The organism is Streptomyces sp. NPDC001868, from assembly GCF_040297125.1.
In the GTDB taxonomy this organism is placed as follows: domain Bacteria; phylum Actinomycetota; class Actinomycetes; order Streptomycetales; family Streptomycetaceae; genus Streptomyces.
The window spans coordinates 1-57,088 of record NZ_JBEOYO010000050.1; the positions used below are offsets into that span (position 1 = coordinate 1).

Sequence of the window (57,088 nt, forward strand, 5' to 3'; positions counted from 1 at the left end):
ACGCGCCCCTGAAAAAGCAGGGGCTGCGCCCCGTGCTTTTTCAACGGCCCGCAGGGGCCGTTGCCTTCAGGGGCGCGGGGAACTGCGCGAGAAGCCCCCACCGGACCCGCAGCCGAAAACCGACCCCAGGGGGTCGAAGGGGCGCAGCCCCTTGAGGATGGGACGGGTAGGGGCGGCGGGGGCGAGAAACGGCCCGGACTCAGCCCGTCGTCAACCCCGCCACCAACTCGTCCGCCGCCCGATAGGGATCCAGTTCCCCCGCCACGATCCGCTCGGCGAGAGCCGACAGGCGCCGGTCGCCGTGGAGGTCGGCGATCCTTTCCCGCAGCGCGGTGACCGCGATGGTCTCCACCTCACGCGCGGCCCGCACCCGCCGCCGCTCCCCCAGGACCCCCCGCTCCTCCATCCACGCCCGATGCTTCTCCAGCGCCTCCACGACCTCGGCGATCCCCTCCCCCCGCGCCGCGACCGTCTTGACGATCGGCGGCCGCCAGTCCCCGGGACGACGGGACTCCCCCAGCCCCAGCATGTGGTTGAGCTCGCGCGCGGTCGCGTCGGCCCCGTCCCGGTCCGCCTTGTTGACGACGTACACGTCACCGATCTCCAGGATCCCGGCCTTGGCCGCCTGGATGCCGTCCCCCATGCCGGGGGCCAGGAGCACCACGGACGTGTCCGCCTGGGAGGCGATCTCCACCTCGGACTGCCCGACCCCGACCGTCTCGACCAGGATCACCTCGCACCCGGCCGCGTCGAGCACCCGGATCGCCTGCGGGGCGGACCACGCCAGGCCCCCCAGATGCCCCCGCGTCGCCATCGAACGGATGTACACACCCGGGTCGGAGGAGTGCTCCGACATCCGCACCCGGTCACCGAGCAGCGCGCCGCCGGAGAAGGGGGACGACGGATCCACGGCGAGCACCCCGACCCTCTTCCCGGCCCGCCGGTACGCGGTCACCAGCGCCGACGTGGACGTGGACTTGCCGACGCCGGGCGACCCGGTGAGGCCGACGACGTACGCCCCGCCCGTGAGCGGGGCCAGCGCCGCCATGACCTCACGGAGCTGCGGGGACGCCCCCTCCACCAGGGAGATCAGCCGGGCGACGGCCCGGGGCCGCCCTTCCCTGGCCTGTGCCACCAGCGTGGGGACGTCCTGCATCACAACTCCGCTCCGACTAGCCACCTGAACCCGAGAACCGAAGGCCTCAGGCCTTGGGCACCCGCACGATCAGCGCGTCGCCCTGCCCGCCGCCACCGCACAGCGCCGCCGCGCCGACCCCGCCGCCGCGCCGCTTGAGCTCCAGGGCGAGGTGGAGGACGAGACGGGCGCCGGACATGCCGATGGGGTGCCCGAGAGCGATCGCACCACCATTGACGTTCACCTTTTCCGGGGACACGCCGAGGTCCTTCATTGACTGCACGGCGACCGCGGCGAAGGCCTCGTTGATCTCGATCAGGTCGAGATCGGCGACGTCCAGGCCGTCCTTCTTCAGGGCGTGCTGGATCGCGTTCGACGGCTGCGACTGCAGGGAGTTGTCCGGCCCGGCCACGTTCCCGTGGGCGCCGATCTCGGCGAGCCAGGTGAGGCCCAGCTCCTCGGCCTTGGCCTTGCTCATGACGACCACGGCGGCGGCGCCGTCGGAGATCTGCGAGGCGGACCCGGCCGTGATGGTGCCGTCCTTGGTGAAGGCCGGCCGCAGCTTGCCCAGCGACTCGGCGGTCGTCTCACCCCGGATGCCCTCGTCCTGGCTGAAAACGACCGGCTCGCCCTTGCGCTGCGGGATCTCGACCGGCGTGATCTCGGCGTCGAACAGGCCGTTCTTCTGGGCGGCGGCGGCCCGCTGGTGGGACTGGGCGGCCACCGAGTCCTGCTCGTCGCGGCCGATGCCGAGACGGGTGTTGTGCTTCTCCGTCGACTCGCCCATGGCGATGTTCTCGAAGGCGTCCGTGAGCCCGTCGTACGCCATCGCGTCGAGCATCTGGATCGCGCCGTACTTGTAGCCCTCACGGGACTTCGGGAGCAGGTGGGGGGCGTTGGTCATGGACTCCTGGCCGCCGGCCACCACGATGTCGAACTCACCCGCGCGGATCAGCTGGTCCGCCAGCGCGATCGCGTCGAGGCCCGACAGACACACCTTGTTGATCGTGAGCGCGGGCACGTTCATCGGGATGCCCGCCTTGACCGCGGCCTGGCGTGCCGGGATCTGCCCCGCCCCGGCCTGGAGCACCTGGCCCATGATCACGTACTGCACCTGGTCGCCGCCGATCCCCGCACGGTCGAGGGCGGCCTTGATCGCGAAGCCGCCGAGGTCGGCTCCGGAGAAGGACTTCAGCGAACCGAGCAACCGTCCCATGGGCGTCCGGGCGCCCGCGACGATCACCGAGGTCGTGCCGTTCGTTCCAGTCATGAGGTGCGATCCCCTTCCAGCTTGCACAGCCGAGGAGTGAGTGAACGAGGGTTTACTTCGAATGTACTGAGTGGCACTCCGTGCCGTCACCGGGCTGTCGGTGTGATCGCTGGCACGTTGCGTAACCGTCCCCGGAGCGCTGCACTGACACCATGCTGACGCGAATCGACCACATCGGGATCGCCTGTTTCGACCTCGACAAGACCGTCGAGTTCTACCGGGCCACATACGGCTTCGAGGTGTACCACTCCGAGGTCAACGAGGAGCAGGGCGTGCGCGAGGCCATGCTCAAAATCAACGCCACGGACGACGGCGGCGCCTCCTACCTGCAGCTCCTGGAGCCCACCCGCGAGGACTCCACCGTCGCGAAGTGGCTGGCCAAGAACGGCGAGGGCGTCCACCACATCGCCTTCGGTACGGCGGATGTCGACGGTGAGGCGGCCGCGATCAAGGACAAGGGCGTACGCGTCCTGTACGAGGAGCCGCGAGTCGGTTCCATGGGGTCACGGATCACGTTTCTGCACCCCAAGGATTGTCATGGCGTACTGACAGAACTGGTCACTTCGGCGCCAGTTGAGTCACCTGAGCACTGACCCCCGTACATATGGGCCGGTAGGGTTGGGGTCGGCCGTCACCTTCGCGGGGGACGGCCCGGGTCCTGCCGCCTTCCGAGGAGCGGGATCCAAGGGCACCGTGGAGATCCATCAGCGGTTGTTCTAGGGCCGGGGTCCAGGTTTCGGGGGACGAGGGTTGGGGCGGCAGCCCGGGCTCCGCCGTTGATCTGACACCATTCCCCGGGGGCACCGTTCGGCGGTTGGACGGAGCTCGTTTGCCAGAGGTTGCGACCAGGGGACGGATGGGACCGCGCAGTGCGGGGCTACGAACGCCAGGAGCGAGAGCCGGCGGCTGACGTCGACCACCTCTCTCGGTTCGAGGCCGAGATGGAGCGGCTGAAGACCGAGCGGGAAAAGGCGATTCAGCACGCCGAGGACCTCGGCTACCAGGTCGAGGTGCTGCGCGCCAAGCTGCACGAGGCGCGCCGCACCCTCATGTCCCGGCCCGCCTACGACAGCGGGGGCGACCTCGGGTACCAGGCCGAGCAGATGCTCCGCCAGGCCCAGATGCAGGCCGACCAGCTGCGTACGGACGCCGAGCGTGAGCTGAGCCAGGCCCGGGCGCAGACCCAGCGGATCCTCCAGGAGCACGCCGAGCAGGCCGCGCGCCTCCAGGCGGAGCTGCACCAGGAGGCCGTCACCCGCCGCCAGCAGCTCGACCAGGAGCTCTCCGAGCGCCGCCAGACGGTCGAGTCGCACGTCAACGAGAACGTGGCGTGGGCCGAGCAGCTCCGCGCCCGCAGCGAGTCCCAGGCCCGCCGGCTCGTCGACGAGTCGCGCGCCGAGGCCGAGCAGGCGCTGGCCGCCGCCCGCGCCGAGGCCGAGCGGCTCGCCACCGAGGCCCGCCAGCGGCTCCAGAGCGACGCGGAGGCCGCCCGCGGCGAGGCCGACCAGATCCTGCGCCGGGCGCGCGCCGAGGCCGAGCGACTGCTGAACGCGGCGTCGACCCAGGCCCAGGAGGCCACCGAGCACGCCGAGCAGCTGCGCACCTCCACCGCCACCGAGTCGGACTCCGCCCGCCGCCAGGCCTCCGAGCTGAGCCGGGCCGCCGAGCAGCGCATCGCGGAGGCCGAGTCGGCGCTCCGCGAGGCGCGCGCCGAGGCGGAGAAGCTGGTCACCGAGGCGAAGGAGAACGCGGCCAAGGCCATCGCCGGCGCCGAGTCGACCAACGAACAGCGCACGCGTACGGCCAAGGAGCAGGTCGCCCGGCTGGTCACGGAGGCCACCAAGGAGGCCGAGGCCACCAAGGCGTCCGCCGAGGAGGTCGTCGCCGACGCCAAGGCGAAGGCCGAGAAGATCGTCGCCGAGGCCTCCGAGAAGGCCCGCTCGATCACCGCGGAGGAGTCCGCCTCCCAGCTCGCCAAGACCGCCAAGACCGCCGAGGACGTGCTGAACAAGGCGTCCGAGGAAGCCAGGAGCACCACCAAGGCCGCCGTCGAGGAGGCCGAGCGCATCCGCGCCGAGGCCGAGGCCGAGGCGGACCGGCTGCGGGCCGAGGCGCACGACCTCGCCGAACAGCTCAAGGGCACGGCGAAGGACGACACCGAGGAGTACCGCGCCAAGACGGTCGAGCTGCAGGAGGAGGCGCGCCGGCTGCGCGGCGAGGCCGAGCAGCTGCGTTCCGACGCGGTCGCCGAGGGCGAGCGGATCCGCTCCGAGGCCCGGCGCGAGGCCGTCCAGCAGATCGAGGAGGCGGCCAAGACCGCCGAGGAGCTGCTCGCCAAGGCCCGCACGGACGCCGACGAACTGCGGCAGACGGCCACCACGGACAGCGAGAAGGTCCGCACCGAGGCCATCGAACGCGCTTCGACGCTGCGCCGCCAGGCCGAGGAGACCCTGGAGCGCACCCGCAAGGAGGCCGAGCGGTACCGCGCCGACGCCGCCGAGCAGACCGAGGAGCTGAAGGCCGAGGCCGAGCGCGCCGCCCGTGAGCTGCGCGAGGAGACCGAGCGCGGTGTCGAGGCCCGCAAGGCCGAGGCGGCCGAGGAGCTGGCCCGGCTGCACACCGAGGCCGAGGCCCGGCTGGCCTCCGCCGAGGAGGCGCTCGCCGACGCCCGCGCCGAGGCCGAGCGGATCCGCCGCGAGGCCGGCGAGGAGAGCGACCGGCTGCGCTCCGAGGCCGCCGAGCGCATTCGTACGCTCCAGGCGCAGGCCGAGGCCGAGGCCGAGCGGCTGCGCGACGAGGCCGCGTCCGACGCGTCCGCGTCCCGTGCCGAGGGCGAGGCCATCGCCGTACGGCTGCGGTCGGAGGCCGCGTCCGAGGCGGAGCGGCTGAAGGCCGAGGCGCAGGACACCGCCGACCGGGTACGGGCGGAGGCGCAGGCCGCGGCCGAGCGGCTCGGCGTGGAGGCCTCGGAGACGCTGGCCGCCGCGCAGGAGGAGGCCGTACGGCGCCGCCGCGAGGCCGAGGAACTCCTCGGCACGGCCCGGCAGGACGCCGACCAGGAACGCCGGCTGGCCCGTGAGCAGAGCGAGGACCTGCTGGCCTCGGCGCGCAAGCGCGTGGAGGAGGCCCAGGCCGAGGCCGTACGCCTGGTCGAGGAGGCCGAGCGGCGGGCCGGCGAGATGGTGTCGGCGGCCGAGCAGCACGCGCAGCAGGTGCGGGAGTCCGTCGCCGGGCTGCACGAGCAGGCCCAGGAGGAGATCGCCGGGCTGCGCAACACGGCCGAGCATGTGGCGGACCGGATGCGCCGGGAGGCCGAGGAGGAGTCCGACCGGGTCCGCGCCGACGCCTACGCGGAGCGGGAGCGGGCCACCGAGGACGCCAACCGGGTCCGGCGCGAGGCCCGGGACGAGACGGACGCCGCCAAGGCGCTCGCCGAGCGCACGGTCGCGGAGGCCATCAGCGAGGCGGAGCGGGTGCGCGCGGACGCGTCCGAGCACGCCCAGCGGGTCCGCACCGAGGCCTCGGACACCGCCGCGCGGGCCGACCAGGACGCCTCGCGCACCCGGGCGGAGGCCCGGGACGACGCCAACCGCATCCGTTCGGACGCCGCCACCCAGGCCGACACCCTCATCACCGAGGTGACGGCCGAGGCGGAGCGGCTGACGCGGGAGACCAACGAGGAGGCCGAGCGCGTACGGGCCGAGTCCGTCGCCAAGGCCGACCGGCTGATCGGCGAGGCCACCGACGAGGCGGAGCGGCTGCGGGCCGAGGCCGCCGAGACGGTGGGCTCCGCGCGGCAGCACGCCGAGCGGGTACGGGCCGACGCCGAGCGGGCGCGGGCCGAGGCGGAGGCGGAGGCCGACCGGCTCATGGCGCACGCCCGCGAGGAGGCCGACAACACCCTCGACCAGGCCCGCAAGGACGCCAACAAGCGGCGTTCCGAGGCGGCCGAGCAGGTCGACAAGCTCATCTCGGAGACGGCGGCCGAGGCCGACAAGCTGCTCGCCGAGGCGCAGTCGCAGGCCCTGAAGACCACCGCGGACGCCGAGGGGCAGGCCGACTCCATGGTCGGCGCGGCCCGCAAGGAGGCCGACCGGCTGGTCTCCGAGGCGACCGTCGAGGGCAACACCACGGTGGAGCAGGCCCGTACGGACGCCGACGAGCTGCTGGTGGGCGCGCGCCGGGACGCGACCGCGATAAGGGAGCGGGCCGAGGAGCTGCGGGACCGCATCACGGCGGAGATCGAGGCGCTGCACACGCGGGCCCGCCGTGAGGCCGCCGAGACGATGAAATCGACGGGCGACCGTTGCGACGCGCTCATCAAGGCCGCCGAGGAACAGTTGGAGAAGGCGACGGCGAAGGCCAAGGAGATCGTTTCCGAGGCGAACTCCGAGGCGGGCAAGGTCCGTATCGCCGCGGTGAAGAAGGCGGAGGGTCTCCTGAAGGAGGCCGAACAGAAGAAGTCCACGCTCGTCCGCGAGGCCGAGGAGCTGAAGGCCGAGGCGATCCGCGAGGCGCGGCGCACGGTCGAGGAGGGCAAGCGCGAGCTGGAGGTGCTGGTCCGCCGCCGCGAGGACATCAATGCGGAGATTTCCCGTGTCCAGGACGTCCTGGTGGCGTTGGAGTCTTTTGAGGCCCCGTCGGGTGGCAAGGACGGTGGAGTCAAGACGGGTGCCGCGGCGGGTGCGACTCGTTCGGGTGGCAAGTCGTCAGACGGCTAGCGGTGCCGAGGCGTTGCGGGTATCTTCCGCGCCGCCACGGTGCCAACAGACATCACTTTGTGTTCGTTCTGTGCTTCCCAGGGCCTTTATGCAAAGTTTCTGGCAAGTATTCCGATGGTCGGCCACTCAAAAGGGGTGTCATTCTCCAGATCAAACGTGCATCTGCTCGATGACACGCCGCTTCGCCCCCTAGGATTCCACCTATCACCTCACCGGTCTCATTCGACAGGAACCCCATGAGCGACACTTCCCCCTACGGCTTCGAGCTTGTGCGGCGTGGATACGACCGCGCTCAGGTGGACGAACGTATCTCCAAGCTCGTCTCCGACCGTGACTCCGCTCTCGCCCGCATCACCGCTCTGGAAAAGCGCATCGAGGAGCTGCACCTCGAAACGCAGAACGCCCAGGCCGCCGTGACCGACGCCGAGCCGTCGTACGCGGGTCTCGGCGCGCGCGTCGAGAAGATCCTCCGCCTCGCCGAGGAGGAGGCGAAGGACCTGCGCGAGGAGGCCCGCCGCGCCGCCGAGCAGCACCGCGAGCTCGCCGAGTCGGCGGCCCAGCAGGTGCGCAACGACGCCGAGTCGTTCTCGGCGGAGCGCAAGGCCAAGGCCGAGGACGAGGGCGTCCGGATCGTCGAGAAGGCCAAGAGCGACGCTTCGCAGCTGCGTGCCGAGGCGCAGAAGGACGCTCAGTCCAAGCGCGAGGAGGCGGACGCCCTCTTCGAGGAGACCCGTGCCAAGGCCGCGCAGGCCGCCGCCGACTTCGAGACGAACCTCGCCAAGCGTCGCGAGCAGTCCGAGCGCGACCTGGCTTCGCGTCAGCAGAAGGCCGAGAAGCGTCTCGCGGAGATCGAGCACCGCGCGGAGCAGCTCCGCCTGGAGGCCGAGAAGCTGCGCACCGACGCCGAGCGCCGCGCCCGCCAGACGGTGGAGACCGCGCAGCGTCAGGCCGAGGACATCGTCGCGGACGCGAACGCCAAGGCGGACCGGATCCGTTCGGAATCCGAGCGGGAGCTGGCGGCTCTGACGAACCGCCGCGACTCGATCAACGCCCAGCTGACGAACGTGCGCGAGATGCTGGCGACCCTCACGGGCGCGGCCGTCGCCGCGGCCAGCACGCCGGTCGCCGACGACGAGCCGATCTCCCGCGGCGTCCCGGCCCAGCAGTCCCGCTAACACCACCCCTGCCGGCACCGCCGGACGAGGCCACCAGGGCCCGCGTCTCCCCTCCGGGGGGCGCGGGCCTTCGGTATCCCGGAGGCGAAGGCGTCACCGCCCCCGCCCCGAACCCCCTCCGCCCAATAGCTCGGCGGCTTCCCTTGAGTCGCGGCTGACGACCGTACGTGGCTGGTCGCGCAGTTCCCCGCGCCCCTGGAGGGCTGGGCGGTGGCTGTGAGGTGCTCCGGCCGCCTCCGCCCGCCCGCCACAACTGCGGGCAGGCGTGCCGCTAGGGGCGGCACGGGTGGGCGCAGGCGGCACCTCGTGGCGCCGAGTTGCGCAGCCCCCTCGCTCAACTGTGGTGCCGGGTGCCCAATAGCTCGGGGGGTTCCCTTGAGTCGCGGCTGTCGGCAGTACGTGGCTTGTCGCGCAGTTCTCCGCGCCCCTGGAGGGCTGGGCGGTGGCCATGCGGTACTCCGGTGGCAGGGGGCCCGGGCCCGTTCTAGCGTGGCCGCATGATCGAGCTTGACGGGCTGACCAAGCGGTATGGCGAGAAGCTCGCGGTCAACCGGCTGACGTTCGCCGTGCGGCCCGGCATCGTGACCGGCTTCCTCGGCCCGAACGGGGCCGGGAAGTCGACGACGATGCGGATGATCCTGGGGCTCGACCGGCCCACCGCGGGGGACGTACGGATCGACGGCACGCACTACGACGGCCTCAGGGACCCGCTCAAGTACATCGGCGCGCTGCTGGACGCCAAGGCCGTACACGGCGGCCGCAGCGCCTTCAATCACCTCCTGTGCCTCGCGCAGAGCAACGGGATCCCCAGGGCCCGGGTGCATGAGGTGCTGGACACGGTCGGGCTGACGTCGGTCGCCAGGAAGAAGGCCAAGGGGTTCTCGCTGGGGATGGGACAGCGGCTCGGTATCGCCGGCGCCCTGCTCGGCGACCCCCGCATCCTGATGTTCGACGAGCCGGTCAACGGCCTCGACCCCGAGGGCATCCACTGGATCCGGAACCTGATGAAGTCCCTCGCGGCACAGGGGCGGACCGTGTTCGTCTCCTCGCACCTGATGAGCGAGATGGCCCTGACCGCCGACCATCTCGTCGTCATCGGACAGGGCAGGCTGCTCGCCGACACCTCGATGGCGGACTTCATCCGGCAGAACTCACGGTCGTACGTACGGATTCGCACACCGCAACGCGAGCGGCTGCTCGACGCGCTGCACGCGGTCGGCGTCATGGTCGTGGAGACGGGCAACGGGGCGCTGGAGGTGGACGGCGGCAAGGCGGAGCAGATCGGTGAGCTGGCCGCCCAGCACCAGATCGTGCTGCACGAGCTGAGTCCCCAACAGGCCTCGCTGGAGGAGGCTTTCATGCGGCTGACGGCCGAGTCGGTGGAGTACCACGCGCACGACACGACCCCGACGACCCCAGCCCCGGCACCGGCCACTGCCCCGGCGCCCGTCCAGCAGTGGGGCAGCAGCTGGAACCGGGAGGGCTGAGGCATGGCCGCCGCACAGGTCGTCCGCTCGGAGTGGACCAAGATCCGGTCGGTGGCGTCCACGGTGTGGACGCTGTCGCTGGCCGGGATCGTCACGATCGCGCTCGGCGTACTGATCTCGCTGCTGTCGAAGAACGAGTTCGACAATCTGAGCCGCGCGGACCGGCTCTCGTTCGACCCGACGTTCATCAGCTTCGCGGGGATGACCCTCGGACAGCTGGCGATGATCGTGTTCGGGGTGCTGGTGGTGTCGAACGAGTACAGCACCGGCATGATCCGCACCTCGCTGTCCGCCGTGCCGCAGCGGGGCACCTTCCTCTTCAGCAAGATCGCGGTGGCCACCGGCCTCGCCTTCGCGGTGGGCCTCGTGACCAGCTTCGTGACGTTCTTCCTGGGACAGGCGATGCTCGGCTCCCACCGGGCCGAGATCGACGATCCGGGCGTCCTGCGCGCGGTCTTCGGCGGCGGGCTCTACATGACCCTCATCGCCGTGTTCTCGATGGGCGTCGCGGCGATGCTGCGCAGCCCGATGCTGTCGCTCGGCATCCTGATGCCGTTCTTCTTCCTGATCTCCACCATCCTGGGCAACGTCGGAGCCACCGAGAAGATCGGCCGGTATCTGCCCGACCAGGCCGGCAGCAAGATCATGCAGGTGGTCACCCCGGTGGACGACGACACACCGTACGGGCCCTGGGGCGGCCTCGGCATCATGGCGCTGTGGGTGGCCGCGGCCCTGCTCGGCGGATATCTCCTGCTGAAGAAACGTGACGCGTGATCAGGGGCCTGACCAGCGGATACGTACATGCCAAGCCGCCACCCCCGTGACCTGCGCGCTTTTACTCCCTCTTGGGCGGAACCGTCAAAGCCCCGATAAGCTCCTAATCCTTACGGGGGCGTGCGCCCCGACGTCTTGAGACGTCCTGAACCGTTCGATGGGTGCAGAGCATGATCGAGGCAGTCGGCCTGACGAAGCGCTATGGCGCCAAGACGGCCGTGTACAACCTTTCCTTCCAGGTGCGGCCGGGGGCCGTCACCGGCTTCCTGGGCCCCAACGGCTCGGGCAAGTCGACGACGATGCGCATGATCCTCGGCCTGGACAACCCCACGTCGGGCCAGGTGACGATCGGCGGCTATCCGTACCGCAAGCTGCCGAACGCCGCCCGTCAGGTCGGCGCCCTGCTCGACGCCAAGGCGGTGCACGGCGGCCGGCACGCCCGCAACCACCTGTTGTCCCTGGCGCAGCTGTCGGGCATCCCGGCCCGCCGGGTGGACGAGGTGCTGGGTGTCGTCGGCCTCCAGGATGTGGCCAAGAAGCGCTCCAAGGGCTTCTCGCTCGGCATGGGCCAGCGGCTCGGCATCGCCGCCGCCCTGCTCGGCGACCCCCAGGTACTGCTGTTCGACGAGCCGGTCAACGGCCTCGACCCCGAGGGCATCCTCTGGGTCCGCAACCTGATGAAGGCGCTCGCCGCCGAGGGCCGTACGGTCTTCGTCTCCTCGCACCTGATGAGCGAGATGGCGCTGACCGCCGACCACCTGATCGTGATCGGGCGCGGACAGTTGCTCTCCGACATGAGCATCAAGGACTTCATCTCGGCGAACTCCGCCGACTTCGCGCGTGTCCGGACGCCGGACTCCGAGCCGCAGCAGCGCGAGAAGCTGACGGCCGCGCTGACCGAGGCGGGCGGCCAGGTCCTGCCCGAGCAGGACGGCGCGCTGCGCGTCATGGGCCTGCCGCTCCCCCGTATCAGCGACCTCGCGCACGACTCCGACGTACGCCTGTGGGAGCTGTCGCCGCACCAGGCGTCGCTGGAGGAGGCGTACATGCGGATGACGCAGGGCGCCGTCGACTACCGCTCGACGACCGACCAGAAGGCCGGTCTCCAGCAGCCCCTGCCGCCCGGCGCGCAGCCGCCGATGCCGGTGCCCGGACAGGGCCAGCCGGGCTGGTACGCCCCGCCGGCACCGCAGCAGGGCGGCCAGCCGTACGCGCCGCAGGGACAGCCGTACGCCCCGCAGGGCCAGCCCGTGCCGCAGGGACAGCCGCCGGCCGGTCCGTACGGGACTCCGGCCCCCGGGCAGCCCCAGCCGAACCCGTACGCCCAGGCCGCGCCCCAGGCCCCCGCGCAGCCCGCCGCCGCGCCGGCTCCCGCACCGGCCGCCTCCGCCGCGCCCGCCGCCGACCTGACGAAGTCCGAGGACGCCCGATGAGCACGCCCCAGCCGCCCCTCACGCAGCAGCAGCCCGCCCCCCAGTGGCAGGGCGCGCCGGGCACGTCGTACACCTCGCCGATCCCGGTGGTGCGCACCCACCTCGGGCACGCGATCTCCTCCGAGTGGACGAAGATCAAGTCGGTCCGCTCGACGATCTGGACGCTCGGCGTCTTCGTCGTCCTGGTGGTCGGCCTCGGTCTGCTCTTCGCGCTCATCGCCTCCTCCACGGACGCGAACCTGGAGAGCGAGTCCCCGCTGGTCCTCGGTCTGTTCGGCGTGATGATCGGCAGCGTCTGCATCATCACGCTCGGGGTGCTGACCACCGCCTCCGAGTACGGCACCGGGATGATCCGGACCACGATGACCGCGTGCCCGAGCCGCGGCCGGGTCCTGGTCGCCAAGGCGATCGTGTTCTTCGCGCTCACGTTCACGGTCACCCTGGCCGCCACCGCGTTCGTCGCCTTCGCCCAGGTGGCGATCCTGGAGGGCAACGGCGCCCCGAGCCCCGACGGTGAGCAGTGGTTCAAGGCCACGGTCGGGGTGAGTCTCTTCCTCGCCCTCTTCGGGCTGCTGGCGTTGCTGATGGGCTCGCTGATCCGGCACTCCGCCGGCGCGATCACCATCATGCTCGGCGTGTTCCTCGCCCCGCTGGTCATCGCGATCTTCATGTTCTCGGAGTCGCTGAGGGAGGTACAGGAGTTCCTGCTGGAGTACTCGATCCCGAGCCAGCTCAGCGTCTTCTACGGCTCGGAGCTGAGCGAGTCCGGCCCGTCCGGCTGGGAACCCCTGTGGATCATGACCGGGCTGGTCGCGGCCGGGTTCGTCGGCGCGTACGCCCTGCTGGAGCAGCGGGACGTGTAGGACGTGTAAGGACGAGGACCGTGAGGTTCAGAACCTCGGCGCGTTACGGGACCGCTGCACCCGCGAGGTGCGGCGGTCCTTCGCGTTCCAGCAGGCCTTGTGCCAGTGCCGGCGCTCGTCGACACCCGAGTGCTCGGGCCAGGCGACGACATGCGGGACCCCGGAGGCGATCATCTGGTCGCAGCCTGGGCAGCGGTAGGTCTTGCCCGCCGCGCTCGCGCCCGCCACATGGCGCACGCTCCACTCCTCGCCCCGCCAGGGCTCGGTGGTCTGCCAGCCGCCGTACCGGTCGGACCGGTCCTCGTCCGCGCCACGGCCTGAAGGACTCGACTGACCCGACGAGGCATGGTCCTTGGGGCGGTTGCGACGCGGGGACACGGGACACCTCACGGGGCTATACAGGGAGCAGGGTTGGCGTCCAGCCTACGCGGGCCCGGTGGGGGTATGCGTACGTCGCCAAACCCCCCAGATCGCCCTCCGCCCGGCCCATTCTGCAGACAATCCGCAAATCTCGCCGCCAGGCCGTGACTTCGGCACGTGTCACGGGGTTATGCCGGTGGGGGAGCTCCCGAGTCGGAGCCGAGGAAGCAGGAAGAGCGATGCACGTAGGAACATTTGTACTGGGCGCCCAGTTCCCCGGCCAGGGCCAGGGGGAAGCGCTCCACCGGGCGGTACGCACCGCGGAAGTGGCCGACGAGGCCGGGCTGGACGCGGTCTGGCTGGCCGAGCACCATTTCGTGCCGTACGGCACCTGCCCGTCGGCGATCACCCTCGCCGCGTTATTGCTGGGACGCACCCGGCGGATCCGCGTCGGCACGGCGGTCAGCGTGCTGCCCACGACGCACCCCGTGGCCCTGGGCGAACAGGCCGCCCTGCTGCATGTGACCTCCGGAGGACGCTTCTCGCTGGGCGTCGGGCGCGGTGGGCCCTGGGTCGACCTGGAGGTGTTCGGCTCCGGACTGGAGGCGTACGAGAAGGGGTTCCCGGAATCACTCGATCTGCTGGTGCGCTGGCTGCGGGAGCCCTCGGTGTCCGCCTCGGGGGAACGATTCAGCTTCCGTGAGGTCCCCGTCGTCCCGCGGCCCGCCGAGGACCTGGACGAGACGCCAGGACCGGAGGTCGTCGTCGCCTGCACCTCACCGGCGAGCGTGCGACTGGCCGCCGAGCGCGGGCTGTCGATGCTCCTCGGGATGCACGTCGGGGACGAGGAGAAGGCCGAGATGGTCGCGCTGTGGCGCACCTGCGCCCGGGCGGCGGGCCGTTCGCCGGAGGAGATCTCCGGCGCGGCCCATGTCTCGGCCGGCGTCTGCCAGATCGCGGACCGGCGCACCGACGCCGTGGAGGCGCTCACCAAGGCGATGCCGGGCTGGCTGAAGCAGGGCCTCGACGCCCATGTGACCGTCGACGGCCGCGCCCGCGCCATGCGGGACCCGCTCGCGTACACCGAACTGCTCTGCGGGCTGCACCCGGTGGGGACGCCCCGGCTGTGCGCCGACCGGCTCGCTGCCACCAGCGAGCGGACGGGCATCTCCCGCTTCGCCCTGCTCGTCGAGGGCTCCGGCGATCTGGCGGCGACGGAGGAGAACGTACGGCGACTCGGTGCCGAGGTGCTGCCTCACCTCGGCTGAGCCACGCCTTTTCATGCCGGGGAGCTTGCCGCCCCGATTACTGATGCACCTCCCGCGGTTGGAGCGGCAAGCCGTGCTGCGTCACGACCTCAGCAGTCCCGGAGTTCCGGTGACTGGTTGAGGAGTTGGCCGCGGATCGAGGTGAAGCGGGCCAGCCTGTCGTCCACGGACGGGTCCAGAGGGAACACCGCCACACGGTGGCAGTTCTGGAAGGCCAGCCGGACACCGAAGTGCCGCTGCAGCGCGCCGCGAATCGCGTCACTGGCGAGCGCGCGCAGCAGTTGTCCGCGTGCCTGCTCGTTCGGCGGGGGCGTCTGGTTGTCGGCGAACTCTCCGCCGTCGACCTTCAGCTGGGCCACCAGAGAGCTGATCATCTCCCACGCGTAGGGCAGGGAGGTCCGGACGCAGTCGACGAAGGCGGCTTCGTCGACCTCGCCTCGCTCGGCCTGTTCGAGTAGGGCCGGTGAGACGTCGAGCGACATGGGTTCTCCTCTCGCACCCCCACAACAACAGGGGTTGACGGACAAGGGCGGAGATCGGTCGGCGAACACGCAGAGTGCATGCTTCGCGACCTCCAGTTTCTACGGTAAGCAACCGAACGTGACCGCACCAGGAGATTGCGCGCACCGACACGGCGCGGGACGCACACAATCAGCCAATGCCGAACAGGAGTTGACAGCGGCACATGCCGGGGGACGACGGACGCCCACGTGAGAGGCGGGAGAGCGTGACGGAGGGCGACAGTCACCGAGCGGGGTGGCCGTGGCTGCCGAACGGTCCCCGGCGCGATGTGCCGGCAGGGGACCGGCCTCCGGCCGGGGCACTTCCGGCGGTCGAATCGCGCGCACCCGTCGGCGTCGAGTAGCGTTGCCGACCATGCGTCTCGTCATTGCCCGCTGCTCCGTCGACTACGCGGGCCGGCTCACCGCCCATCTCCCCTCGGCCCCCCGTCTGATCCTGGTGAAGGCGGACGGCAGCGTCTCGATCCACGCGGACGACCGGGCCTACAAGCCCCTCAACTGGATGTCGCCGCCCTGCACGCTGAAGGAGGGCACCGGTGAGGAGAAGGGCGTCTGGACCGTCATCAACAAGGCGGGCGAGAAGCTCATCATCACGATGGAGGAGGTCCTCCACGACTCCTCGCACGAACTGGGCGTCGACCCCGGCCTGATCAAGGACGGCGTCGAGGCGCACCTCCAGGAGCTGCTCGCCGACCGCATCGAGACCCTCGGCGAGGGCTATACGCTCATCCGCCGCGAGTACATGACGGCCATCGGGCCCGTCGACATCCTGTGCCGGGACGCCGAGGGCGCGACCGTCGCGGTCGAGATCAAGCGGCGCGGTGAGATCGACGGGGTCGAGCAACTCACCCGCTATCTGGAGCTGTTGAACCGCGACCCGCATCTCGCGCCGGTCCGCGGTGTGTTCGCCGCCCAGGAGATCAAGCCCCAGGCGCGCGTCCTCGCCACCGACCGCGGCATCGGCTGCGCGGTCCTCGACTACGACGCGCTGCGTGGCATCGAGGACGACAAGCTACGGCTGTTCTGAGCCTTTCCACGAAAAAGGGCCGGGTCCGCGGAACGGACCCGGCCCTTTCGCATGAATCGGACCGAACGGAACCTCAGGCCAGGGTGCCGCCGGGCGGGTCGACGGGGGTCGCCGGGGCGCCCGCGGAGGTGTTGGTCTCCACGGGCTGACTGGTGGTGGGGGCGCTGGCGGTGTTGGTCGTGTCCGTCGGGGGCGGGTCGTCGGTCGGATCGTCCGTCGGCTCATCCGTGGGATCGTCCGTCGGGTCGCCCGTGGGGTCGTCCGTCGGATCACCCGTCGGGTCGTCGGTCGGGTCGTCCGTGGGGTCCGTCGACGGGTCGTCGGTCGCCGTCGGCTTGGGCGACGTCTTCGTCGGGGACGTCGTCGGCTTGCCCGTCGGCCCCGCCGTACCGCTCGGATCGTCCGAAGGCCCCGCCGTGTCCGTCGGTGTCGGGTCGTCCGAGGTGCCGAACGTGCCGTCGGGGCCCGGGTCGCTCGGCTCGGGCACGGTGCCCGGGGTGTCGTCGTCCTCGCCGGCCTTGGGGCGGTCCGCGACGAGACCGCCGTCGTCGGCGCCCTCGCTGGCGGAGGGGTTGACGCCGACCTTCTCGGCCGGGGTGTCGCCGTTGCGGTCGGAGGTCGCGCCCAGGGTCACGACGGTGCCCAGGACGGCGGCCAGCAGCGCGCCCGCGCCCACGGCGACCAGGTTGCGCCGGGCGCCGCCGACGACGCTCTTGAAGGCGCTGAGCCGGTGTGCGGGCGAGCCACGACCGGGCCGCTGGGTGACGAGCGTCGTGTCGTTGGTCGGAGGGACCGAGGAACCCGGGGTGGCCGGTGCCGTGGAGGCGGTCGAGGGGAAGGCGCCGTTCCCGGTGAACCCTGCCCCTGAGACCGCACCGAAACCGACCGCGCCGAACCCCGTGGGTGTGTACGCGGAGGGCACGCCCCCGGGCGGTGAGGCCGACTCCTCGCGCCGGGCGTCCGGCACCTCCTCCCCCGCCGCCGTACGCCCGCCGGGCGGTGTCGCCCCGGAGCGGTCGGCGACCAGGGCGAGCGCCCGGCGGCCGGCGACCGTGCCGCGCTTGTCCGCGAGGACGTTGCGCAGGCCGATCGAGGCCTCCAGCTCGGCCCGGGCCCGCTCCAGCTGCCCGGAGCAGAGCGCGAGGACGCCCAGCTCATGGTGGAAGTAGGCCTGTTCGCCGGTCTCGCCGGCGAGGCCCGCCGCCTCCGCGCCGGCCCGGAGCGCCCGCTCCCAGGCGCTCCAGCGCAGGCCCGCCGCGAACGCGGGCGCCGCCTGCCGGGCCAGCGCCACGGCGACGCTCTCCTCGTCCTCGCCGGGCGGGGTCGTGACGGGCACGAGCGCGGTGAGGGCGGCCAGGACGGCGTCCGCCTCGGCCGAGACCCGCTCGGGGGTGACCGAGGGGTGCCCGGCCCACCAGGCGTAGTGCTGGGCGGCGGCGGTGGCGCGCGTCTCGGCGTCGTCGGCGTACCCGGCGGCCTCCAGCTGGGTCCGTACCCCGGCGGCGAGCCGGTAGCGGGCACCGACAGGTGTCACCAGGGCGCAGCCGACCAGCTCGCCGAGGGCCGCGTCGGCGTGGGTGTCGCCCACAAGGGCGGGCAGATGTGCCTGGTGCGGGACCTCGCCACCGAGCGCGACCGCGAACCTGAGGGTCTCGCGGGCCGAGGAACTCAGCCGGGACGCCAGCAGCGCGGCGGGCGCGGCCCCCTCGGCGAGCGACGGCAGGGGGATGTCGTGTTCGTCGGCGGCCGGCCCGAACGACGCCTCGACCAGGGAGGGCGCGTCCTGGAAGACCCCGAACTCGTCGACGGCGTCCTCGCCGGCCCGCTGCCGGTCCCGCTGCCTCAGCAGCGCCCCGGCCTGGGTGAAGCGCAGCGGCAGGCCCTCGGACTCGAACCAGAGATCACCGGCCCAGTTCGCCTCGTCCTCGGTGAGCGTCCGCCCGACGGCACGTTCGAGGAGCCGCTCGCTGCCGGCCCGGTCGAAGCCGCCGAGCACGATCTCCTCAAGAGGCGCGTCGGCGGACGGCAGGGGGATGTCGGGGGTGGCGCCGAGCAGGAAGGCGCACTCGGGGGTGGCGTCGAGCAGCTCGTCGAGCGCGATTCCGCCGAACTCCAGGTCGTCGAGGACGACGACCGCGCCGATGTCCCGCACGGTGTCGAGGATCTGCTGCCGGGCGGGCCGGAACAGCGGTGTGCTGTACACGGCTGCGAACAGTTCGTACAGCAGGTCGTCGACCGTGCGCCGGAATCCGCTCAGCCGGACGACACCGTCGGGTGCCAGATCCGCGCAGTCCTCGGCGACCGCGTCGAGGAGCGTGGTGCGACCGGAGCCGGGGGCTCCGCTGAGGCGGACGGAGCGGCCGCGCGCGAGGAGCCGTACGAGCCGGTCTCTCTCGTCGTCGCGCTGGAGCAGGGGCAGCCGGGGCAGCGTGGGGCCCGGGGGCACCGGCGGCCGGGCGGCGCGGTCGATCGCGGTGCGCTCGGCGGCGGGGTGTTTCACGGGCCGACCAGGCAGTTCGCCCGGCGGGCAGTTCTCTATCTCGCTGCCGTCGACGGGGTTGACGGTGAGCAGGAAGTCGCCCGAGACGAGCTGGACGGTGCGGGCGAGTGCCGGAGCGTGCCGGTCGAAGTCCTGCGTCAGCGCGTCACGTGGTGGACGCTTGCTCTGCGCCTGTCCGTCGTCATGGCCGTACTCTTCGGGTCCCCGGGTGTTCGGGTCCATCGGTTCTAGCCCCCCAAAAGCGTCTCGTGTGCTGGAGCCCCTCCCGGCCTTGCCGCACACCGCGCTGTCGCTTCTGGTCCGGAGCCCGCTCGAGGGTAGCTGGCAGCGGGCAGCCGAACCCTAAACCTTCGCACAGTATCTCCGACAGTCCGGGGTCCCGCGCCGTCCGAGACGTCACAGTCTCGTGAGGATTGCGAGCGTCGTGCGTTTCGCCCCCATGGCCCCCAATGACGACCGGCGACGACCGGGTGTCCCGCACACACCGACCCATACGTACGGACCCGCACACGCGTTCACACGCGAGGGGAACGAGTCCGGACCGATCGCCCTCCGGGACCGGTCACACGCCGGGACCGGTCACACTCTGGGCAAGGACTCCAGACCGATGCCGCCCTCGATCGCCAGGATGCGGTGCAGCCGGGTGGCCACGAGCAGTCGCTGCATCTGCGGTGGCACATCGCGCAGCACCAGCCGCCGTCCGCACCGTCCCGCCCGCCGGTGGGCTCCCATGATCACCCCGAGTCCGGTGGCATCCCAGGAGTCCAGCTCTGACAGGTCGAGCACCAGGTCGCCGGCTCCGTCGTCGACGGCCGAGTGCAGGACCGTACGGGCGTCCGCCGCGCTGCGTACGTCGAGGCGGCCCCCGACGACCAGCTCGGCGTGGTCGCCCCTGATGTACATAAGCGCTCCCCGTGAGTGCGTCTCGTACTCCGTGATGTGGGTGATGCAACCTCTGACTGCGTTTGACACCGTCAGGTTGCCGTCTGTGAGCGAACCGATACCGAATTCACCTCAAGGGGTGAGGCCGGAGAGGCTCATGCGTTCACATGCGTGGGAAGAGCCGCCCGTGACGCGTACGTCGGCGTCAGTAGGTGTAGAAGCCCTGCCCGCTCTTGCGTCCGATGTCACCGGCGTCCACCATCCGGCGCATCAGCTCCGGAGGGGCGAACTTCTCGTCCTGGGACTCGGTGTAGATGTTGCTGGTGGCGTGCAGCAGGATGTCGACGCCCGTCAGGTCCGCCGTCGCCAGCGGTCCCATCGCGTGGCCGAAGCCCAGCTTGCAGGCGAGGTCGATGTCCTCGGCGGTGGCGACACCCGACTCGTACAGCTTCGCGGCCTCGACGACGAGGGCGGAGATGAGACGGGTGGTCACAAAGCCGGCGACGTCGCGGTTGACGACGATGCAGGTCTTGCCGACCGACTCGGCGAACTCCCGTGCGGTGGCGAGTGTCTCGTCGGTCGTCTTGTAGCCGCGCACCAGTTCGCACAGCTGCATCATCGGCACCGGCGAGAAGAAGTGGACGCCGACGACCCGCTCGGGCCGCTCGGTGGCGGCCGCGATCTTGGTGATCGGGATGGCGGAGGTGTTCGAGGCGAGCACGGTGTCCTCGCGGACGACCTTGTCGAGCGTCCGGAAGATCTCGTGCTTCACTTCGAGCTTCTCGAAGACGGCTTCGACGACGATGTCCGCGTCGGCCGCCGCGTCGAGGTCGGTGGTGGCGGTGATCCGCCTCAGCGCCGCCTCGGCGTCCTCGGCCGCCAACTTGCCCTTGCTCACGAACTTGTCGTACGACGCCGTGATGCCGCCGATGCCACGGTTCAGCGCCTCGTCGGTGACATCGCGCAGGACGACGTCCCAGCCCGCCTGCGCGGACACCTGGGCGATCCCGGACCCCATGAGCCCGGCTCCGATGACGGCGAGCTTCCGTGCCACTGTGCGACTCCCCTGGTACGCGCTGTCGATGGGTTACCTCTCGGGCGGACACTAGCGCTCGTGAGGGGCCGTGTGACCGCTTAGTAACGCGAGTCACGTCTCAATGGGCGGACGTCACACCGGCAGCGCTCACTCGGAGGGGCGGACGGCGTAGTTGAGCACCTTCTCGCCCAACAGGCCCTCCGTGTCACCCAGGAGAAGAAGCACCACTCGTGACACTTCGTCCGGTTCGCGCCCGGCGAGCGTCCCCCGCCCGGTGACGGCCGTCACCGTCTGGTGGACCCGGTCGATCTGACCGCCGATCAGGGTGGCCAGCGGGTCGGGCCGCGGCTGCGCCGGTCTCCTCACGTAGGGGCGTCCGGACGTCCTGTCGCGTCTGGTCCCGTTTGGTCCCGTTCCGCCGTCCGGTGGACGTGACGCGGGACGCGTACGTCGGCGCGTACGCCACTCCCGCCCTGCTGTACGGCGTTTTGGTGACCCCCGGGCTCGCGGCGGTCGCCGTGACGGTGGGCACACGGGGCCTCCGGACGGGCGGGGCGTAACTACGCTGGTCACATGGTCAATCTGACGCGCATCTACACCAGGACCGGCGACAAGGGCACCACCAACCTCGGGGACATGAGCCGGGTGCCGAAGACCGATCCTCGGATCTCGGCGTACGCGGACGCCAACGAGGCCAACGCGGCGCTGGGGACCGCGATCGCGCTGGGCGGGCTGGAGGAGGAGATCGTCAAGGTCCTCGTCCGGGTGCAGAACGACCTGTTCGATGTCGGGGCCGACCTCTCCACGCCCGTCGTCGAGAACCCCGAGTTCCCGCCCCTGCGCGTCGAGCAGTTCTACATCGACAAGCTGGAGGCGGACTGCGACCGCTTCAACGAGCGGCTGGACAAGCTCCGCTCCTTCATCCTGCCCGGCGGCACCCCCGGCGCCGCCCTCCTCCACCAGGCGTGCACGGTGGTCCGGCGGGCCGAGCGCTCCACCTGGGCGGCCCTGGAAGCCCACGGCGACGAGATGAACCCCCTCACCGCGACCTACCTCAACCGCCTCTCCGACCTCCTGTTCATCCTCGCGAGGACGGCGAACAAGGAGGTCGGAGATGTGCTGTGGGTGCCGGGCGGGGAGCGCTAACGGTCCCTCGTCGTGCCGCGTGCGGCCTGGTACAGGCCCGTCGCGACGAGTACTCCGCCGACGCACATCATCACCACGCCGACCTTGGTCAGGGTGACGACCGGGGTCTCCACCCCGTCGGTGAAGAGCCACAGCACCAGGCCGATCACGAAGGTGACGGTCCCTTCCACCAGGTTCCGCGTCGGCCTGCTCACCATCCTGCCCATCGTGCCGCTCATCGTCCGGCACCCTCCTTCGAGTACGTGACCCGGTGCTCGCCCTCCGGGGTGCCCGGGTCCTTCTTCGGCCAGATCAGGTAGGCCAGGGCCACCAGCCCGTGGATGCCCGCCGCCCGGAGCGCGACCCACTGGAAGGACCGCAGTGAATCGACGTTCCCGTCGTCGCCGACGTACCAGACGGCCAGCTGGAGCAGGGCCAGCGCCACCCCGGCGGCCACCAGCGTCCGGGTCCAGAGCTTGCCCTCGTACCGGGCGCGGGCCAGGCCGTACTTCGGCGGTCCCGCCGGCTTGGGCCCGCCGGCCAGGCGATGCGCCGCGTGACCGTCCAGCCAACTGATCATGTAGTGGCCGTACCCCACGGTGAAGCCGATGTAGAGCGCCGCCACACCGTGCTCCCAGCTCGGCTCGGCGCCGTTCTTCAGGTCGATCGCGGTCACGACGAACAGCACCAGTTCGAGCACCGGCTCGCAGAGCAGCAGCACGACACTGGCCCCGCGCTTGTTCAGTAGGTAGCGAACGGCCAGGGCCAGCGCCAGCAGCACCCAGAAGCCGACCTCGCAGGCGATGATCAACGCGACGATCACGATGCGCTCCTTTCGGTCACCCTTCCAGGCTCCCGGCGGAACGCACGACATTCGTCGTCGGCGGTGACGAAGTCGCGGTACATCGAAAGATGCAGTCCAGGACCGTTCGCGGGCATCAGGCGCCCGGGTCCCGTCCCGTGTTGGATGGGGACATGGCCGTACGACTGCCCCGCCCGCACCGCATGGACGTGTACATCGCCGTCGCCGGACTCCTCGGTGGGCTGCTGCTGTGGGGCCTGGGCCTCAGCACGCGCACGGCGCACGACGGGATCGTGGTGTTCGAGGGCTACTGGTGGGTGCTGCCGCCCCTCGTCGTGACCGCCGGCTGCGAGGCCCTGCGCAGCACCATGCCGCGCACGGCCCTGCTGGTCGGGTGGGCGGCCCTGACCCTGGAGACGATGACCCGGGGCAGCCTGCTCACAGTGCTGATGTTCACCGACCTGGTGTACGCGGCTGTGCTGTACGGCCCGCCCACCACGGCCCGCCGGGTCCCCTGGATCGCCGGACTGGCCACCGTGGCCTTCACCGTGGTGCCCCTCGCGGCTTTCCGGAAGCCGGATGCCCTGCTGATCGGTCTGGTCGTCGGGCTGGTCTCCCTCATGCCCGCCGCCACCGGCTGGATCGTCCGCAACCACCGCGACGCCGCCGAGGCCGCCCGGCTGCGCGCCGAACAGACCGCCCTGCTGGCGGAGATGGACCGCACCCAGGCCGTCGTGTCCGAACGGGCGCGTATGGCACGGGAGTTGCACGACATGGTCGCCAACCACCTCTCCGCGATCGCGATCCACTCCACGGCCGCGCTCTCCCTCGACGACCCGGACACCTCCAAGGAGGCCCTCGGGGTCATCCGGGAGAACAGCGTCGAGGGGCTCGCGGAGATGCGCCGGCTGATCGGCATCCTGCGGGACGCGGGCGACGACACCGAGCCGGCCGCCGCGCCCACCCTCGACGGGATCGGCTCGCTCGTCGAGGGAGCCCGCACCAACGGGCTGGACGCGACCCTCGACGCCGACCACGGCGACGCCCTCCCGGCCCCCGTCGAACTGGCGGCCTACCGCATCGTCCAGGAGTCGTTGACGAACGCCCTCAAGCACGCCTCCCCCGGCCGGGTCACCGTCGCGCTGCGCCAGCTGGACGGCTCTCTCACCATCGCCGTGACCAGCCCGTTCGGTGACCGCGACGGCCCGAGCGCGCCCGGTTCCGGCGCCGGTCTGGTGGGGATACGGGAGCGGGTCGCGCTGCTGGGCGGCACCTTCGAGGCGGGCCCCGAGAGCTCGGGACACGGCAAGATCTGGAGCGTCCGCGTCTCCCTCCCCGCCGCCGACGGGGAGCCCGTGTGACCCCCGCACCCGTCGCCGCCATCGCCATCGGCGCCGCCGTCGCCATCGCCGCAGTCGAAGGAGAACCCGCATGATCCGTGTGCTCGTCGCCGAGGACCAGTCCGCCGTACGGGCCGGGCTGGTCCTCATCCTGCGCAGCGCGCCGGACATCGAGGTGGTCGGTGAGGCGGCGGACGGCGAGCGGGCGGTGGCGCTCGCCCGGGAGCTGCGGCCCGACCTGGTGCTGATGGACGTTCAGATGCCGCGCCTGGACGGGGTGTCGGCGACCCGTCAGGTCGTCGCCGAGGGGCTGGCCGATGTGCTGGTGCTCACCACCTTCGACCTCGACGAGTATGTGTTCGGGGCGCTGCGGGCCGGTGCCGCCGGGTTCCTGCTGAAGAACACGGAGGCCAAGGACCTCATCGAGGCCGTACGGGCGGTGGGGCGCGGCGAGGGTCTGATCGCTCCGGCGGTCACCCGGCGGCTGATCGCCGAGTTCGCCGCCAAGCCCGTACGCGAGCCCACGGCCGATCCGGCGGTCCTGGACTCCCTTACCCGCCGAGAGCGGCAGGTCCTCTCCTGCCTGGGCGAAGGGCTGTCGAACGCGGAGATCGCCGGACGGCTGGCCATGGCCGAGGCGACCGTGAAGACGCACGTCAGCCGTCTGCTGGGGAAGCTCGATCTGCGCAGCCGGGTTCAAGCGGCAGTCCTGGCGCAGGAGTTGGGAGTCTGACCTTCGCCGGCCCACCGTCGGTCCTGCGTCGGTCCCGCGTCGGCCCGCCCTGAGGTGTCACGCGTGAGCACACTGGTCCAGACCCATTGACCTATGGTCCAGACCTTTCTATTCTCGGCCGCACTGCGCCACGTCATGCTCATGCTCACGACACCTCACAAGGAGGCGCACATGCGCTTCAGGCACAGAGCGATAGCGGGTCTCGCCACCCTCCTCCTCCCCCTCGCCGGCCTCGTCGGTCTCGCCACCCCCGCGCAGGCGGCCACGGCGGCGACCGCCACCTACGCCAAGCCCCAGGACTGGGGCTCCGGCTTCGAAGGCAAGTGGACCGTCAAGAACACCGGGACGACCACGATCAGCTCCTGGACCGTCGAGTGGGACTTCCCCTCCGGCACCTCCGTCACCTCCGCCTGGGACGCGGACGTCACCTCCTCCGGCACCCACTGGACCGCCAAGAACAAGTCCTGGAACGGCACCCTCGCCCCCGGCGCCTCCGTCTCCTTCGGTTTCAACGGGAGCGGCTCAGGCTCCCCTTCGAACTGCAAGCTGAACGGCGGCAGCTGTGACGGCGGCCCGTCCGTCCCCGGTGACGCGGCCCCCTCCGCCCCCGGCACCCCGACCACCTCGGACGTCACCAACACCTCGGTGAAGCTGAGCTGGAGCGCCGCCACCGACGACAAGGGCATCAAGAACTACGACGTCCTGCGCGGCGGCACCAAGGTCGCCACCGTCACCGGCACCACCTACACCGACACCGGCCTCACCGCCGGCACCGACTACTCGTACACCGTCCAGGCCCGTGACACCGCCGACCAGACCGGCCCGGTGAGCGGCGCGGCCGCCGTACGGACCACCGGCGGCGGGACCAACCCGAACCCCGGCTCCAAGGTCAACCTCGGCTACTTCACCGAGTGGGGCGTCTACGGCCGCAACTACCACGTGAAGAACCTGGTGACCTCGGGCTCGGCCGCGAAGATCACCCACATCAACTACGCCTTCGGCAACGTCAAGAACGGCCAGTGCGTGCTGGACGACGCCTACGCGGCCACCGACAAGGCGTACACCGCCGACCAGTCCGTCAGCGGCACCGCCGACACCTGGGACCAGCCGCTGCGCGGCAACTTCAACCAGCTCCGCCAGCTCAAGGCGAAGTACCCGCACATCAAGGTGCTGTACTCCTTCGGCGGCTGGACCTACTCCGGCGGCTTCGGCCAGGCCGCGCAGAACCCGGCCGCCTTCGCCAAGTCCTGCAAGGCCGTCGTGGAGGACCCCCGCTGGGCCGATGTCTTCGACGGCATCGACATCGACTGGGAGTACCCGAACGCCTGCGGTCTGACCTGCGACACCTCGGGCCCGGCCGCATTCAGGAACCTGATGTCGGCGCTGCGTACCGAATTCGGCTCGAACTACCTGGTCACCGCGGCCATCACCGCCGACGGCTCCTCCGGCGGCAAGATCGACGCGGCCGACTACGGCGGCGCCGCGGCCTCGCTGAACTGGTACAACGTGATGACGTACGACTACTTCGGCGCCTGGGCGAACACCGGCCCGACCGCCCCGCACTCCCCGCTGACCTCGTACTCCGGCATCCCGACCGCCGGCTTCAACTCGGCCGACGCGATCGCCAAGCTGAAGGCGAAGGGCGTACCGTCCGCCAAGCTCCTGCTCGGCATCGGCTTCTACGGCCGCGGCTGGACCGGCATCACCCAGTCCGCTCCCGGCGGCACGGCGACCGGCGCGGCCACCGGCACCTATGAGGCGGGCATCGAGGACTACAAGGTGCTCAAGAACTCCTGCCCGGCCACCGGCACCATCGCCGGCACGGCCTACGCGCACTGCGGCACCAACTGGTGGAGCTACGACACCCCCGCCACCATCGGCACCAAGATGACCTGGGCCAAGAACCAGGGGCTGGGCGGCGCGTTCTTCTGGGAGTTCAGCGGCGACACGGGCAACGGAGAGCTGGTGAACGCGATCAGCAACGGGCTGAAGTAGAACGGCGACCGGCTGAGGCAGCCGGCCGTAGAAAGATCACGCGACGTTGACGCTCCCCCCAGACTTCGTCCGGGGGGACCCCCACCCAGCGAGTGAAAGTGGCTACGCCACATTCACTCGCTGTCCGGGCGGGGCTGCCTCCAGCCACGCGAGGAAACCGGTCAGCGCGTCATCGCTCATCGCCAGTTCCAGCCGGGTCCCGCGGTGCAGACACGCGAGGATCACCGCGTCGGAGAGCAGCGCCAGCTCCTCCTCGCCCTCGGGGGTGCGGCGCCCGGCCACCTCGATCGCCGAGCGCTCCAGGACCCGGCGGGGGCGGATCGAGTAGGAGAAGACGCGGTACCACTCGATACGGTCGCCGTTGTAGCGGGCGACCCCGTACCCCCAGCCCTTGCCGTTCTCGTCGCTGCCGGGTTTCTCGGGGGCCTCCCAGCGGAGGCTGCAGTCGAAGGTGCCGCCGGAACGCTGGATGAGGCGCCGGCGCAGTCCGAAGACGAAAAGCCCCACCACCACGAGCGCGATCACCGACCCGCACACAGTCAGAGCGAGGACCATCGACACCGACCTCCTCGTCTCCTAGGTACTGCGACCGCTAGGTAATGGAACGTAAAAAACAGCCACATTTGCCGCAGCCGCGGCCGGATCAGGATGAAGACATCCAGACCCAGCCGCGGCTGAGGTACAGCATCACACGGCGGACGGGCTCAGCGCGCCGCCGCCGTACGCAGTCGTACATCCGCGCGGCGCTCGGCGGCGGCATCGCCCTCCGCCTTCGCGCGCTCCAGCTCTCGCTCCGCGCCCTGGACGTCGATCTCGTCGGCCAGCTCGGCGACCTCGGCCAGCAGGGACAGCTTGTTGTCCGCGAACGAGATGAAACCGCCGTGCACGGCGACGACGACGGTGCCGCCCTCACTCGTACGGATGGTCACCGGGCCCGACTCCAGCACACCGAGCAGCGGCTGGTGACCGGGCATGACGCCGATGTCGCCGGACGTGGTACGGGCGACGACCAGGGTGGCCTGGCCCGACCAGACCTCTCGGTCGGCCGCGACCAGCGCGACGTGCAGCTCAGCAGCCAAGGTGGCTCCTCGGGTCACCACCCGGCGCCTCGGCCGGGTGTTGGGTCAATTCTAGAGGGAGTACAGAGAGGGGCGGGACGCACCCCATGAGGTGTGGCCTCGCCCCCCACTGTTCACGAGTCGCCGGGCGTCAGGAGACGCCGAGCTCCTTCGCGTTCTTCTTCAGGTCCTCGATACCACCGCACAGGAAGAACGCCTGCTCGGGGAAGTGGTCGTACTCGCCGTCGATGATCGCGTTGAACGCGGTGATCGACTCCTCCAGCGGGACGTCCGACCCGTCGACGCCGGTGAACTGCTTGGCGACGTGGGTGTTCTGGGACAGGAAGCGCTCCACGCGACGGGCACGGTGGACGGTGAGCTTGTCCTCCTCGCCCAGCTCGTCGATACCGAGGATCGCGATGATGTCCTGGAGGTCCTTGTACTTCTGCAGCACCGTCTTGACGCGCATGGCGGTGTTGTAGTGGTCCGCCGCGATGTAGCGGGGGTCCAGGATGCGGGACGTGGAGTCCAGCGGGTCCACGGCCGGGTAGATGCCCTTCTCGGAGATCGGACGGGAGAGAACCGTCGTCGCGTCGAGGTGGGCGAACGTGGTGGCCGGGGCCGGGTCGGTCAGGTCGTCCGCGGGGACGTAGATCGCCTGCATCGAGGTGATCGAGTGACCACGGGTCGAGGTGATGCGCTCCTGGAGGAGACCCATCTCGTCGGCCAGGTTCGGCTGGTAGCCCACCGCGGAGGGCATACGGCCGAGCAGGGTCGACACCTCGGAACCGGCCTGGGTGAAGCGGAAGATGTTGTCGATGAAGAACAGCACGTCCTGCTTCTGCACATCGCGGAAGTACTCCGCCATGGTCAGACCGGCCAGGGCCACGCGCAGACGGGTGCCCGGGGGCTCGTCCATCTGGCCGAAGACCAGCGCGGTCTTGTCGATGACGCCCGACTCCGCCATCTCCTCGATGAGGTCGTTGCCCTCACGAGTGCGCTCACCGACACCGGCGAACACGGAGACACCGTCGTGGTTGTTGGCGACGCGGTAGATCATCTCCTGGATGAGCACCGTCTTGCCGACGCCGGCACCGCCGAACAGACCGATCTTTCCACCCTTGACGTACGGGGTGAGAAGGTCGATGACCTTGACGCCGGTCTCGAACATCTCGGTCTTCGACTCGAGCTCGTCGAAGTTGGGGGCCTTGCGGTGGATGGACCAGCGCTCGCCCTCGTACTGCTCGTCGGTGTTCAGCACCTCACCGAGGGTGTTGAACACCTTGCCCTTGGTGAAGTCGCCGACCGGGACGGAGATGCCCGTGCCGGTGTCGGTGACCGGGGCCTGGCGGACCAGACCGTCGGTGGGCTGCATCGAGATCGTGCGGACCAGGCCGTCACCCAGGTGCTGGGCGACCTCCAGGGTCAGCGTCTTCTTCGCGCCGTCCTGGGCCGGGTCGGCCACCTCGACGTGAAGGGCGTTGTAGATCTCCGGCATGGCGTCGACGGGGAATTCCACGTCGACGACCGGGCCGATGACCCGGGCGACGCGGCCCGTGGCAACGGCCGTCTCAACTGTCGTCGTCATTACCTGTCACTCCCCGCGGTCGCGTCGGCCAGGGCTGCGGAGCCACCGACGATCTCGCTGATTTCCTGGGTGATTTCGGCCTGGCGGGCCGCGTTGGCAAGGCGGGAGAGCGTGTTGATCAAGTCTCCCGCGTTGTCGGTCGCCGACTTCATCGCACGGCGCGTGGCGGCGTGCTTGGAGGCAGCCGACTGGAGCAGTGCGTTGTAGATACGGCTCTCGACGTAGCGCGGCAGCAGGGCGTCGAGGACGTCCTCCGCCGACGGCTCGAAGTCGTACAGCGGAAGGATCTCGCCCTTCGCCGTCGACTCCTCGGCCACCTCGTCGAGGCTGAGCGGCAGCAGACGGGCGTCGAGCGCCGTCTGCGTCATCATCGAGACGAACTCGGTGTAGACGATGTGGAGTTCATCCACACCACCCTCGGCCGTGTCCTTCTCGATGGCCTCGATCAGCGGACCCGCGACCTTCTTCGCGTCCGCGTAGCTCGGCTCGTCGGTGAAGCCCGACCACGACTCCACGACCTTGCGCTCGCGGAAGTTGTAGTGGGCCAGACCGCGGCGGCCGACGATGTAGGTGTCGACCTCCTTGCCCTCCGCCTGGAGGCGCGCCGTCAGCTGCTCGGCGACCTTGATGGCGTTGGAGTTGAAGGCGCCGGCCAGTCCGCGGTCGCTCGTGAGGAGCAGCACCGCGGAACGGGTCGCCGTCTCCGCCTCCGTGGTCAGCGGGTGCTTGGTGTTCGAACCGGTACCGACCGCCGTGACCGCGCGGGTGAGCTCGGTCGCGTACGGCGTGGAGGCCGCCACCTTGCGCTGCGCCTTGACGACGCGCGAGGCGGCGATCATCTCCATCGCCTTGGTGATCTTCTTGGTCGCGGTGACGGATCGGATGCGACGCTTGTAGACCCGGAGCTGGGCTCCCATGAGTCAGGTCCCTTCCTTACGTCACTTGGCCGTGGCCGGGGCGTCCTCGCCGAGAAGCTTGCCGTCCGAGGTCTCGAACTGCTTCTTGAACTCGGCGATCGCGTCGGCAACAGCGGTGAGGGTGTCGTCCGACATCTTGCCGCCCTCCTTGATGGAGGTCATGAGGCCCTGCTCCTTGCGGTGCAGGTACTCCAGGAGCTCCTTCTCGAAGCGGCGGACGTCGGAGACCGGGACATCGTCCATCTTGCCGGTGGTACCGGCCCACACGGAGACGACCTGGTCCTCGGTCGGCATCGGCTGGTACTGCGGCTGCTTGAGCAGCTCGACCAGACGCTGACCGCGCTCCAGCTGCGACTTCGACGCGGCGTCCAGGTCGGAACCGAAGGCGGCGAACGCCTCCAGCTCACGGTACTGGGCGAGGTCGAGGCGCAGTCGGCCGGAGACCTGCTTCATCGCCTTGTGCTGCGCGGAACCACCGACTCGGGAGACGGAGATACCGACGTTCAGCGCGGGGCGCTGACCGGCGTTGAAGAGGTCCGACTCCAGGAAGCACTGGCCGTCGGTGATGGAGATGACGTTGGTCGGGATGAACGCCGAGACGTCGTTGGCCTTCGTCTCGACGATCGGCAGACCGGTCATCGAGCCGGCACCCAGGTCGTCGGAGAGCTTCGCGCAGCGCTCCAGCAGACGGGAGTGCAGGTAGAAGACGTCACCCGGGTAGGCCTCACGGCCCGGCGGGCGGCGCAGCAGCAGCGACACGGCGCGGTAGGCGTCGGCCTGCTTCGAGAGGTCGTCGAAGATGATGAGGACGTGCTTGCCCTCGTACATCCACTGCTGACCGATGGCCGAACCGGTGTACGGCGCAAGGTACTTGAAGCCGGCCGGGTCGGACGCCGGGGCGGCGACGATGGTCGTGTACTCCAGCGCGCCGGCCTCTTCGAGGGCGCCACGCACGGAGGCGATGGTCGAGCCCTTCTGGCCGATGGCGACGTAGACGCAGCGGACCTGCTTGTTCACGTCGCCGGAGCGCCAGTTGTCGCGCTGGTTGATGATCGTGTCGACGGCCAGGGCGGTCTTGCCGGTCTGGCGGTCGCCGATGATCAGCTGACGCTGGCCGCGGCCGACCGGGGTCATGGCGTCGACGGCCTTGTAGCCGGTCTCCATCGGCTCGTGCACCGACTTACGGGCCATGACACCGGGAGCCTGCAGCTCCAGGGCACGGCGGCCGGACGTCTCGATCTCGCCGAGGCCGTCGATCGGGTTGCCGAGCGGGTCGACGACGCGGCCGAGGTAGCCCTCGCCCACGGCGACCGACAGCACCTCGCCGGTACGGCTGACCGGCTGGCCCTCCTCGATACCGCTGAACTCACCGAGGACGATGGCGCCGATCTCGCGCTCTTCCAGGTTGAGCGCGAGGCCGAGGGTGCCGTCCTCGAACTTCAGCAGTTCGTTGGCCATGGCCGAGGGAAGTCCCTCGACCTTCGCGATGCCGTCGCCGGCAAGGGTGACCGTACCGACCTCCTCGCGCGAGGCCGCGTCCGGCTTGTACGACTGGACGAAGTTCTCCAGCGCGTCCCGGATCTCCTCCGGCCGGATCGTGAGCTCCGCCATCTGGGTTCCCTGCTCTCCTTGTTGGGCCCGAAGTTTCACTTTGGGGGGATGCCTAAACTCCCGGACTCCCCCCTGAAAGAGGTGAATCCTCTGCACGGCCCAACCGGGCCGCAGACATACGTACGTACTGCTGTACTGCTACTTACTGCTATGAAGTTTGTGCTAGCTCGCCAGGCGGCGGCCTGCGTCCTCGAGCCGGTCAGCGATCGAGCCGTTGATGATCTCGTCGCCGACCTGGACCCGGATCCCGCCGAGAACCTCGGGGTCCACGTCGAGGTTGAGGTGCATGGCGCGGCCGTAGAGCTTCGCCAGGGCGGCGCCGAGGCGTCGCTTCTGCGGGTCGCTCAGCGGGACCGCCGAGGTGACGACGGCGACCACACGGTTCCGGCGGTCGGCGGCGAGCTTGGACAGCGACTCGAGTCCCGCTTCCAGGCTACGTCCACGCGGCGCGGTCACCAGACGCGTCACCAGACGCTCGGTGGTGGCCTTGGCGCGGCCGCCGAGCAGGCTGCGCAGCAGCTCGCCCTTGGCCGAGGCGCCCGCGGCACGGTCGGTCAGCGCGGACCGGAGCCCGGTGTTCGAGGAGACGATCCGGCCGAACCGGAACAGTTCGTCCTCCACGTCGTCGAGCGTGCCCGACTGCTGCGCGGCGGTGAGGTCGGCGATGGCGGCCAGCTGCTCCAGCGCGTCCACCAGGTCGCGGGACTGCGACCAGCGGGAGCGCACCAGACCGGACACCAGGTCGGCGGTGGTCGCGCCGACCTGTCCGCCGAGGATCCGGCCGGACAGTTCGGCCTTGGCCTCGCCGGCCTGCGCCGGGTCGGTGAGGACCCGACGCAGCGACACCTCGCGGTCGAGCAGCGCGGTGACGGCGGCCAGCTCGTCGGCGAGCCGCGCCGCGTCCACGGACGTGGAGTCCGTCAGCGCGTCGAGACGCTCACGTGCGGCTGCCAGGGCCTCGCGGCTCGCTCCGTTCATCGCGCGGCCTCGGCCTTCTCCTCAAGATCATCGAGGAAGCGGTCGATGACGCGGCTCTGCCGGGCGTGGTCCTCCAGGGACTCGCCGACGAGCTTGCCGGCCAGGTCGGTGGCGAGCTTGCCCACGTCCTGGCGCAGCGCCGAAGAGGCGGCCTTGCGGTCGGCCTCGAGCTGCGAGTGGCCGGCGGCGATGATCTCCTCGCGCTGCCGCTGACCCTCCGCACGCATCTCGGCGATGAGCGTGGCGCCCTGCTCCTGCGCCTCCTGGCGCAGACGCGCGGCCTCGTGCCGGGCCTCGGCGAGCTGAGCCTTGTACTGCTCAAGAACGCTCTGGGCCTCGACCTTCATGGCCTCGGCCTCTTCGATACCGCCCTCGATCGCGTCGCGGCGCTCTTCCAGAACCTTGTTGATGTTCGGAAGGAGCTTCTTCCAGAAGAAGAAGAACACGATGGCGAAGGCGATGGCGCCCACGAGCAGCTCGGGGCCCGGCGGAATGAGCGGGTTCTGCTCTTCCTCGGCCGCCAGCTGTACCAGGTTGGCGATCACATCAGTGCCTTTCCTTGAAAGGTTTCGATCGTCAGAGCGTCGGTCTAGTAGACGAACGGCATGACGATGCCGATGAGGGCGAGCGCCTCACAGAAGGCGAAACCGAGGATCTGGTTGGCACGGATCAGGCCGGCCGCTTCGGGCTGGCGGGCCAGCGCCTGGGTGCCGTTGCCGAAGATGATGCCGACGCCGACGCCCGGGCCGATGGCGGCGAGGCCGTAGCCGATGGAACCGATGTTGCCTTCGACAGCGGCGAGGGTCTCAAGGGCAGCCATGCTGATTCTTCCTTCTCTTTCAGGACCGGTGGGGGTTGGCCACCGGACGTTCTGGGGCTGAGGGTGGTTACGGCTCAGTGGTGCTCGGCGAGAGCGCCCTGAACGTAGGTGCAGGCCAGCAGCACGAACACGTATGCCTGGACGGCCTGGACGAAGAGCTCGAAGCCGACCATGGCCACGGCCATCACGAAGGACACACCGGCGGCCGGAACCATCCAGCTGTTGAGCAGGTACCAGGAGGCGACCGTGAACATGACCAGCATCAGGTGGCCGGCGAACATGTTGGCGAACAGTCGCACCGCGTGGGTGAAGGGGCGGACCAGAAGGTTCGAGAAGAACTCGATGACCATGACCAGCGGCAGAACGGGGCCGAGCGACTTGTCGTAGCCGGTGACGTTCTTGAAGAAGCCCACGAAACCGTGCTTCTTGAAGGTCAGCGAGACCCACACCACGTAGACGATGGCGGCCAGGACCGCCGGGTAGGCGATGATCGACGACACCGGGAACTGTGCCAGCGGGATCACGGACCAGATGTTCATGATCCAGATGAAGAAGAACAGCGAGACCATGAAGGGGACGAACTTCTCCCCGTCCTTCTTGCCGATGGTCTCGTAGACGATGCCGCGGCGTACGAAGTCGTAGCCCGCCTCGCCGATCATCTGCAGCTTGCCCGGGACCACCTTCGCCTTACCGAAGGCGAGCGTGAAGAAGGTGATCACCAGGAGGGTGGTGATCAGCGCGAGCAGCATCACCTTGTTGAACTCGAACCCGCCGACCGTGGCGATCGGCTTGAAGAGGAACGAGTGCAGGCCCGGAGCCGGGAAGCCACAGCCGTTGTCGGACATGATCCGACAGCTCCAGTCAAAGGCGAGCTGGGTCCGGTCAGCACTCACCACGGGCTCCTTCGGCGTGACGCATGGGTACGGCAACCTCGTTGTGTCGGCGCGGCGCGCAGCCGCGGGTCGGCACTGGACTGGTGTTACGGATGTGGGGGCGGCTGGGGGGCATCAAGCCTCGCGATTGAGCAGGCGTCAGCTCAGATGCCCGCGCCCGCGATGCCGCAGTTGGCACCGGACGATAGCAGGAGTTCGCACACGCCCTTATCCCGGCCCTACTCCTCACGACGAGTGCCCCGATTTTTCGGGCTTGCTGCCCGTCGGCGCATCGGGTTCGACATAGAGGATCTTGGCCTTCATGTGCGCGCGCGTCTGTGCCGCGATCCACACGAGGGTGGTGGCGACGAGCGTGAACGCGAAGGCCCGGGGGTGGAACAGAGTGGTGTCCTTGAATGCGGACAGAAAGATGAACAACAGCAGAATCTGTGCCGCGTAAAGCATCAGCCCCATCATCTGGAACAGATGAGGAAGCGATTTGGCTGTGCGCTGCAGAACGTAGAGCCCGATTCCCATGAAGAGGATCGTGATCACCGCCGCGACGATGGCGCCGAGGGCCCCCTTGCCTCCGACGACCACACCGCTGATGACAGCGGCGATCGCGCCGGCGGCTGCCGTGGGTACGGCGGCCTGAAGAAGGGTCCGGACGTCATTGGACGGCATGGCGGCAACTCCGCTTGCTGAGGGGGCAGGGTGTCGTCATGGACGAGCGTAGACCCCGGGGGCGAGCGGAAATCTCGCGGCAATGGACCGTCGTATTGCGGTCCTTCGACTCTGTCCCGGGTTCTCGTGAACCGTATCACAAACTATTTGATGAGGTCTTTACCTGAATGCTGTGCCAGGTGTCACACATGAGAGTGAACCTGCCCACCTGTGCAGAATCATGGCCGACTTGTCTGGTATAAGACCGGTTTGCTCGGTCAGGCTCTTGTATGGCATCGGCAAAGTGTTAGTCAGATTCTTACCTTGCCGTCAGCGCGACGCCCCGCCCCTCCGCCCCCACGACGGACGGCCGGAGGCCGTGTGCGGCGTACCGCACACGGCCTCCGGCCGGTTCTCGAAGCAAGGTGACGAGGGCCCTGGCGGAGGGCCCCGGTTCAGCGGCGCGCGCCCGCCGGGCTGCGTTCCGCTTCGTGCGTACGGCCGCCGATCGCCGTCGCGCCGTTGAGGGACGGCGTCCAGTCGGGGACGGGCTCCGCGGCGACGGCCGGTACCGCGCGACGGCGGTAGCGGGGCGGTACGAAGCGTTGCGCCCAGCGGGGGGCGCGCGGGGTGAAGCGGGGCAGCAGGAGCAGGAAGAGGCCGACTCCGCTGAGCATGGCGATGGCGAGGACGATCCACATCGACGCCGCGTTCACGGTGTACGCCAGGGTGCCGAAGGCGATGACCGCCGACCAGAAGTACATGATCAGCACGGCCCGGCTGTGCGAGTGCCCGACCTCCAGGAGCCGGTGGTGCAGATGGCCCCGGTCCGCGGCGAACGGCGACTGGCCGCGCCAGGTGCGGCGCACGATCGCGAGGATCAGGTCGGCCGCCGGGATCGCGATGATGGTCAGCGGCATCAGCAGCGGGATGTAGACCGGCACCATCGAGTAGACCGTGCTGCGCTCCGAGCCGTACAGACCCATCACGTCCGGGTCGACCTGCCCGGTGATGGAGATCGCGCCGGCCGCCAGCACCAGGCCGATCATCATCGAGCCGGAGTCGCCCATGAAGATCCGCGCGGGATGCATGTTGTGCGGCAGGAATCCCAGGCACATGCCCATCAGCACGGCCGCGAACAGCGTGGCGGGGGCCGCGGCCTCGATGCCGTAGCTGTACCAGAGGCGGTAGGCGTACATGAAGAACGCGCCGGAGGCGATGCACACCATGCCGGCCGCGAGACCGTCCAGGCCGTCGACGAAGTTGACCGCGTTGATGGTGATGACGACCAGGGCGACCGTGAGCAGGGTGCCCTGCCACTGGGTCAGCGCGACGATGCCGACACCGGGGACGGGCAGCCACAGGATCGTCAGACCCTGCATGACCATCACGCCCGCGGCGATCATCTGCCCACCGAGCTTGATCAGGGCGTCGATCTCGAACTTGTCGTCCAGGACGCCGATCAGCCAGATCAGCGCGGCCCCGGACAGCAGCGCGCGCGGTTCGTTGGACTCGGCGAAGACCTCGCTGAGGTTGGTCAGATGGTCGGCGACCAGCAGGCCGGCGCACAGTCCGAAGAACATCGCGATGCCGCCGAGGCGGGGCGTCGGTTCTCGGTGCACGTCGCGCGCACGGATCTCCGGCATGGCTCCGGCCACGATCGCGAACTTCCGCACCGGCCCTGTCAGCAGGTACGTCACCGCGGCCGTGATGCAGAGCGTCAGGAGGTATTCACGCACGGGCTTCCCCACAGGTCTCGCTGGCCATCTCAGCCCCACACCCTAGCGATGCGCGCATATGGTTGGGGACTTCCGGGTAGCGACGATGGTTGCACGTCATGCTGTGCCCGGTGGTGCGTCTACCCCGCCTCAGCGCGGATACGGCGGAAATCTTCCGGCCAGATCCCGCACTTCTTCACGCGTCCGCTTGCCGTCCCCGCCGTCCCGCAGCACCCCCGCGAGCAGGACGGCGAGCCGTGTCATCTCCGCCTCGCCCATGCCCTGGGTGGTCAGCGCGGCGGTGCCGAGCCGTAGGCCGCGGGCGTCTCCATGGGGCAGCGCACAGCAGTCGAGGACGATCCCGGCCGCCGCGAGGCGCCCCCGCGCGGTCCGGCCGTCGACACCGAGCGGCGCGGGATCGACGGTGAGGAGGTGGGTGTCGGTACCGCCGGTGACGACCACAAGGCCCTCCTCGGCCAGTCCACGGGCCAGGACGCGGGCGTTCGCGACCACCTGATGGGCGTACGCGGTGAAGGCCGGTGTTGCCGCCTCACCGAACGCGACGGCCTTCGCGGCGATGGTGTGCATCTGCGCGCCGCCCTGGGTGAACGGGAACACCGCCCGGTCCACCCGCTCCGCCAGCTCGCTCCCGCACAGCAGCATCCCGCCGCGCGGCCCCCGCAGCACCTTGTGTGTGGTGGCGCACACGATGTCGGCGTACGGCACCGGACTGGGCGCCGCTCCCCCGGCGACCAGACCGATCGGATGGGCCGCGTCAGCGATCAGATAGGCGCCCACCTCGTCGGCGACCTCGCGGAAGAGCGCGTAGTCGATGTGCCGGGGGTACGAGATCGACCCGCACACGATGGCCTTGGGGCGGTGCGTACGGGCCAGGGTGCGCACCTGCTCGTGGTCGATGAGCCCGGACTCCGCCTCGACCCCGTACCCGACGAAGTCGAACCAGCGCCCGGAGAAGTTCGCGGGCGACCCGTGGGTGAGATGCCCGCCGAAGTGCAGGCCCATCGCCAGCACGGTGTCACCGGGGCGCAGCAGCGCGGCGTACGCGGCGAGCACGGCCGAAGACCCGGAGTGTGACTGCACATTGGCGTGCTCGGCCCCGAACAGCGCCTTCGCCCGCTCCACGGCCAGCCGCTCGGCGAGGTCCACCATCTCGCAGCCACCGTGGTACCGGGCCCCCGGATAGCCCTCCGCGTACTTGTTCGCGAGCGGCGACCCCAGCGCGGCCAGCACGGCGGGCGAGGTGAAGTTCTCGGCGGCGACGAGCTGCAACGTCGTCGCCTGCCGATCCAGCTCCCCGAGCAGGATGTCGGCCAGCTCAGGGTCCTGCCGCCGCAGGACATCGGCCTCGAGAACAGGGGTGACCGACATGATGGACTCCGGGGCGTCGACGATGACGTAGCACCAATGTAGGCCCGCCGGTCCCGCGCCGCCCGGTGTTACGCCCGAGCCGGCACCCCTGTCAGCGCCGTCACCACCGGGTCCAACGCCTGGTTTATCTCGTCGCCCACCGACTGGAAGAACGGCAAGGGGGCCCCGTACGGGTCGTACACCTCGTCCGCCTCGGCGGTCGGGGCCAGAAGCCACCCGCGTAGAGCCGCCGCAGCGCGGACCAGCGCACGCGCGCGTACGACCATGCCCTCCTCCAGGGGAGGCAGCGTGGTCGGGTCGATGGCGCGGACCAGGCGGGTGAACTCCTTCAGGGTGAAGGTGCGCAGGCCGGCGGAGTGACCCATGGAGATGACCTGGGCCCGGTGGTCACGGGTGGCCGTCAGCACCAGGTCGGCCCGGATGACGTGCTCGTCCAGCAGCTCACGCCCCGTGAAGCCGGAGGCGTCCGCGCCGAAGTCCGCGAGCACGGCCTCCGCGTTCGCCTCCATGGGCGCCCCCTCGTGCCCCCAGGTCCCGGCGCTCTCGACGACCAGACCGCCCCACAGCGGATCCCCGAGCCGGTCCGCCAGGGCATGCCGGGTCAGCCGCTCGGTGATCGGTGAGCGGCACACGTTGCCGGTGCTGACGTGGAGGATGCGGAAGGTGTCACGCGGCAGACCCGTGAAGGTCCGTGTCTCTTCCCCGTCCCATATGCCACGCCCCGCGTCAGGGGCCGTCAATTCGCCACCTCAAGGTCGGGTACGACCTTGCGGAGCTCCTCCGCCGACAGGGCGCCCGCGCGCAGCAGCACCGGGACCTTGCCCGTGACGTCGACGATCGAGGACGGCTCGTTGCCGGGCGTCGGACCGCCGTCCAGGTAGACGGAGACGGAGTCGCCGAGCATCGCCTCGGCGGCGTCGCAGTTCTCCGGCGCCGGGTGCCCGGTCAGGTTCGCGGAGGAGACCGCCATGGGGCCGACCTCGGTCAGCAGCTCGATGGCGACCGGGTGCAGCGGCATGCGTACGGCGACCGTGCCCCGGGTGTCACCGAGGTCCCACTGCAGCGACGGCTGGTGCTTGGCGACGAGGGTCAGCGCGCCCGGCCAGAAGGCGTCGACCAGTTCCCAGGCCATCTCGGAGAAGTCCGTGACGAGGCCGTGCAGCGTGTTCGGGGAGCCGATGAGCACGGGCGTGGGCATGTTGCGGCCCCGGCCCTTGGCCTCCAGGAGGTCGGCGACGGCCTCGGAGGTGAAGGCGTCCGCGCCGATGCCGTACACGGTGTCCGTCGGCAGCACCACGAGCTCGCCCCGGCGGACGGCGGACGCGGCCTCGCGCAGACCGGTGGCGCGGTCGGTCGCGTCGTTGGTGTCGTATCGCCGTGCCATCTAGCGGGCCTCCTCGTACACGTACTGCTGCTGGGGGGTTGTCGTCGGGCGCGTGCCCGTGCTCGTGCTCATCAGGGCAGCGCCTTGCGGGCGGTCGCGAACCGCGGCCGGTTGTTGAGGTCCGGGTGGTCGGCCGCGTCGGCCCAGCCCCGCTCCTCGGTGAAGATCCACGGCACCTGGCCGCCCTGGGTGTCGGCGTGCTCGATGACGACGACACCACCGGGGCGCAGGAGCCGGTGCGCTGTGCGTTCGATGCCCCGGATGAGGTCCAGGCCGTCCTCCCCCGAGAACAGGGCGAGTTCGGGATCGTAGTCGCGGGCCTCGGGAGCCACGTACTCCCACTCCGTGAGCGGGATGTACGGCGGGTTGGAGACGACGAGGTCGACCTGGCCGTCGAGGTCGCGGAAGGCGTCGAGGGCGTTGCCCTGGCGCAGGTCGACGCGTGAGCCCGCCATGTTCTTGCGGGTCCACTTCAGGGCGTCCTCGGACAGCTCCACGGCGTGCACGCGCGAGCGCGGCACCTCCTGGGCGAGGGCGAGGGCGATGGCACCGGAGCCGGTGCACAGATCGACGATGAGCGGCTCGACGACGTCCATCGCGCGGACGGCGTCTATGGCCCACCCGACCACCGACTCGGTCTCCGGCCGGGGCACGAACACCCCTGGCCCGACCTGAAGTTCGAGGTAGCGGAAGTAGGCGCGCCCGGTGATGTGCTGGAGCGGTTCGCGGGCCTCGCGGCGGGCGATGACCTCCCAGTACCGGGCGTCGAAGTCGGAGTCCTTGACGGTGTGCAGCTCGCCCCGCTTGACGCCGTGCACGAACGCGGCGAGCTCCTCCGCGTCGTTGCGCGGCGAGGGCACGCCGGCGTCGGCCAGGCGCTGGGTGGCCTGGGCCACTTCCGCGAGCAGCAAGCCGCGGGGGTTTGGGGGTCGCCCCCCAAGATGATGCTGCACGCAAGTCCTCCGTCGTACTGGTCGTGCTCGTACGTGCCTTACGCGGCTGCCAGCTTCGCGGCCGAGTCCGCGTCGACGCAGGCCTGGATCACCGCGTCGAGTTCACCGTCCAGCACCTGGTCCAGGTTGTACGCCTTGAAGCCGACGCGGTGGTCCGAGATGCGGTTCTCCGGGAAGTTGTACGTGCGGATCTTCTCGGAGCGGTCGACGGTACGGACCTGGCTGCGGCGGGCGTCGGCGGCTTCCTTCTCCGCCTCCTCCTGTGCCGCGGCGAGCAGCCTGGAGCGCAGGATACGCATCGCCTGCTCCTTGTTCTGCAGCTGGCTCTTCTCGTTCTGGCAGGAGGCGACGACTCCGGTGGGAATGTGCGTGATGCGCACGGCGGAGTCGGTGGTGTTGACGGACTGGCCGCCCGGCCCGGAAGAGCGGTAGACGTCGATCCGCAGGTCGTTCGCGTTGATCTCGACGTCGACCTCCTCGGCCTCGGGGGTCACGAGCACACCGGCCGCGGAGGTGTGGATACGGCCCTGGGACTCGGTCGCCGGCACGCGCTGTACGCGGTGCACGCCGCCCTCGTACTTCAGCCGGGCCCAGACGCCCTGGCCGGGCTCGGTGGCGCCGTTCCCGCCCTTGGTCTTCACGGCGACCTGGACGTCCTTGTAGCCGCCCAGCTCGGACTCGGTGGAGTCGATGATCTCGGTCTTCCAGCCGACGCGCTCGGCGTACCGCAGGTACATCCGGAGCAGGTCGCCGGCGAAGAGGGCGGACTCGTCACCACCCGCACCGGCCTTGATCTCCAGGATGACGTCCTTGTCGTCGGACGGGTCCCGGGGCACGAGCAGCAGCCGCAGCTTCTCGGTCAGCTCCTCGCGCTGCTTCTCCAGCTCCTTGACCTCGGCGGCGAAGTCCGGGTCGTCCGCGATGAACTCACGGGCCGTGTCGATGTCGTCGCCGGTCTGCTTCCAGGAGCGGTACGTGCCGACGATCGGGGTCAGCTCCGCGTAGCGCTTGTTGAGCTTGCGCGCGTTGGCCTGGTCCGCGTGGACCGACGGGTCGGCGAGCTTCTTCTCCAGGTCGGCGTGTTCCCCGACCAGTTCCTCGACCGCCTCGAACATCTCTTCCGGCTCCCTGTACGACGTTGTGAGTGGCCTGCACCCGTGGGCCGCGCCCATGGGCTGCACCGCAAAGCGCCGGTCCCGACGCCCCCGGAAGGGGCACCGCGGACCGGCGCTGGGGGCTCGCTACTTCTTAGCGGCAGCCTTGCCGAAGCGGGCCTCGAAGCGGGCCACGCGGCCACCGGTGTCGAGGATCTTCTGCTTGCCCGTGTAGAACGGGTGGCACTCGGAGCAGACCTCGGCACGGATGGTGCCGCTCTCGATCGTGCTACGGGTGGTGAACGACGCGCCACAGGTGCAGCTGACCTGCGTCTCGACGTACTCGGGGTGGATGTCGCGCTTCAAGGTGTCTCCTAGTTTCGGGAGGGCGCCGGGTCGCCTCCGCGGGATGCGGGAGCGTGAACCGGAGCCGACGTACCAGTCTGCCAGCACTGGTGCCATCTCCCCAAACCAGGGGGTGAGCTCAGGTATTCCCGGAGGAAAACAGAAGCCCGCAGTCACCCTCAGGACGAAGCCACGACCCCGTCGGCCGCCCCCGTCGCCGTCCCCTTGGTCGCCGACTTCGGGATTGTCCGGTCGGCCTTGAGTGCCGCCCAGACCTGCTGGGACTTGGTCTTGTCGACCAGGACGCGGTTGGGGTCGTCGGGGTCGTACTGGACGGGCATCGTGACCATGGTCATGTTCTTGGAGCTGATGCCCTTGAGCCCGGACGCGAAGGAGGCGAGGTCCTTGACGGAGTCGAGGTCGGAGTCGGTGGTGACCGCGTCGGTCGCGGTGTCGGCGAGGTCGTACAGCTTCCTGGGGCTGCTGAAGATCCCGACGTCCTTGACCTGCTCGATGAGGGCCTTGATGAACGCCTGCTGAAGCTGGATACGCCCGAGGTCGGACCCGTCACCCACCCCGTGCCGGGTCCGGACGAGGCCCAGCGCCTGCTTGCCCGTGAGCGTGTGCTCCCCGGCCTTGAGGTCCAGATGGCTGTCGGGGTCCTTGATGTCCTTCGTAGTGGTGATGTCGACCCCGCCGAGGACATCGATCAGCTTCTCGAAGCCCGCGAAGTCGACCTCGACGTAGTGGTCCATGCGGATCCCGCTCATGGACTCGACGGTCTTCACCGCGCACGCCGCGCCCCCCGTGGAGTACGCGGAGTTGAACATCGCGTACGAGGCGGCCGGATGCGTCTTGCCGTTCGCGTCGGTGCACTCCGGCCGCTCGACCAGGGTGTCCCGGGGTATGGAGACCACACTGGCCCGCTTGTGGCCCTCGTACACGTGCACGATCATCGCCGTGTCGGAGCGGGCGCTGCCGTCGTCGACACCACCGCCCAGCTTCTTGTTGCTGCCCGAGCGGGTGTCGGAACCGAGGACGAGGATGTCCTGCGAGCCGTTGTCGACGTCGACGGGCCGGTCGGTGCCGAGGGCCTGGTTGATGTCGACGCTCTTGATGTTGCCGTTGAGGTGGAAGTACAGGTAGCCCGCGCCCGTACCGCCCAGTACGAGAACTCCGGCGGCGGTCCAGGCGGTGACGAGCACCGCCTTGTCGTGCTTGCCACGTGTCTTGCGGCGGCGGCCCTTGGCAGCGCGGTGGCGCGGGCCGGTGGTGCCGGGTTCCAGCGTGCTGTCGGCGGACATCTGCTCCTCGGTTCTCTTTCCGGTCGGTTACCCCCTGCGCTCGGGCCCAGGCCTGTCGGTTCGGACAGGGCCGTACCGACGCATGGTCACTCCGCTCGGTCAGACGGAGGAATCCCGGAAAGGGTTGCACAACGAACGGTGCCCATCGCGTAAGAAGCGATGGGCACCGTGTGTGACGGATGAGCCCGGCGGGACCGGGCTCACCTGGTGTTTCAGCCGAGCAGGTCGTACTGGGCGTAGCTGCTGCCGACCGAGACCCGTGTGCTGAAGATCTCGCTCGTGGCCTTGCCGGTGCCCTTGTAGAGGTACAGCGTGCCGGCCTTCGTACGGGCCAGGAGGTCCGCCTTGCCGTCGCCGCTCACGTCACCGGGAGTGACGAGCGCGTTGAAGTCGGTCCAGCTGGAGCGGACCTTGACGCGGGCGGCGAAGGCGCCTGTGCCGGACTTGCCGGTGCCCTTGTAGAGGTAGACGTTCGAGCCGGTCTTGGTGCGCGCGATCAGGTCGGCCTTGCCGTCGCCGGTGAAGTCGCCGTGACCGACGACCGCGTTGTACTGGCCCCAGCCCGTGCCGACCTTGACCCGGGTCCCGAAGGAACCGGTGCCCTTGCCCGGGTAGATCCACAGCGCGCCCGCCGAGTCGACCGAGAGCAGGTCGGGCAGGGCGTCACCGGTGACGTCGCCGGGGGTGACGATCCGGGTGCGGGTCTTCCAGTTGTCGAAGAGCAGCGTGGTCGTCCAGGTGCTGGACGAGGCCGACCGCCGCCGCCAGAAGACGTCACCGTCGGAGGCGCGGCGCAGGACGTAGTCCTGGTGGCCGTCCCGGTTCAGGTCGGTCTGCTGGACGAGGTTGTAGCCCTTCCAACTGCCCTCGGCGGTCAGGGACTTGCGGTCGGCGAGCTTGGAGCCCGTCGAGGCGCGGACATAGCCCGTGCCGGTCTCCTTGTTGCGCAGGAAGACGTCGGCCTTGCCGTCGGCGGTGATGGCGGTGTCGTCGACCCGCGGGTAGGTCACACCGGTGTACTTGCTGACCTTGGCGAAGACCGGGTAGGCACCCTTGTACACGCAGTCGGTGACGCCCCACGAGACGACGCCGACGACCTTGTTGTTGACGACGAGCGGGCCACCGGAGTCACCGTTGCAGGTGGCGGTGGTCGTGGCGTCGGAGCCGCCCGCGGGCGGGCCCGCGCAGACCATGTGCCCCTTGACGAAGTAGCTGCCCCAGGTGTTCCCACAGGTCGTGTCGCTGACGATCGGCAGCGTGGCCGTCTTCAGCGTCTGCGAGATGTCCTGGCTGGTGGAGCTGGTGCGGCCCCAGCCGTAGACCTTGGCCTTGGTGCCGGCCTTGTAGGACGTGGTGTCGTCCGACGTCGTCATCTTGATCGGCGTGGCCTTGACGGGCTTAGCCAGCGTCAGCACGGCGACGTCGTTGTCGATCGCCTCCTCGTTCCACGAGGAGTGGTTCCACTGACGCGAGAGCTCGGTGACGGTACCGCCGTGGTAGTCCGTGCTCAGATAGTTGCCCTCGTCGTCGAGGACGGCCGTGGGCAGCTGGTCGGTGCCGGTGACGATGGCGCCGTACTCGACCCAGTTGTAGTAGTCCTTGTCGACGCAGTGCGCGGCGGTGAGGATCTTCGTCGGTGAGACGACCGTGCCGCCGCAGAAGAAGCCGAGGTCCTGGATCGGGTCGTAGTACCAGAGCTGCGCCATCCACGGCGCCGAGGCGATCGTGGTCTCGGAGCCTCCGATGATCTGGGCGGACCGCCCCGGGCCGTCGTCGGAACTCGCGCTCGTCGACGGTTCGCGCTTCGCCACACCTGCGGTGTCGTCCGCGGCCATCGCCTTGGCGACCCGCACATCCAGCTCGTCGGGTGTCGAGGTGGTGTCGGCGTTCGCCCCGCTCGCGGACGACAACAACAGCGTCCCGGCTATCGCGGCGGCTATGGCTCCGGACAAGGGTCTAGCCACTCAATTCCCCCCTGGGAGTGCAAAGGTTGATCACAACGTGAAGACGTGATCGTACACGTGTCCCATACGAAACCGGGGCCACCCTCACAAAGTGAGGATGGCCCCGGCGTTGTGCCGTGCCTACCGGCGGACCGGTGGACTAGTCGCCGTTCCCGGGGGTCGGCGTCGTCTTCTGGATCTGCATCAGGAACTCGGCGTTCGACTTCGTCTGCTTCATCTTGTCGAGAAGCAGCTCGACCGCCTGCTGCTGGTCGAGGGCGTGCAGCACCCGGCGCAGCTTCCAGACGATGGCGAGCTCGTCGGGGGCGAGCAGGATCTCTTCCTTACGCGTGCCGGACGCGTCCACGTCCACCGCGGGGAAGATCCGCTTGTCCGCGAGCTTCCGGTCGAGCTTGAGCTCGGCGTTGCCCGTGCCCTTGAACTCCTCGAAGATGACCTCGTCCATGCGGGACCCGGTGTCCACCAGCGCGGTGGCGAGGATGGTCAGCGAGCCGCCGTCCTCGATGTTGCGGGCCGCACCGAAGAAGCGCTTCGGCGGGTACAGGGCGGTCGAGTCGACACCACCGGACAGGATGCGGCCGGAGGCCGGCGCCGCCAGGTTGTACGCACGGCCCAGACGCGTGATCGAGTCGAGCAGCACGACCACGTCGTGGCCCAGCTCGACGAGCCGCTTGGCACGCTCGATGGCGAGCTCGGCGACCGTCGTGTGGTCCTCGGCCGGGCGGTCGAAGGTCGAGGAGATGACCTCGCCCTTCACCGACCGCTGCATGTCGGTGACCTCTTCCGGACGCTCGTCGACGAGGACGACCATCAGGTGGCACTCGGGGTTGTTGTGCGTGATCGCGTTGGCGATCGCCTGCATGATCATGGTCTTGCCGGTCTTCGGCGGGGCCACGATCAGACCGCGCTGGCCCTTGCCGATCGGCGCGACGAGGTCGATGATGCGGGTCGTCAGCACGCCCGGGTCGGTCTCCAGACGGAGCCGGTCCTGCGGGTAGAGCGGCGTCAGCTTGTTGAACTCCGGGCGCCCGCGCCCGGATTCGGCGGCCATGCCGTTCGCGGAGTCCAGCCGGACGAGCGCGTTGAACTTCTCGCGGCGCTCGCCGTCCTTGGGCTGACGGACCGCGCCGGTGACGTGGTCACCCTTGCGCAGGCCGTTCTTGCGGACCTGGGCGAGCGACACGTACACGTCGTTCGGGCCGGGCAGGTAGCCCGACGTACGGATGAACGCGTAGTTGTCGAGGATGTCCAGGATGCCCGCGACGGGGATCAGGACGTCGTCGTCGGCGAGCTGCGGCTCCGGCGTACCGATCTCGTCGCGCCCGCGACGGCCCCGGCGGTCCCGGTAGCGGCCGCGACGGCCACGGCGTCCGCCGTCGAAGTCGTCGTCGTCCTGCGGGCCGTTGTCACGCTGGCGGTCCTGACGGCCGCCGCCCTGCTGCTGGCCCTGCTGCTGGCCGCGGTCGCGCTGCTGCTGGCCACCGCCGCCCTGCTGCTCGTCGCCCTTGCCCCGACGGCCGCGCTCACCGCGCTCGGCACGGTCGGTGCGGTCGCCACGCTCACCGCGGTCACGGCCGCGCTCGCGGCGGCCCTGACGGCCCTCGCCCTGGTCACCGGCGTCGCCCCTGACCTCGGCCTGGGCCTGGGCGGGCGTCTCGGCCTTGGGCTCGCTCTTGGCCTCGGCGGTGACGGTCTCGGGGCTGCCCGCGTCGGCGGTCGCACGGCGCCGGCGGCGCTCGGTGGGCGCCTCGTCGCCGCCGGCCGGCTGGCCGGGGATCTCGATCTGCTGCTGGGCGACGGCCTTCTCGGTCTTGTCGACCTTCTCGGCCGGCGCCTCGGCCTTCTTGGCGGCGGGCTTCTCGGCCGGGGCCGCGTCGTCACCCGTGCGCGCCTTCGAGGTGGCGCGGCGCTTCGGCTTGGTCTCGGTGGCTGCCTCGGCCTTCGCCGGGGCACCCCCTCCCGCCTGCGCGTCCTTGATGACCTCGATCAGCTGGCTCTTGCGCATACGCGCGGTGCCCCTGATGCCGAGGCCGGATGCGACCTGCTGCAGCTCGGCCAGCACCATGCCCTCTAGGCCGGTGCCGCGGCGCCGCCGCGAGCCGGCACCGCTGGCAGGCGCGGCGTCCGTGGCGGGCGCGGCAGCGGTGTCCTCGACACGTGCGCCCATCAGATCGGTGGTGTCGCTCACGAAGGGTCCTTCCCTGGAGCGGACGTCGGCCTTCTGGCTCGGCGACCGTTTGTGCTGTCCGGCTTCGGCCCTGTTCGGGTGGACCGTGCCGGGGCGGTGGTCCGCCAAAGGCGGCGGAGGAAAATTTCTGGTGATTCGGCGCTTGTCCGGGCCGTGGCACTGAGTGTCTGTGTCACGCGGCTCGGCCACGCCTGTTCCGGAGCCTGCTCGGCAGACCGCTCAGTGCCTGCGTACGGCGTACAGCTTGACGTACGAAGCACAGTGCGGCTTGGGAGACTCCCGGAAGAATGGTTGTCCCTGACGGGGACGATAAGCACCTCGCCATGGCTGGGGCAGGTGCAGACTTGAGGTTAACACTACCGGATCCAACAAACATTCCCCCTCTCGAAATCCGGCAACCGGACGCCCTACGCGTCGCCGCTGCCGGCGCCGGGTTCGGCAACGGTGGTGGTGAGCGGCAGGACGCACGCCCCTCGGGCGTCGAGGTCCAGCCGGTTGGCGGCCCAGCCCGCGCCCGCGAGATCGGCCACCTTGTCGGCACTGGCGTGGTCGGCCAGGGCCAGGACCGTGGGTCCGGCGCCGGAGATGACCGCCGGGACGCCGTCGGCCCGCAGTCGCTCGACCAGGGCCGCGCTCTCCGGCATGGCGGGCGCCCGGTATTCCTGGTGCAGCCGGTCCTCGGTGGCGGGCAGCAGCAGCTCGGGGCGCCTGGTCAGGGCTTCCACGAGGAGGGCCGCCCGGCCCGCGTTGGTCGCTGCGTCGACGTGCGGGACGGTGCGCGGGAGCAGTCCGCGCGCCGTCTCCGTCAGAACGGGCTTTCCGGGGACGAAAACCACCGGAACGATGGAATCCGCGGGATCCATCCTGATCGCCCGCGCGGCGCCGCCCTCCATCCAGGAGAGCGTGAAGCCGCCGAGGAGACAGGCCGCGACATTGTCGGGGTGGCCCTCGATCTCCGTGGCCAGTTCGAGCAGCGCGGCGTCGTCGAGCCGGTTGTCCCCGCCTATGGTCACGGCGCGGGCGGCGACGATGCCGGCGCAGATGGCGGCGGAGGAGGAGCCGAGGCCGCGGCCGTGCGGGATGCGGTTGGCGCACACGATCTCGAGGCCCCGGGGCTGGCCGCCCAACAGGTCGAAGGCGGTGCGCAGGGAGCGGACGAGCAGATGCCGCTCGTCGCGCGGGAGGGTCTCACTGCCCTCCCCCGCGATGTCGACGTGCAGGCCGGAGTCGGCCACCCGGACGACCACGTCGTCGTAGAGCCCCAGCGACAGGCCGAGGGCGTCGAAGCCCGGGCCGAGGTTGGCGCTGGTGGCGGGGACGCGCACCCGTACGGCGGCGGCGCGGAACGCTGGACCGGCCATCGCTCGATGACTCTCCTTGAGCTGCGGGATTGACGATTGTCGAATGACATTCGATGCGTACGTGAGGACCCTGCGGCCGTTCAGGACGGCGCGGCGCCGCACCCTTGCGGGGCATATGCGGCGGGCGGGTTCACTACAGCCTATCGAAGGAAGGTTCTGTGGCGACATAGGGCGCACAGGAGGCGCACGATGCGTGTCGTAAGCCCCCTGTGCACCCCCTGTCGGGTCCTGTCAGGGTTATCCCCCGGGAATCGGCGTCTACGCGCGACTCCCAGGCCTTTTCGAACGGCTGGGCGAGAAGATCCTCCGGGGATACACGGGACTCCGCCGGAGATGTTCCTCGGATGCCCGAAGGCTACGCGAGACCGAGACGCTCGGCCGCCGTCGCCGCGTCCACCGGGACCGTGACCGGCTGCGGAGCACCCGCGACGGCCCAGTCCGGGTCCTTCAGACCGTTGCCGGTGACCGTGCAGACGATGGTCTGGCCCGGGTCGACCTTGCCGGCCTCGGCGGCCTTCAGCAGACCGGCCACGGAGGCGGCGGAGGCGGGCTCCACGAACACACCCTCCTGAGCGGCCAACAGCCGGTAGGCGCGCAGGATCTCACGGTCCGTCACCTCGTCGATGAAGCCGCCCGACTCGTCCCGCGCGGCCAGGGCGTAACTCCAGGACGCGGGGTTGCCGATACGGATCGCGGTGGCGATCGTCGACGGGTCCTTGACGACCTCGCCGCGCACGATGGGCGCGGAACCGGAGGCCTGGAATCCCCACATGCGGGGGGTCCGGGCCGCGATGCCGTCGGCGGCGTACTCCTTGTAGCCCTTCCAGTACGCCGTGATGTTGCCCGCGTTGCCCACCGGCAGGACATGGATGTCGGGGGCGTTGCCCAGCATGTCCACGATCTCGAACGCGGCGGTCTTCTGGCCCTCGATGCGCACCGGGTTGACCGAATTGACCAGCGCGACGGGGTAGTTGTCGCTCAGTTCACGCGCGAGGGTGAGGCAGTCGTCGAAGTTGCCGTCGACCTGGAGGATCTTCGCGCCGTGCACCAGGGCCTGGCCCATCTTGCCCAGCGCGATCTTCCCGCGCGGGACGAGCACGGCCGAGACCATGCCCGCGCGGACGGCGTAGGCGGCCGCGGAGGCAGAGGTGTTGCCCGTCGAGGCACAGATGACGGCCTTCGCGCCCTCTTCCTTCGCGCGCGTGATGGCCATGGTCATACCGCGGTCCTTGAAGGACCCGGTCGGGTTGGCACCCTCGACCTTGAGGTGGACCTCGCAGCCCGTGCGCTCGGAGAGCACCTGCGCGGGTACGAGGGGCGTGCCGCCCTCGCGGAGCGTCACGACCGGCGTGCTGTCGGAGACGGGCAGCCGGTCCCGGTACTCCTCGATGATTCCGCGCCATTGGTGGGTCATTGCTGGTTACTCTCCTTCAACCCGCATGATGCTGGCGACACCCCGCACGGTGTCGAGGTTGCGCAGCGCCTCGACGGTCCCGGTGAGGGAGGCGTCGGAGGCGCGGTGAGTGACGACGACGAGAGAGGCCTCGCCGTCCTTGCCCTGCTGCCGAACCGTATCGATCGACACTCCGTGCTCCGCGAACACGGTCGCCACCTGGGCGAGAACTCCCGGTTTGTCGGCGACGTCGAGGCTGATGTGGTAGCGGGTGACGACCTCGCCCATCGGCGAGACCGGCAGGGCGGCGTACGCGGACTCGCCGGGTCCGGTGGCGCCCGCGAGCCGGTTGCGGCACACGGCCACGAGGTCGCCGAGCACGGCGGAGGCGGTGGGGGCACCGCCCGCGCCCGGCCCGTAGAACATCAACTGGCCGGCGGCGTCCGACTCCACGAACACGGCGTTGTACGCGCCGCGCACGGAGGCGAGCGGGTGGGTCAGCGGGATCATCGCGGGGTGCACGCGCGCGGTGACGGAGCCGCCGTCCGCGGCCCGCTCGCAGATGGCGAGGAGCTTGATGGTGCAGCCCATGTTCTTGGCGGAGGCGAAGTCGGCCGCCGTCACCTCGGTCATGCCCTCGCGGTACACGTCGTCGAGCCGGACGCGCGAGTGGAAGGCGATACCGGCGAGGATCGCGGCCTTGGCGGCGGCGTCGAAGCCCTCGACATCGGCGGTCGGGTCGGCCTCCGCGTATCCCAGGGCGGTGGCCTCGTCGAGGGCCTCCTGATAACCGGCGCCCGTGGTGTCCATCTTGTCGAGGATGAAGTTCGTCGTGCCGTTGACGATGCCCATCACCCGGTTGATCTTGTCGCCGGCGAGGGACTCGCGCAGCGGCCGGATCAGCGGGATGGCACCGGCGACGGCGGCCTCGTAGTAGAGGTCCTTGCCGGCCTCGTTCGCCGCGGCGTGCAGCGCGGCGCCGTCCTGGGCGAGGAGGGCCTTGTTGGCGGAGACGACGGAGGCGCCGTGCTCGAACGCGGTGGTGATGAGGGCGCGGGCGGGCTCGATACCGCCGATGACCTCGACGACGACGTCGAGGTCCCCCCGTTTGACCAGGGCGGTCGCGTCGGTGGTGACGAGCGCCGGGTCGATGCCCTCACGCACCCGGGAGGGCCGCCGGACGGCCACACCCGCGAGCTCGACCGGGGCACCGATGCGTGCGGCGAGATCGTCGGCGTGCGTCGTCATGATGCGCGCCACCTCTGAGCCGACGACCCCACAGCCCAGCAGCGCCACCTTCAGCGGACGCGTACGCATCATCCGACCTCGTTTCCTTCACATACCGACATACCGAACACGGTGGGACCAGTCTCACTCACCGGACGGGAGTTTCTATCCCTCGTCCGGATCGTGAGACATCAATTTCATTTTCTCGGGGCCGCACGACGGAGATCTTTCGGCCCGGATTTGTATTGCGCGGGGAACTCCTGCCGAATCATCCGACGTCGAGCCGGAGAAGATCCTCCTCCGTCTCCCGGCGGACGATGACACGGGCCTCACCATCATTGACGGCAACGACCGGCGGGCGCAGGACGTGGTTGTAATTGCTCGCCATGGAACGGCAGTACGCGCCGGTGGCCGGTACGGCGATCAGGTCACCCGGTGCCAGGTCCGCCGGCAGGAAAGCGTCCTTGACGACGATGTCCCCGCTCTCGCAGTGCTTGCCCACGACACGGGCGAGCATCGGCTCGGCGTCGGACGTACGGGAGACGAGGGCCACACTGTATTCGGCGTCGTACAACGCGGTCCGGATGTTGTCGGACATGCCCCCGTCCACGGAGACGTACGTCCGCAGCCCGTCCAGCGGCTTGATGGTGCCGACCTCGTAGAGCGTGAAGGCGGTGGGCCCGACGATGGCGCGGCCCGGCTCGACGGAGATACGGGGGGTGCGCAGCTTGGCGGCGTCGCACTCGCGGTTGACGATCTCGGTGAGCGCCTTGGCGATCTCGTGCGGCTCGCGGGGGTCGTCGTCGCTGGTGTAGGCGATCCCGAGGCCGCCCCCGAGGTCGATCTCGGGCAGCTCGACCCCGTGCTCGTCACGGATGGCCTTGAGCAGCCCGACGACACGGTGGGCGGCGACCTCGAACCCGGAGGTGTCGAAGATCTGCGACCCGATGTGGCTGTGGATGCCGATGAGTTCGATCCCGTCGAGCTTGAGCGCCCGCCGTACGGCCTCGGCGGCCTGCCCGCCCGCGAGCGGGATCCCGAACTTCTGGTCCTCGTGGGCGGTGGCGATGAACTCGTGCGTGTGGGCCTCGACGCCGACGGTGACGCGGATCTGCACCTTCTGCCGCCTGCCGAGCGACTGGGCGATGTGGGCGACCCGCACGATCTCCTGGAAGGAGTCGAGCACGATCCGGCCGACGCCGGCCTCGACGGCACGGTGGATCTCGTCGGTGGACTTGTTGTTGCCGTGGAAGGCGATGCGGTCGGCGGGCATCCCGGCGGAGAGCGCGGTCGCGAGTTCACCGCCGGAGCAGACGTCGAGGTTGAGCCCCTCCTCGTGCAGCCAGCGCACGACGGCCCGGGACAGGAACGCCTTCCCGGCGTAGAACACGTCGGCGTCCTGCCCGAACGCCGTACGCCAGGCGCGCGCCCGCGCCCGGAAGTCGGCCTCGTCGACGAAGTACGCCGGCGTACCGAACTCCTCCGCGAGCGCCTTCACATCGATCCCGCCGACGCTGACGACTCCGTCGTCCGTACGGGTGACGGTCTGGGCCCACACCTTCGGGTCGAGCGTGTTCAGGTCGGCGGGCGGGGCGGCGTAGTGCCCCTCGGGGAGCACATCGGCGTGACGGGGCCCGGCGGGGTGTGCGGAACGGCTCATGTCTGTACGGCTTTCTGTGTGCGCTCTGGGCTGTGGCGCGCGTGGGCTTGGGCTTGGGCTTGGGCTTCGGGCCTGGACGCTGGCTTGGGCTTGGGCTTGGGCCTAGGACCTGGACGCTTGGGCTTGGGCCTGGACTTTGGCTTGCGGCTTTGGGCTTTGGGCTATGGCTTCGCGGGCTCGCTCAGAGGTGTTTCAGAGATATCGGGGTGCGTCGATGCCGAGCAGGGCCAGGCCGCCGGCCAGCACCGTCCCGGTGGCTTCGGCAAGCGCCAGCCGGGCCCGGTGGGCGGCCGAGGGTTTCTCGTCGCCGCGCGGCAGCACCGTGTGCTGGAAGGCGAGCAGGGCGTCGGCGAGGACGACCAGGTGCCGGGCGAGCCGGTCGGGAGCGCGGTGCGTGGCCGCTCGGGTGAGGGTGGGGGGGTATTCGGTGAGGGCGGTGAGGAGGGGGGTGGTCAGGGTGGTGACGTCGGGGGCGCCCGGGGTGTCCGGGGCGTCAGGGGTGCCAGGGGTGCTGGTGAAGCCGAGGGCCGCGGCGTTGCGGGTGAGCGCGCGGGCTCGGGCGTGGGCGTAACGGACCCGGAAGAGGGGGTTGCCGGCCCGCTGCACGAGGAGGTCCGCGGTGATCCGGGGGCGGTCGTGGGCGGCCGGGTGCAGAAGGGCCCAGCGGAGGGCGTCGGGGCCGAGGGGGGTGGGGTCTTCGGGGGCGGGGACGGGGCGGAGGTCGATGACATCACCGGGCTCGTCCGGGTCGCGCGAGCTGATGTGGTCGACCTCGACGCGACCGCCCTGGCTGGCGATGATCCGTACGAGCGCGTCCGCGACGACCTCGGCACGGATGTCGTACGGGATCCGCAGCCGCACGACCTGCCCGGCGAGGGCGTCGCTGTGACCGTACGGGAGGGGGGCGGGGCCTTGACCGTCCCGGGTGCCCCCGGTGCCTTCGGTGTTCCCGGTGCCTTCGGCGTCCCCGGTGCCTTCCGTGTTCCTGGTGTCCCCGGTGCCCTCGGCTCCTTGGATCCGGCGTACGAGGGAGGCGACGGCGGCCCGGTCGAGGTGGATGTTCAGGAACCCCGGGCCGGTGATCTCGACGGCGGCGACGCCCTCGGTACGGCTGAGGTGGGGCCGCAGTATCTCGGCGACCTGCAGCGGCGGTCGCCCCGCGGGCCGGGCCAGCTGCAACGCGATGTTCGTCGCGTAGTCCCCGCTCCCCCCGGGCCCCGGCGGCGTGACCACGGCCCGTACGGGCACCGCCACACTCAGCTCCCCCTCATCCACAGCACGACGCACCGCGCGCAGCACGGTACGGGAGAGCTCGACGGGGGTCACGGGACAAGCGTATGGGAGGAGGGGGGTGGGTATGCGAGCCGGTTTGGTTTGGGGTCCGGGATGTGGACAGGTGGGGGTGGCGGTGCGGCCGAGGCGGCGAGGTTCATGCGCCGCGCGGACACGGCCGGGAGGGGAAGCGAAGTGGCGTCGTGGGCGGCTCCCCGAGGCCTCTGCGACCTCTCACCCCCTGCGACCCTTCTCCCTCTTACTACCTCCCCAGGTCAGCTTCCGGTTCGGCCGGCGCGCTCTCCGCGCTCCGCACACTCGGTGTGTTCGCTCGCGCCGCCGGTGCCGCCGGCCGGGGCGCCGGCGGGGGCACCGGCGGGGGTGGGGCCATCGGCTCCGACGCCGTACGGTCCGGCCTCGCCGCCATCGGCGTTCCCTCGCTCCACCAACTGCCGGACGAGGGCGACGAGTTCGGCCGGCTCGAAGGGCTTGGCGAGGAACGCGTTGACGCCGACGCCGAGCCCGGCCTCGACCTCGTACTGCGAACAGGCGCTGACGATGGCGAGCGGAAGACGTCGGGTGCGGGGGTCACCGCGGAGCCGGGCGGCGGTACGGAGGCCGTCGAGCCGGGGCATCACGACATCGAGGGTGATGAGGTCGGGCCGCACCTGATGAACGACGTCCAGGCACTCGGCACCATCGGCCGCGGTCACCACCTCGAAGCCCTCCAGCTCGAGGTTGACCCTGATCAGCTGCCGGATGACCTTGTTGTCGTCCACAACAAGCACCCGGCCGGACGCGCCTGGCACAACTTGAGAGTAGGTCCGCGCCCACCGCCGCGTCCGGGTTTTCCCCACTTCCGCCCCCTGCGGGCGGTCTCCCCCAAGCTCAGCCCCTCCTTCCACCCCCCAAAACCCGTTCATGATCTCCCCCGGAGAGCTGGTAGGGTTCTACCCGTCGCCGCCGAACAAGGCGCCCGACACGCCCCCGTAGCTCAGGGGATAGAGCAACGGCCTCCGGAGCCGTGTGCGCAGGTTCGAATCCTGCCGGGGGCACTCGCCAGTCAGAGACCTGGAATCATGTTCTGACCTGGGCGGATGCCGACAGAAAAGGGCGGGAGTCAGTCTCACTGACTCCCGCTTCTTCTTGTTGTCTCTCACTGTCTACGCACTATCTGCGATACACGCGACACGCCTCCGACACACTCATCATTTGCAAGGCGTCGCGCGCCAGCCGCGGCAAGGACGACCCGGTGGATGAGGGATTGGCGGGCTGCTCGCCGGAGGTTTTGCGCCGATCGGCCGGCGCCACGCGGGGCGCCCGAAAGGGTGCCGTAAGCACACTCGAAGCCGATGCCCCGGGACACATCGCCGTGCCCGGGGCCATCGGTAGGAGCTTCCACTACTTCTCCAGACTCACCCCGTCACTCCGGTCCGAGCCCGCCGGAGCGGGGGAAGAACTGCGGGACAGGAGTACGACGGATGTGACGGCACTGCCGACCACGGCCGCCAGAGCGGTCGCCACGTCCGGCTCCACGACGCCGGACAGCAGACTCACACTGAGCGCGAGGCCGCCGACCGACACCCCGCCGGAGACGAGGCGGCTGCGCCAGCGCGGGGTGACCTGTGCCCCCTTCTTCTGACGTTCAGAGGATTCGTCATTACAGTGAGCCACGGGTGAGGCCCTTTCCCTTGGAGTCTCGAATTGCCCGGCGGCCCCCTGTTGCACCAGGGGGCCGCAGTCATGCCGGGGGCAGACTGCGGCCAAAGGCCTGCGGGAGCGCCCCTGTTGGTGCGCTGGCTTCTAACCGGTATCAGGGGGTTTCTCAGGCACTCAAGATATGTGACATGCACCACACTCACCCTGATTGTTCTAGAAACTGGCCACTGGCGAACCTTTATTGACGCCATTTCCGACATTTAGGACCGTGGCGACACGGCCGGTGAACATGGGTGATGCAAAAAATATCCCGAATTGCACCACGCATAACACGCGTTGACTTCATTGGCCAAGGTCACGACCCTTCGCGCTATGCGTCGCCCTCCTCCTCCAGCGCCTTTGTGATCTTCGCGTTGGCGGCTTCCTCGTGACCGTCGATGCAGCCGTGGTAGCGGCGGTGAATCACCTCGGGAGAGTTGCCTACCCGCCGGGCTACCTCGGCGATCGGCACCCCCGCGTTCAACCATCGCGTGATGCACGCGTGCCGCAGGTCGTAGGGGCGTCCGGCCAACGGCGATTCGACGCGCTCCGGTGGGAGCGCGTATTCCCGCGCTTCCTCCCACACTCGCCAGTAGGTGGATGAGCCGACCACTCCCCCGCGCTCGTTTCCGAATACGCGTCCTTCCTTGGCCGTGCCGAACGTGTCCAGGTGAGTCCGCAGGATCGCCACAAGAACGGGCGGGATAGGCACCGGTCGGTCGCTCTTGGTCTCCCGTGCCTTGAGCCCGCGCCGGTCGTGCCGCTCTCCTGAGTCGGTCCACTGTTTCCCGGAGACGGGACGCGTCTCCCGGAGCGTCAGCGTGCCCCAGCCTGCCTCTGGGAGATGGCAGTCAGACCGCCTCAGTCCAACCGCCTCAGCCGGACGCAGGCCCGCGTAGTACAGGACCGCATAGAAGGCCACCAGACGCCTCCCACGGCACCGATCCCACGACCCGACGTAGGAGACTGCCGCGAGCAACTGACGGGCCTGTAGGGCGTTCACGAGGACACGCCGGTCCACCACATCATTGGAGCCGACGTGCTTACGGCGGACGCGCTGAAGCGGGTTCTCCGAGAGATCACCCGTAACCACCGCGTGTTCGAGTGTGGTGTTCAGGGCACGGCGGCGGCGCCTGTATGTGTCGCCCGCCGCTGGGGTGCCGTCCAGCTTGTATCCGAGGCGG

At 70.0% G+C, this 57,088-nt stretch carries 52 protein-coding genes and 1 tRNA gene (1 of these 53 cut by a window edge); 15 read left to right on the forward strand and 38 right to left on the reverse strand.

All coding sequences use genetic code 11. The annotated features are described in order from the left end of the window. Positions 1–199 precede the first annotated feature (199 nt). Positions 200–1,156: a methylmalonyl Co-A mutase-associated GTPase MeaB gene (gene meaB / locus ABT147_RS37185; RefSeq protein ID WP_351414692.1), complete on the reverse strand. Its 957-nt coding sequence runs from the start codon at positions 1,154–1,156 to the stop codon at positions 200–202. A gap of 46 nt (positions 1,157–1,202) precedes the next feature. After that, entirely contained in the window at positions 1,203–2,405 is a 1,203-nt protein-coding gene (locus tag ABT147_RS37190) for an acetyl-CoA C-acetyltransferase (protein ID WP_351414694.1), read from the reverse strand. A 152-nt stretch (positions 2,406–2,557) separates the two neighbouring features. Between ABT147_RS37190 and mce the strand changes: the two genes are divergently transcribed. From mce to ABT147_RS37225, 7 genes are all read left to right on the forward strand, one after another. Further along, a complete protein-coding gene (gene mce / locus ABT147_RS37195) occupies positions 2,558–2,998 on the forward strand; it encodes a methylmalonyl-CoA epimerase (protein ID WP_351414696.1) in 441 nt (146 codons plus the stop codon). A 276-nt stretch (positions 2,999–3,274) separates the two neighbouring features. Further along, entirely contained in the window at positions 3,275–7,126 is a 3,852-nt protein-coding gene (gene scy, locus ABT147_RS37200; RefSeq protein ID WP_351414698.1) for a polarized growth protein Scy, read from the forward strand. A gap of 236 nt (positions 7,127–7,362) precedes the next feature. Next, entirely contained in the window at positions 7,363–8,301 is a 939-nt protein-coding gene (locus tag ABT147_RS37205) for a coiled-coil domain-containing protein (protein WP_351414699.1), read from the forward strand. A 497-nt stretch (positions 8,302–8,798) separates the two neighbouring features. Next, positions 8,799–9,788: an ABC transporter ATP-binding protein gene (locus tag ABT147_RS37210; protein ID WP_351414702.1), complete on the forward strand. Its 990-nt coding sequence runs from the start codon at positions 8,799–8,801 to the stop codon at positions 9,786–9,788. A 3-nt stretch (positions 9,789–9,791) separates the two neighbouring features. Continuing rightward, positions 9,792–10,562: an ABC transporter permease gene (locus ABT147_RS37215; RefSeq protein ID WP_351414705.1), complete on the forward strand. Its 771-nt coding sequence runs from the start codon at positions 9,792–9,794 to the stop codon at positions 10,560–10,562. Positions 10,563–10,732: 170 nt separating this feature from the next. Then, positions 10,733–11,995, forward strand: coding sequence for an ATP-binding cassette domain-containing protein (locus tag ABT147_RS37220; RefSeq protein ID WP_351414707.1), 1,263 nt, complete (start codon positions 10,733–10,735; stop codon positions 11,993–11,995). Then, positions 11,992–12,858, forward strand: a complete 867-nt coding sequence (locus ABT147_RS37225; protein WP_351414710.1) for an ABC-2 transporter permease — start codon at positions 11,992–11,994, stop codon at positions 12,856–12,858. The genes ABT147_RS37220 and ABT147_RS37225 overlap by 4 nt, the downstream gene beginning before the upstream one ends. Before the next feature lie 27 nt (positions 12,859–12,885). Here ABT147_RS37225 and ABT147_RS37230 read toward each other — a convergent pair whose 3' ends face one another. Beyond that, positions 12,886–13,236, reverse strand: a complete 351-nt coding sequence (locus ABT147_RS37230; RefSeq protein WP_351414712.1) for an Rv1322 family protein — start codon at positions 13,234–13,236, stop codon at positions 12,886–12,888. 221 nt (positions 13,237–13,457) lie between these two features. Between ABT147_RS37230 and ABT147_RS37235 the strand changes: the two genes are divergently transcribed. Continuing rightward, positions 13,458–14,486 (forward strand): LLM class flavin-dependent oxidoreductase, encoded by a 1,029-nt coding sequence (locus tag ABT147_RS37235; protein ID WP_351414714.1) that lies wholly within the window; start codon positions 13,458–13,460, stop codon positions 14,484–14,486. Between the two features lie 89 nt (positions 14,487–14,575). Here ABT147_RS37235 and ABT147_RS37240 read toward each other — a convergent pair whose 3' ends face one another. Next, complete coding sequence (locus ABT147_RS37240) at positions 14,576–14,968, reverse strand: SCO5389 family protein (RefSeq protein ID WP_351414716.1); 393 nt, start codon at positions 14,966–14,968, stop codon at positions 14,576–14,578. 394 nt (positions 14,969–15,362) lie between these two features. Between ABT147_RS37240 and nucS the strand changes: the two genes are divergently transcribed. After that, on the forward strand, positions 15,363–16,034 hold the full coding sequence (gene nucS / locus ABT147_RS37245) for an endonuclease NucS (RefSeq protein ID WP_351414719.1): 672 nt from the start codon (positions 15,363–15,365) through the stop codon (positions 16,032–16,034). 73 nt (positions 16,035–16,107) lie between these two features. Here nucS and ABT147_RS37250 read toward each other — a convergent pair whose 3' ends face one another. The 4 genes from ABT147_RS37250 to ABT147_RS37265 all read right to left on the reverse strand — a co-directional run bounded on the left by ABT147_RS37250 (position 16,108) and on the right by ABT147_RS37265 (position 20,818). Next, positions 16,108–18,756: an ATP-binding protein gene (locus ABT147_RS37250; protein WP_351414721.1), complete on the reverse strand. Its 2,649-nt coding sequence runs from the start codon at positions 18,754–18,756 to the stop codon at positions 16,108–16,110. A gap of 357 nt (positions 18,757–19,113) precedes the next feature. Further along, positions 19,114–19,437 (reverse strand): STAS domain-containing protein, encoded by a 324-nt coding sequence (locus ABT147_RS37255; RefSeq protein ID WP_033526497.1) that lies wholly within the window; start codon positions 19,435–19,437, stop codon positions 19,114–19,116. A gap of 184 nt (positions 19,438–19,621) precedes the next feature. Next, entirely contained in the window at positions 19,622–20,470 is an 849-nt protein-coding gene (locus ABT147_RS37260) for a 3-hydroxyacyl-CoA dehydrogenase family protein (RefSeq protein WP_351414723.1), read from the reverse strand. A 129-nt stretch (positions 20,471–20,599) separates the two neighbouring features. After that, positions 20,600–20,818: a hypothetical protein gene (locus ABT147_RS37265; protein WP_351414725.1), complete on the reverse strand. Its 219-nt coding sequence runs from the start codon at positions 20,816–20,818 to the stop codon at positions 20,600–20,602. Positions 20,819–20,877: 59 nt separating this feature from the next. On the opposite strand from ABT147_RS37265, the gene ABT147_RS37270 reads away from it, so the two are divergent. Both ABT147_RS37270 and ABT147_RS37275 read left to right on the forward strand, forming a co-directional pair. Further along, complete coding sequence (locus tag ABT147_RS37270; RefSeq protein WP_502983225.1) at positions 20,878–21,012, forward strand: hypothetical protein; 135 nt, start codon at positions 20,878–20,880, stop codon at positions 21,010–21,012. Between the two features lie 13 nt (positions 21,013–21,025). After that, the gene (locus ABT147_RS37275) at positions 21,026–21,598 is read left to right on the forward strand and encodes a cob(I)yrinic acid a,c-diamide adenosyltransferase (protein WP_351414728.1); all 573 of its coding nucleotides are present in this window, start codon (positions 21,026–21,028) and stop codon (positions 21,596–21,598) included. Here ABT147_RS37275 and ABT147_RS37280 read toward each other — a convergent pair. After that, complete coding sequence (locus tag ABT147_RS37280) at positions 21,595–21,816, reverse strand: DUF5708 family protein (protein WP_351414730.1); 222 nt, start codon at positions 21,814–21,816, stop codon at positions 21,595–21,597. The genes ABT147_RS37275 and ABT147_RS37280 overlap by 4 nt on opposite strands. Next, positions 21,813–22,400 carry a hypothetical protein gene (locus tag ABT147_RS37285; protein WP_351414733.1) on the reverse strand — a complete coding sequence of 196 codons (588 nt, stop codon included), beginning with the start codon at positions 22,398–22,400 and terminating at the stop codon, positions 21,813–21,815. The genes ABT147_RS37280 and ABT147_RS37285 overlap by 4 nt, the downstream gene beginning before the upstream one ends. Before the next feature lie 152 nt (positions 22,401–22,552). Here ABT147_RS37285 and ABT147_RS37290 point away from each other — a divergent pair, with 152 nt between their 5' ends. From ABT147_RS37290 to ABT147_RS37300, 3 genes are all read left to right on the forward strand, one after another. Continuing rightward, a complete protein-coding gene (locus tag ABT147_RS37290; RefSeq protein WP_351414735.1) occupies positions 22,553–23,740 on the forward strand; it encodes a sensor histidine kinase in 1,188 nt (395 codons plus the stop codon). Between the two features lie 70 nt (positions 23,741–23,810). After that, the gene (locus ABT147_RS37295) at positions 23,811–24,452 is read left to right on the forward strand and encodes a response regulator (RefSeq protein ID WP_351414737.1); all 642 of its coding nucleotides are present in this window, start codon (positions 23,811–23,813) and stop codon (positions 24,450–24,452) included. Between the two features lie 171 nt (positions 24,453–24,623). Continuing rightward, positions 24,624–26,447 (forward strand): glycosyl hydrolase family 18 protein, encoded by a 1,824-nt coding sequence (locus tag ABT147_RS37300; protein WP_351414739.1) that lies wholly within the window; start codon positions 24,624–24,626, stop codon positions 26,445–26,447. A 102-nt stretch (positions 26,448–26,549) separates the two neighbouring features. Here the strand turns inward: ABT147_RS37300 and ABT147_RS37305 are convergent, their stop codons facing one another. The 26 genes from ABT147_RS37305 to ABT147_RS37430 all read right to left on the reverse strand — a co-directional run bounded on the left by ABT147_RS37305 (position 26,550) and on the right by ABT147_RS37430 (position 54,994). Next, positions 26,550–27,002 carry a DUF2550 domain-containing protein gene (locus ABT147_RS37305; protein WP_351414742.1) on the reverse strand — a complete coding sequence of 151 codons (453 nt, stop codon included), beginning with the start codon at positions 27,000–27,002 and terminating at the stop codon, positions 26,550–26,552. A 149-nt stretch (positions 27,003–27,151) separates the two neighbouring features. Further along, entirely contained in the window at positions 27,152–27,526 is a 375-nt protein-coding gene (locus tag ABT147_RS37310; protein ID WP_351414744.1) for a F0F1 ATP synthase subunit epsilon, read from the reverse strand. A gap of 130 nt (positions 27,527–27,656) precedes the next feature. Next, positions 27,657–29,093: a F0F1 ATP synthase subunit beta gene (gene atpD / locus ABT147_RS37315; RefSeq protein ID WP_351414746.1), complete on the reverse strand. Its 1,437-nt coding sequence runs from the start codon at positions 29,091–29,093 to the stop codon at positions 27,657–27,659. Next, positions 29,093–30,010, reverse strand: a complete 918-nt coding sequence (locus ABT147_RS37320) for a F0F1 ATP synthase subunit gamma (protein ID WP_351414749.1) — start codon at positions 30,008–30,010, stop codon at positions 29,093–29,095. Before ABT147_RS37320 ends, atpD begins: the two co-directional genes overlap by 1 nt. A 21-nt stretch (positions 30,011–30,031) precedes the next feature. Further along, a complete protein-coding gene (atpA, locus tag ABT147_RS37325; protein WP_351414751.1) occupies positions 30,032–31,621 on the reverse strand; it encodes a F0F1 ATP synthase subunit alpha in 1,590 nt (529 codons plus the stop codon). A 162-nt stretch (positions 31,622–31,783) separates the two neighbouring features. Then, entirely contained in the window at positions 31,784–32,599 is an 816-nt protein-coding gene (locus ABT147_RS37330) for a F0F1 ATP synthase subunit delta (RefSeq protein ID WP_351414753.1), read from the reverse strand. Next, entirely contained in the window at positions 32,596–33,144 is a 549-nt protein-coding gene (locus ABT147_RS37335) for a F0F1 ATP synthase subunit B (RefSeq protein WP_351414756.1), read from the reverse strand. The genes ABT147_RS37330 and ABT147_RS37335 overlap by 4 nt, the downstream gene beginning before the upstream one ends. Positions 33,145–33,188: 44 nt before the next feature. Continuing rightward, on the reverse strand, positions 33,189–33,419 hold the full coding sequence (gene atpE, locus ABT147_RS37340) for an ATP synthase F0 subunit C (protein WP_105970730.1): 231 nt from the start codon (positions 33,417–33,419) through the stop codon (positions 33,189–33,191). Between the two features lie 74 nt (positions 33,420–33,493). Continuing rightward, on the reverse strand, positions 33,494–34,312 hold the full coding sequence (gene atpB, locus ABT147_RS37345) for a F0F1 ATP synthase subunit A (protein ID WP_502983226.1): 819 nt from the start codon (positions 34,310–34,312) through the stop codon (positions 33,494–33,496). A 225-nt stretch (positions 34,313–34,537) separates the two neighbouring features. Beyond that, complete coding sequence (locus ABT147_RS37350; protein ID WP_351414759.1) at positions 34,538–34,975, reverse strand: Cg1360 family ATP-synthase-associated protein; 438 nt, start codon at positions 34,973–34,975, stop codon at positions 34,538–34,540. A gap of 434 nt (positions 34,976–35,409) precedes the next feature. Then, the gene (locus ABT147_RS37355; protein WP_351414761.1) at positions 35,410–36,693 is read right to left on the reverse strand and encodes an MraY family glycosyltransferase; all 1,284 of its coding nucleotides are present in this window, start codon (positions 36,691–36,693) and stop codon (positions 35,410–35,412) included. Between the two features lie 129 nt (positions 36,694–36,822). After that, positions 36,823–38,061 (reverse strand): serine hydroxymethyltransferase, encoded by a 1,239-nt coding sequence (gene glyA, locus ABT147_RS37360; protein ID WP_351414764.1) that lies wholly within the window; start codon positions 38,059–38,061, stop codon positions 36,823–36,825. Positions 38,062–38,129: 68 nt separating this feature from the next. Beyond that, positions 38,130–38,801 carry an arsenate reductase/protein-tyrosine-phosphatase family protein gene (locus tag ABT147_RS37365; RefSeq protein WP_351414766.1) on the reverse strand — a complete coding sequence of 224 codons (672 nt, stop codon included), beginning with the start codon at positions 38,799–38,801 and terminating at the stop codon, positions 38,130–38,132. Continuing rightward, a complete protein-coding gene (locus tag ABT147_RS37370; protein ID WP_046705585.1) occupies positions 38,798–39,445 on the reverse strand; it encodes an L-threonylcarbamoyladenylate synthase in 648 nt (215 codons plus the stop codon). Before ABT147_RS37370 ends, ABT147_RS37365 begins: the two co-directional genes overlap by 4 nt. 71 nt (positions 39,446–39,516) lie before the next feature. Further along, positions 39,517–40,356 carry a peptide chain release factor N(5)-glutamine methyltransferase gene (gene prmC / locus ABT147_RS37375; protein WP_351414769.1) on the reverse strand — a complete coding sequence of 280 codons (840 nt, stop codon included), beginning with the start codon at positions 40,354–40,356 and terminating at the stop codon, positions 39,517–39,519. An 80-nt stretch (positions 40,357–40,436) separates the two neighbouring features. Further along, on the reverse strand, positions 40,437–41,513 hold the full coding sequence (gene prfA, locus ABT147_RS37380; RefSeq protein WP_351414771.1) for a peptide chain release factor 1: 1,077 nt from the start codon (positions 41,511–41,513) through the stop codon (positions 40,437–40,439). Positions 41,514–41,639: 126 nt separating this feature from the next. Continuing rightward, positions 41,640–41,858 carry a 50S ribosomal protein L31 gene (gene rpmE / locus ABT147_RS37385; protein ID WP_079311057.1) on the reverse strand — a complete coding sequence of 73 codons (219 nt, stop codon included), beginning with the start codon at positions 41,856–41,858 and terminating at the stop codon, positions 41,640–41,642. A gap of 158 nt (positions 41,859–42,016) precedes the next feature. After that, positions 42,017–43,141 (reverse strand): LCP family protein, encoded by a 1,125-nt coding sequence (locus ABT147_RS37390; RefSeq protein ID WP_351414775.1) that lies wholly within the window; start codon positions 43,139–43,141, stop codon positions 42,017–42,019. A 212-nt stretch (positions 43,142–43,353) separates the two neighbouring features. Then, complete coding sequence (locus ABT147_RS37395) at positions 43,354–45,093, reverse strand: trypsin-like serine protease (RefSeq protein ID WP_502983227.1); 1,740 nt, start codon at positions 45,091–45,093, stop codon at positions 43,354–43,356. A 151-nt stretch (positions 45,094–45,244) separates the two neighbouring features. Beyond that, positions 45,245–47,293, reverse strand: a complete 2,049-nt coding sequence (gene rho / locus ABT147_RS37400) for a transcription termination factor Rho (RefSeq protein ID WP_351414777.1) — start codon at positions 47,291–47,293, stop codon at positions 45,245–45,247. 407 nt (positions 47,294–47,700) lie between these two features. Beyond that, entirely contained in the window at positions 47,701–48,654 is a 954-nt protein-coding gene (gene thrB / locus ABT147_RS37405; protein WP_351414779.1) for a homoserine kinase, read from the reverse strand. Positions 48,655–49,009: 355 nt separating this feature from the next. Continuing rightward, positions 49,010–50,068 carry a threonine synthase gene (gene thrC / locus ABT147_RS37410; RefSeq protein WP_351414781.1) on the reverse strand — a complete coding sequence of 353 codons (1,059 nt, stop codon included), beginning with the start codon at positions 50,066–50,068 and terminating at the stop codon, positions 49,010–49,012. A 6-nt stretch (positions 50,069–50,074) separates the two neighbouring features. Then, entirely contained in the window at positions 50,075–51,367 is a 1,293-nt protein-coding gene (locus ABT147_RS37415; protein WP_351414783.1) for a homoserine dehydrogenase, read from the reverse strand. 175 nt (positions 51,368–51,542) lie between these two features. Further along, a complete protein-coding gene (lysA, locus tag ABT147_RS37420; protein WP_351414785.1) occupies positions 51,543–52,934 on the reverse strand; it encodes a diaminopimelate decarboxylase in 1,392 nt (463 codons plus the stop codon). A 192-nt stretch (positions 52,935–53,126) separates the two neighbouring features. Then, entirely contained in the window at positions 53,127–54,260 is a 1,134-nt protein-coding gene (gene nrtL / locus ABT147_RS37425) for an ArgS-related anticodon-binding protein NrtL (RefSeq protein ID WP_351414788.1), read from the reverse strand. 221 nt (positions 54,261–54,481) lie between these two features. Further along, complete coding sequence (locus ABT147_RS37430) at positions 54,482–54,994, reverse strand: response regulator (RefSeq protein ID WP_351414829.1); 513 nt, start codon at positions 54,992–54,994, stop codon at positions 54,482–54,484. A gap of 195 nt (positions 54,995–55,189) precedes the next feature. On the opposite strand from ABT147_RS37430, the gene ABT147_RS37435 reads away from it, so the two are divergent. Beyond that, a tRNA-Arg gene (locus tag ABT147_RS37435) sits at positions 55,190–55,261 on the forward strand. A gap of 346 nt (positions 55,262–55,607) precedes the next feature. Here ABT147_RS37435 and ABT147_RS37440 read toward each other — a convergent pair. Together ABT147_RS37440 and ABT147_RS37445 are read right to left on the reverse strand one after the other, a co-directional pair. Next, a complete protein-coding gene (locus ABT147_RS37440; protein ID WP_351414790.1) occupies positions 55,608–55,880 on the reverse strand; it encodes a hypothetical protein in 273 nt (90 codons plus the stop codon). A gap of 355 nt (positions 55,881–56,235) precedes the next feature. After that, on the reverse strand, positions 56,236–57,088 hold the 3' portion of the coding sequence (locus ABT147_RS37445) for a tyrosine-type recombinase/integrase (RefSeq protein ID WP_351414792.1). 296 nt of this gene lie beyond the right edge of the window; only the last 853 of its 1,149 coding nucleotides appear in the window; its start codon lies off the right edge, out of view; it ends in the stop codon at positions 56,236–56,238.

What these genes read in the sequence shown, in the direction of transcription:
- meaB (WP_351414692.1), bottom strand. Translation starts at nt 1,156, where the DNA reads ATGCAGGACGTCCCCACGCTGGTGGCACAGGCCAGGGAAGGGCGGCCC.
- ABT147_RS37190 (WP_351414694.1), bottom strand. Translation starts at nt 2,405, where the DNA reads ATGACTGGAACGAACGGCACGACCTCGGTGATCGTCGCGGGCGCCCGG.
- mce (WP_351414696.1), top strand. Translation starts at nt 2,558, where the DNA reads ATGCTGACGCGAATCGACCACATCGGGATCGCCTGTTTCGACCTCGAC.
- ABT147_RS37205 (WP_351414699.1), top strand. Translation starts at nt 7,363, where the DNA reads ATGAGCGACACTTCCCCCTACGGCTTCGAGCTTGTGCGGCGTGGATAC.
- ABT147_RS37210 (WP_351414702.1), top strand. Translation starts at nt 8,799, where the DNA reads ATGATCGAGCTTGACGGGCTGACCAAGCGGTATGGCGAGAAGCTCGCG.
- ABT147_RS37215 (WP_351414705.1), top strand. Translation starts at nt 9,792, where the DNA reads ATGGCCGCCGCACAGGTCGTCCGCTCGGAGTGGACCAAGATCCGGTCG.
- ABT147_RS37220 (WP_351414707.1), top strand. Translation starts at nt 10,733, where the DNA reads ATGATCGAGGCAGTCGGCCTGACGAAGCGCTATGGCGCCAAGACGGCC.
- ABT147_RS37225 (WP_351414710.1), top strand. Translation starts at nt 11,992, where the DNA reads ATGAGCACGCCCCAGCCGCCCCTCACGCAGCAGCAGCCCGCCCCCCAG.
- ABT147_RS37235 (WP_351414714.1), top strand. Translation starts at nt 13,458, where the DNA reads ATGCACGTAGGAACATTTGTACTGGGCGCCCAGTTCCCCGGCCAGGGC.
- ABT147_RS37240 (WP_351414716.1), bottom strand. Translation starts at nt 14,968, where the DNA reads ATGTCGCTCGACGTCTCACCGGCCCTACTCGAACAGGCCGAGCGAGGC.
- nucS (WP_351414719.1), top strand. Translation starts at nt 15,363, where the DNA reads ATGCGTCTCGTCATTGCCCGCTGCTCCGTCGACTACGCGGGCCGGCTC.
- ABT147_RS37250 (WP_351414721.1), bottom strand. Translation starts at nt 18,756, where the DNA reads ATGGACCCGAACACCCGGGGACCCGAAGAGTACGGCCATGACGACGGA.
- ABT147_RS37255 (WP_033526497.1), bottom strand. Translation starts at nt 19,437, where the DNA reads ATGTACATCAGGGGCGACCACGCCGAGCTGGTCGTCGGGGGCCGCCTC.
- ABT147_RS37275 (WP_351414728.1), top strand. Translation starts at nt 21,026, where the DNA reads ATGGTCAATCTGACGCGCATCTACACCAGGACCGGCGACAAGGGCACC.
- ABT147_RS37280 (WP_351414730.1), bottom strand. Translation starts at nt 21,816, where the DNA reads ATGAGCGGCACGATGGGCAGGATGGTGAGCAGGCCGACGCGGAACCTG.
- ABT147_RS37290 (WP_351414735.1), top strand. Translation starts at nt 22,553, where the DNA reads ATGGCCGTACGACTGCCCCGCCCGCACCGCATGGACGTGTACATCGCC.
- ABT147_RS37295 (WP_351414737.1), top strand. Translation starts at nt 23,811, where the DNA reads ATGATCCGTGTGCTCGTCGCCGAGGACCAGTCCGCCGTACGGGCCGGG.
- ABT147_RS37300 (WP_351414739.1), top strand. Translation starts at nt 24,624, where the DNA reads ATGCGCTTCAGGCACAGAGCGATAGCGGGTCTCGCCACCCTCCTCCTC.
- ABT147_RS37305 (WP_351414742.1), bottom strand. Translation starts at nt 27,002, where the DNA reads ATGGTCCTCGCTCTGACTGTGTGCGGGTCGGTGATCGCGCTCGTGGTG.
- atpD (WP_351414746.1), bottom strand. Translation starts at nt 29,093, where the DNA reads ATGACGACGACAGTTGAGACGGCCGTTGCCACGGGCCGCGTCGCCCGG.
- ABT147_RS37320 (WP_351414749.1), bottom strand. Translation starts at nt 30,010, where the DNA reads ATGGGAGCCCAGCTCCGGGTCTACAAGCGTCGCATCCGATCCGTCACC.
- atpA (WP_351414751.1), bottom strand. Translation starts at nt 31,621, where the DNA reads ATGGCGGAGCTCACGATCCGGCCGGAGGAGATCCGGGACGCGCTGGAG.
- ABT147_RS37330 (WP_351414753.1), bottom strand. Translation starts at nt 32,599, where the DNA reads ATGAACGGAGCGAGCCGCGAGGCCCTGGCAGCCGCACGTGAGCGTCTC.
- atpE (WP_105970730.1), bottom strand. Translation starts at nt 33,419, where the DNA reads ATGGCTGCCCTTGAGACCCTCGCCGCTGTCGAAGGCAACATCGGTTCC.
- ABT147_RS37350 (WP_351414759.1), bottom strand. Translation starts at nt 34,975, where the DNA reads ATGCCGTCCAATGACGTCCGGACCCTTCTTCAGGCCGCCGTACCCACG.
- glyA (WP_351414764.1), bottom strand. Translation starts at nt 38,061, where the DNA reads ATGTCGGTCACCCCTGTTCTCGAGGCCGATGTCCTGCGGCGGCAGGAC.
- ABT147_RS37370 (WP_046705585.1), bottom strand. Translation starts at nt 39,445, where the DNA reads ATGGCACGGCGATACGACACCAACGACGCGACCGACCGCGCCACCGGT.
- prfA (WP_351414771.1), bottom strand. Translation starts at nt 41,513, where the DNA reads ATGTTCGAGGCGGTCGAGGAACTGGTCGGGGAACACGCCGACCTGGAG.
- ABT147_RS37390 (WP_351414775.1), bottom strand. Translation starts at nt 43,141, where the DNA reads ATGTCCGCCGACAGCACGCTGGAACCCGGCACCACCGGCCCGCGCCAC.
- thrB (WP_351414779.1), bottom strand. Translation starts at nt 48,654, where the DNA reads ATGGCCGGTCCAGCGTTCCGCGCCGCCGCCGTACGGGTGCGCGTCCCC.
- thrC (WP_351414781.1), bottom strand. Translation starts at nt 50,068, where the DNA reads ATGACCCACCAATGGCGCGGAATCATCGAGGAGTACCGGGACCGGCTG.
- ABT147_RS37415 (WP_351414783.1), bottom strand. Translation starts at nt 51,367, where the DNA reads ATGATGCGTACGCGTCCGCTGAAGGTGGCGCTGCTGGGCTGTGGGGTC.
- lysA (WP_351414785.1), bottom strand. Translation starts at nt 52,934, where the DNA reads ATGAGCCGTTCCGCACACCCCGCCGGGCCCCGTCACGCCGATGTGCTC.